The 56,118-nt window shown below is 63.7% G+C and carries 57 protein-coding genes and 3 pseudogenes (1 of these 60 cut by a window edge); 35 read left to right on the plus strand and 25 right to left on the minus strand.

What is annotated here, in order from left to right:
• Positions 1-134: 134 nt before the first annotated feature.
• Positions 135-1,154 carry a GTP 3',8-cyclase MoaA gene (gene moaA / locus C487_RS05450; protein WP_006184689.1) on the minus strand — a complete coding sequence of 340 codons (1,020 nt, stop codon included), beginning with the start codon at positions 1,152-1,154 and terminating at the stop codon, positions 135-137.
• 208 nt (positions 1,155-1,362) lie between these two features.
• Here moaA and C487_RS05455 point away from each other — a divergent pair, with 208 nt between their 5' ends.
• Positions 1,363-1,572, plus strand: coding sequence for a hypothetical protein (locus tag C487_RS05455; protein ID WP_049907956.1), 210 nt, complete (start codon positions 1,363-1,365; stop codon positions 1,570-1,572).
• A gap of 128 nt (positions 1,573-1,700) precedes the next feature.
• On the opposite strand, the gene C487_RS05460 is transcribed toward C487_RS05455, so the two are convergent.
• From C487_RS05460 to C487_RS05470, 3 genes are all read right to left on the minus strand, one after another.
• Positions 1,701-3,167, minus strand: a complete 1,467-nt coding sequence (locus C487_RS05460) for an RtcB family protein (protein WP_006184691.1) — start codon at positions 3,165-3,167, stop codon at positions 1,701-1,703.
• Between the two features lie 91 nt (positions 3,168-3,258).
• Complete coding sequence (locus tag C487_RS05465) at positions 3,259-4,278, minus strand: DoxX family protein (protein ID WP_006184692.1); 1,020 nt, start codon at positions 4,276-4,278, stop codon at positions 3,259-3,261.
• Between the two features lie 163 nt (positions 4,279-4,441).
• Entirely contained in the window at positions 4,442-4,888 is a 447-nt protein-coding gene (locus C487_RS05470) for an archease (RefSeq protein WP_006184693.1), read from the minus strand.
• A 166-nt stretch (positions 4,889-5,054) separates the two neighbouring features.
• Here C487_RS05470 and C487_RS05475 point away from each other — a divergent pair, with 166 nt between their 5' ends.
• Positions 5,055-5,531 carry a GNAT family N-acetyltransferase gene (locus C487_RS05475; RefSeq protein ID WP_006184694.1) on the plus strand — a complete coding sequence of 159 codons (477 nt, stop codon included), beginning with the start codon at positions 5,055-5,057 and terminating at the stop codon, positions 5,529-5,531.
• A gap of 43 nt (positions 5,532-5,574) precedes the next feature.
• Here the strand turns inward: C487_RS05475 and C487_RS05480 are convergent.
• A pseudogene (locus tag C487_RS05480) lies at positions 5,575-5,817 on the minus strand (ArsR family transcriptional regulator); the annotation flags it as partial.
• Between the two features lie 648 nt (positions 5,818-6,465).
• Positions 6,466-7,406 (minus strand): annotated as a pseudogene (locus C487_RS05485) (transposase).
• Between the two features lie 189 nt (positions 7,407-7,595).
• Here C487_RS05485 and priS point away from each other — a divergent pair.
• From priS to bcp, 3 genes are all read left to right on the plus strand, one after another.
• Entirely contained in the window at positions 7,596-8,771 is a 1,176-nt protein-coding gene (priS, locus tag C487_RS05490; RefSeq protein WP_006184697.1) for a DNA primase small subunit PriS, read from the plus strand.
• Positions 8,768-9,727, plus strand: a complete 960-nt coding sequence (locus C487_RS05495) for a DNA replication complex subunit Gins51 (RefSeq protein ID WP_006184698.1) — start codon at positions 8,768-8,770, stop codon at positions 9,725-9,727. The genes priS and C487_RS05495 overlap by 4 nt, the downstream gene beginning before the upstream one ends.
• 88 nt (positions 9,728-9,815) lie before the next feature.
• Positions 9,816-10,289: a thioredoxin-dependent thiol peroxidase gene (gene bcp / locus C487_RS05500; RefSeq protein ID WP_006184699.1), complete on the plus strand. Its 474-nt coding sequence runs from the start codon at positions 9,816-9,818 to the stop codon at positions 10,287-10,289.
• A gap of 40 nt (positions 10,290-10,329) precedes the next feature.
• On the opposite strand, the gene C487_RS05505 is transcribed toward bcp, so the two are convergent.
• Together C487_RS05505 and C487_RS05510 are read right to left on the minus strand one after the other, a co-directional pair.
• Positions 10,330-12,591 (minus strand): CDC48 family AAA ATPase, encoded by a 2,262-nt coding sequence (locus C487_RS05505; protein WP_006184700.1) that lies wholly within the window; start codon positions 12,589-12,591, stop codon positions 10,330-10,332.
• Positions 12,588-12,836: a DUF7127 family protein gene (locus tag C487_RS05510; protein WP_006184701.1), complete on the minus strand. Its 249-nt coding sequence runs from the start codon at positions 12,834-12,836 to the stop codon at positions 12,588-12,590. The genes C487_RS05505 and C487_RS05510 overlap by 4 nt, the downstream gene beginning before the upstream one ends.
• A 237-nt stretch (positions 12,837-13,073) precedes the next feature.
• Here C487_RS05510 and C487_RS05515 point away from each other — a divergent pair, with 237 nt between their 5' ends.
• Positions 13,074-13,865 (plus strand): alpha/beta fold hydrolase, encoded by a 792-nt coding sequence (locus C487_RS05515; RefSeq protein WP_006184702.1) that lies wholly within the window; start codon positions 13,074-13,076, stop codon positions 13,863-13,865.
• Positions 13,866-14,054: 189 nt separating this feature from the next.
• Here the strand turns inward: C487_RS05515 and panB are convergent, their stop codons facing one another.
• The gene (panB, locus tag C487_RS05520; protein WP_006184703.1) at positions 14,055-14,867 is read right to left on the minus strand and encodes a 3-methyl-2-oxobutanoate hydroxymethyltransferase; all 813 of its coding nucleotides are present in this window, start codon (positions 14,865-14,867) and stop codon (positions 14,055-14,057) included.
• Between the two features lie 129 nt (positions 14,868-14,996).
• Between panB and C487_RS05525 the strand changes: the two genes are divergently transcribed.
• A complete protein-coding gene (locus C487_RS05525; RefSeq protein WP_006184704.1) occupies positions 14,997-15,230 on the plus strand; it encodes a DUF5822 domain-containing protein in 234 nt (77 codons plus the stop codon).
• A gap of 29 nt (positions 15,231-15,259) precedes the next feature.
• Here the strand turns inward: C487_RS05525 and C487_RS05530 are convergent, their stop codons facing one another.
• Entirely contained in the window at positions 15,260-15,799 is a 540-nt protein-coding gene (locus C487_RS05530) for an HAD family hydrolase (protein WP_049907962.1), read from the minus strand.
• A gap of 163 nt (positions 15,800-15,962) precedes the next feature.
• Between C487_RS05530 and C487_RS05535 the strand changes: the two genes are divergently transcribed.
• On the plus strand, positions 15,963-18,737 hold the full coding sequence (locus C487_RS05535) for a type IV pilin N-terminal domain-containing protein (protein WP_006184706.1): 2,775 nt from the start codon (positions 15,963-15,965) through the stop codon (positions 18,735-18,737).
• 62 nt (positions 18,738-18,799) lie between these two features.
• On the opposite strand, the gene C487_RS05540 is transcribed toward C487_RS05535, so the two are convergent.
• Both C487_RS05540 and C487_RS05545 read right to left on the minus strand, forming a co-directional pair.
• Complete coding sequence (locus C487_RS05540) at positions 18,800-19,480, minus strand: helix-turn-helix domain-containing protein (protein ID WP_006184707.1); 681 nt, start codon at positions 19,478-19,480, stop codon at positions 18,800-18,802.
• A gap of 201 nt (positions 19,481-19,681) precedes the next feature.
• Complete coding sequence (locus C487_RS05545) at positions 19,682-20,995, minus strand: HAD family hydrolase (RefSeq protein ID WP_006184708.1); 1,314 nt, start codon at positions 20,993-20,995, stop codon at positions 19,682-19,684.
• A 162-nt stretch (positions 20,996-21,157) separates the two neighbouring features.
• Between C487_RS05545 and C487_RS05550 the strand changes: the two genes are divergently transcribed.
• Positions 21,158-22,282, plus strand: a complete 1,125-nt coding sequence (locus tag C487_RS05550; RefSeq protein WP_006184709.1) for a glucose 1-dehydrogenase — start codon at positions 21,158-21,160, stop codon at positions 22,280-22,282.
• A complete protein-coding gene (gene gfcR / locus C487_RS05555) occupies positions 22,279-22,932 on the plus strand; it encodes a transcriptional regulator GfcR (protein WP_006184710.1) in 654 nt (217 codons plus the stop codon). The genes C487_RS05550 and gfcR overlap by 4 nt, the downstream gene beginning before the upstream one ends.
• Positions 22,933-23,163: 231 nt before the next feature.
• Here gfcR and C487_RS05560 read toward each other — a convergent pair whose 3' ends face one another.
• Positions 23,164-24,126, minus strand: coding sequence for a transcription initiation factor IIB (locus C487_RS05560; protein ID WP_006184711.1), 963 nt, complete (start codon positions 24,124-24,126; stop codon positions 23,164-23,166).
• 162 nt (positions 24,127-24,288) lie between these two features.
• Here C487_RS05560 and rnhA point away from each other — a divergent pair, with 162 nt between their 5' ends.
• A complete protein-coding gene (gene rnhA / locus C487_RS05565) occupies positions 24,289-24,882 on the plus strand; it encodes a ribonuclease HI (protein ID WP_006184712.1) in 594 nt (197 codons plus the stop codon).
• Between the two features lie 320 nt (positions 24,883-25,202).
• The gene (locus C487_RS05570) at positions 25,203-25,838 is read left to right on the plus strand and encodes a DUF7108 family protein (protein WP_006184713.1); all 636 of its coding nucleotides are present in this window, start codon (positions 25,203-25,205) and stop codon (positions 25,836-25,838) included.
• Here the strand turns inward: C487_RS05570 and C487_RS05575 are convergent.
• Positions 25,835-26,194, minus strand: coding sequence for a PadR family transcriptional regulator (locus tag C487_RS05575; protein WP_006184714.1), 360 nt, complete (start codon positions 26,192-26,194; stop codon positions 25,835-25,837). The genes C487_RS05570 and C487_RS05575 overlap by 4 nt on opposite strands.
• Positions 26,195-26,398: 204 nt before the next feature.
• On the opposite strand from C487_RS05575, the gene C487_RS05580 reads away from it, so the two are divergent.
• The 11 genes from C487_RS05580 to C487_RS05625 all read left to right on the plus strand — a co-directional run bounded on the left by C487_RS05580 (position 26,399) and on the right by C487_RS05625 (position 35,881).
• Positions 26,399-26,929, plus strand: coding sequence for an inorganic diphosphatase (locus C487_RS05580; RefSeq protein WP_006184715.1), 531 nt, complete (start codon positions 26,399-26,401; stop codon positions 26,927-26,929).
• Between the two features lie 141 nt (positions 26,930-27,070).
• On the plus strand, positions 27,071-27,205 hold the full coding sequence (locus C487_RS21670) for a hypothetical protein (protein WP_006184716.1): 135 nt from the start codon (positions 27,071-27,073) through the stop codon (positions 27,203-27,205).
• Between the two features lie 184 nt (positions 27,206-27,389).
• On the plus strand, positions 27,390-28,733 hold the full coding sequence (locus C487_RS05585) for an alkaline phosphatase family protein (protein WP_006184717.1): 1,344 nt from the start codon (positions 27,390-27,392) through the stop codon (positions 28,731-28,733).
• Positions 28,734-28,802: 69 nt separating this feature from the next.
• Positions 28,803-29,171, plus strand: a complete 369-nt coding sequence (locus tag C487_RS05590; protein WP_006184718.1) for a hypothetical protein — start codon at positions 28,803-28,805, stop codon at positions 29,169-29,171.
• A gap of 239 nt (positions 29,172-29,410) precedes the next feature.
• Positions 29,411-29,824 (plus strand): DUF371 domain-containing protein, encoded by a 414-nt coding sequence (locus tag C487_RS05595; RefSeq protein WP_006184719.1) that lies wholly within the window; start codon positions 29,411-29,413, stop codon positions 29,822-29,824.
• Between the two features lie 101 nt (positions 29,825-29,925).
• On the plus strand, positions 29,926-30,756 hold the full coding sequence (locus C487_RS05600; protein ID WP_049907963.1) for an endonuclease III domain-containing protein: 831 nt from the start codon (positions 29,926-29,928) through the stop codon (positions 30,754-30,756).
• A 189-nt stretch (positions 30,757-30,945) separates the two neighbouring features.
• Positions 30,946-31,620 carry a 5,6-dimethylbenzimidazole synthase gene (bluB, locus tag C487_RS05605; RefSeq protein WP_006184721.1) on the plus strand — a complete coding sequence of 225 codons (675 nt, stop codon included), beginning with the start codon at positions 30,946-30,948 and terminating at the stop codon, positions 31,618-31,620.
• A gap of 233 nt (positions 31,621-31,853) precedes the next feature.
• Entirely contained in the window at positions 31,854-32,999 is a 1,146-nt protein-coding gene (locus tag C487_RS05610; protein WP_049907958.1) for an ABC transporter substrate-binding protein, read from the plus strand.
• A 17-nt stretch (positions 33,000-33,016) separates the two neighbouring features.
• Positions 33,017-34,162: an ABC transporter ATP-binding protein gene (locus C487_RS05615; protein WP_006184723.1), complete on the plus strand. Its 1,146-nt coding sequence runs from the start codon at positions 33,017-33,019 to the stop codon at positions 34,160-34,162.
• 2 nt (positions 34,163-34,164) lie between these two features.
• Positions 34,165-35,085, plus strand: a complete 921-nt coding sequence (locus C487_RS05620; protein WP_006184724.1) for an ABC transporter permease — start codon at positions 34,165-34,167, stop codon at positions 35,083-35,085.
• Complete coding sequence (locus C487_RS05625; protein WP_006184725.1) at positions 35,078-35,881, plus strand: ABC transporter permease; 804 nt, start codon at positions 35,078-35,080, stop codon at positions 35,879-35,881. The genes C487_RS05620 and C487_RS05625 overlap by 8 nt, the downstream gene beginning before the upstream one ends.
• A gap of 181 nt (positions 35,882-36,062) precedes the next feature.
• On the opposite strand, the gene C487_RS05630 is transcribed toward C487_RS05625, so the two are convergent.
• Positions 36,063-37,997: a beta-CASP ribonuclease aCPSF1 gene (locus C487_RS05630; RefSeq protein ID WP_006184726.1), complete on the minus strand. Its 1,935-nt coding sequence runs from the start codon at positions 37,995-37,997 to the stop codon at positions 36,063-36,065.
• 360 nt (positions 37,998-38,357) lie between these two features.
• Here C487_RS05630 and C487_RS05635 point away from each other — a divergent pair, with 360 nt between their 5' ends.
• Positions 38,358-38,843 (plus strand): hypothetical protein, encoded by a 486-nt coding sequence (locus C487_RS05635; RefSeq protein ID WP_006184727.1) that lies wholly within the window; start codon positions 38,358-38,360, stop codon positions 38,841-38,843.
• Positions 38,844-38,882: 39 nt separating this feature from the next.
• Here the strand turns inward: C487_RS05635 and C487_RS05640 are convergent, their stop codons facing one another.
• Positions 38,883-39,491, minus strand: coding sequence for a hypothetical protein (locus tag C487_RS05640; RefSeq protein ID WP_006184728.1), 609 nt, complete (start codon positions 39,489-39,491; stop codon positions 38,883-38,885).
• Positions 39,492-39,628: 137 nt separating this feature from the next.
• Here C487_RS05640 and nucS point away from each other — a divergent pair, with 137 nt between their 5' ends.
• Positions 39,629-40,372 carry an endonuclease NucS gene (gene nucS / locus C487_RS05645; RefSeq protein ID WP_049907959.1) on the plus strand — a complete coding sequence of 248 codons (744 nt, stop codon included), beginning with the start codon at positions 39,629-39,631 and terminating at the stop codon, positions 40,370-40,372.
• Between the two features lie 103 nt (positions 40,373-40,475).
• On the opposite strand, the pseudogene C487_RS21820 reads toward nucS, so the two are convergent.
• From C487_RS21820 to C487_RS20940, 3 genes and pseudogenes are all read right to left on the minus strand, one after another.
• A pseudogene (locus C487_RS21820) lies at positions 40,476-40,790 on the minus strand (helix-turn-helix domain-containing protein); the annotation flags it as partial.
• Between the two features lie 65 nt (positions 40,791-40,855).
• On the minus strand, positions 40,856-41,314 hold the full coding sequence (locus tag C487_RS05655; protein WP_006184731.1) for a YbhB/YbcL family Raf kinase inhibitor-like protein: 459 nt from the start codon (positions 41,312-41,314) through the stop codon (positions 40,856-40,858).
• A gap of 112 nt (positions 41,315-41,426) precedes the next feature.
• Positions 41,427-41,570: a hypothetical protein gene (locus tag C487_RS20940; protein ID WP_162831887.1), complete on the minus strand. Its 144-nt coding sequence runs from the start codon at positions 41,568-41,570 to the stop codon at positions 41,427-41,429.
• A gap of 105 nt (positions 41,571-41,675) precedes the next feature.
• Between C487_RS20940 and C487_RS05660 the strand changes: the two genes are divergently transcribed.
• On the plus strand, positions 41,676-42,149 hold the full coding sequence (locus C487_RS05660) for a GNAT family N-acetyltransferase (RefSeq protein ID WP_006184733.1): 474 nt from the start codon (positions 41,676-41,678) through the stop codon (positions 42,147-42,149).
• A 42-nt stretch (positions 42,150-42,191) separates the two neighbouring features.
• Here the strand turns inward: C487_RS05660 and mutS are convergent, their stop codons facing one another.
• Entirely contained in the window at positions 42,192-44,903 is a 2,712-nt protein-coding gene (gene mutS, locus C487_RS05665; RefSeq protein ID WP_049907960.1) for a DNA mismatch repair protein MutS, read from the minus strand.
• A gap of 181 nt (positions 44,904-45,084) precedes the next feature.
• A complete protein-coding gene (locus C487_RS05670) occupies positions 45,085-45,447 on the minus strand; it encodes a CHY zinc finger protein (protein WP_006184735.1) in 363 nt (120 codons plus the stop codon).
• 622 nt (positions 45,448-46,069) lie between these two features.
• On the opposite strand from C487_RS05670, the gene C487_RS20140 reads away from it, so the two are divergent.
• The 3 genes from C487_RS20140 to C487_RS05680 all read left to right on the plus strand — a co-directional run bounded on the left by C487_RS20140 (position 46,070) and on the right by C487_RS05680 (position 48,959).
• On the plus strand, positions 46,070-46,666 hold the full coding sequence (locus tag C487_RS20140; protein ID WP_138652131.1) for a hypothetical protein: 597 nt from the start codon (positions 46,070-46,072) through the stop codon (positions 46,664-46,666).
• A 97-nt stretch (positions 46,667-46,763) separates the two neighbouring features.
• The gene (locus tag C487_RS05675; RefSeq protein WP_006184736.1) at positions 46,764-47,858 is read left to right on the plus strand and encodes a hypothetical protein; all 1,095 of its coding nucleotides are present in this window, start codon (positions 46,764-46,766) and stop codon (positions 47,856-47,858) included.
• A complete protein-coding gene (locus tag C487_RS05680; RefSeq protein ID WP_006184737.1) occupies positions 47,859-48,959 on the plus strand; it encodes a hypothetical protein in 1,101 nt (366 codons plus the stop codon).
• A gap of 1,023 nt (positions 48,960-49,982) precedes the next feature.
• Here C487_RS05680 and C487_RS05685 read toward each other — a convergent pair.
• A complete protein-coding gene (locus tag C487_RS05685) occupies positions 49,983-50,237 on the minus strand; it encodes a winged helix-turn-helix domain-containing protein (protein ID WP_006184738.1) in 255 nt (84 codons plus the stop codon).
• A gap of 230 nt (positions 50,238-50,467) precedes the next feature.
• Between C487_RS05685 and C487_RS05690 the strand changes: the two genes are divergently transcribed.
• Positions 50,468-51,232 (plus strand): zinc ribbon domain-containing protein, encoded by a 765-nt coding sequence (locus C487_RS05690; protein WP_006184739.1) that lies wholly within the window; start codon positions 50,468-50,470, stop codon positions 51,230-51,232.
• A gap of 11 nt (positions 51,233-51,243) precedes the next feature.
• Here C487_RS05690 and gvpO read toward each other — a convergent pair whose 3' ends face one another.
• Genes gvpO through gvpA form a run of 3 tightly spaced genes read right to left on the minus strand, consistent with a single transcriptional unit; the run spans position 51,244 to position 53,155 of the window.
• The gene (gvpO, locus tag C487_RS05695) at positions 51,244-51,789 is read right to left on the minus strand and encodes a gas vesicle protein GvpO, halophile-type (protein ID WP_006184740.1); all 546 of its coding nucleotides are present in this window, start codon (positions 51,787-51,789) and stop codon (positions 51,244-51,246) included.
• A 52-nt stretch (positions 51,790-51,841) separates the two neighbouring features.
• Positions 51,842-52,864 (minus strand): gas vesicle protein GvpN, encoded by a 1,023-nt coding sequence (gene gvpN / locus C487_RS05700; RefSeq protein ID WP_006184741.1) that lies wholly within the window; start codon positions 52,862-52,864, stop codon positions 51,842-51,844.
• 6 nt (positions 52,865-52,870) lie between these two features.
• Positions 52,871-53,155, minus strand: a complete 285-nt coding sequence (gene gvpA / locus C487_RS05705) for a gas vesicle protein GvpA (RefSeq protein ID WP_006184742.1) — start codon at positions 53,153-53,155, stop codon at positions 52,871-52,873.
• Positions 53,156-53,386: 231 nt separating this feature from the next.
• On the opposite strand from gvpA, the gene C487_RS05710 reads away from it, so the two are divergent.
• The 5 genes from C487_RS05710 to gvpJ all read left to right on the plus strand — a co-directional run.
• On the plus strand, positions 53,387-54,010 hold the full coding sequence (locus tag C487_RS05710; protein WP_006184743.1) for a GvpL/GvpF family gas vesicle protein: 624 nt from the start codon (positions 53,387-53,389) through the stop codon (positions 54,008-54,010).
• 2 nt (positions 54,011-54,012) lie between these two features.
• Positions 54,013-54,267, plus strand: a complete 255-nt coding sequence (gene gvpF, locus C487_RS05715; RefSeq protein ID WP_006184744.1) for a gas vesicle protein GvpF — start codon at positions 54,013-54,015, stop codon at positions 54,265-54,267.
• A complete protein-coding gene (locus C487_RS05720; RefSeq protein WP_006184745.1) occupies positions 54,267-54,818 on the plus strand; it encodes an Hsp20/alpha crystallin family protein in 552 nt (183 codons plus the stop codon). The genes gvpF and C487_RS05720 overlap by 1 nt, the downstream gene beginning before the upstream one ends.
• Positions 54,815-55,732 carry a hypothetical protein gene (locus tag C487_RS05725; protein ID WP_006184746.1) on the plus strand — a complete coding sequence of 306 codons (918 nt, stop codon included), beginning with the start codon at positions 54,815-54,817 and terminating at the stop codon, positions 55,730-55,732. Before C487_RS05720 ends, C487_RS05725 begins: the two co-directional genes overlap by 4 nt.
• Positions 55,733-55,815: 83 nt before the next feature.
• A protein-coding gene (gene gvpJ, locus C487_RS05730) for a gas vesicle protein GvpJ (protein ID WP_006184747.1) crosses the window boundary here: on the plus strand, positions 55,816-56,118 show its 5' portion. 243 nt of this gene lie beyond the right edge of the window; only the first 303 of its 546 coding nucleotides appear in the window; its start codon is at positions 55,816-55,818; its stop codon lies off the right edge, out of view.

Here is a 56,118-nt window from a genome sequence, read left to right on the forward strand (position 1 = left end):
GTATTGCACCCGAACGTACCCCCGTCTACTACTTAAGGGCAACGAAAGGGCGCGACGGCTCGTGTGCCCCTCTCACCCGCGTCACTCCGCTCGCGTCGACGAACGACTGGACGACGGCTGCGGCCGCGGCGGTGCTACGCGCCGGCGTACTCTTCGATGTACTTCTCGTTGATCTCCCACTGGCCGTCGTCGTTTTGGACCATGTACTCCCCGTAGTAGGGGACTCGATCGGCGACGGTCTCGCGGAACGCCTCGCGGATCTCCGGTTTCGTCATCTCACCCATCGACTTGAGGTCGTCGTTACGGTTGAGACAGCCCTTGAGGTAACCCTCGTGGGTGACCCGAACGCGGTGACAGTTCGCACAGAAGGTGGGGTTCTCGACGGGATCGACGATTTCGACCATTCCGGACGAGTTCGACGAGGCGTCGCTCGCCTCGCCGTCGTCGGCTGCGCTCCCGCCGACCCAGTACCGTTTCCGGTCGTGCATCTCGCGATGTTCGATCTCGGTGGCCCGCTCGGCCAGCCAGTCGTGGACGCGCTGGATGTCGATGTTCCACTCGGGCTTGCCCGTCAGTTCGGGCATGTACTCGATCAACTGCAACTGGAGTCCGTCGTTGTCCGCGACGTGATCGACCATCTCCGGTACGTACCCTGCCGTGTGCTCGAAGACGACCATGTTGAGTTTGACCGGGTCGAGTCCCGCGTCCAGCGCCGCTTCGACGCCCTCGAGCACTTTCTCGTAGGCCCCGCTTTTCGTCACGGCGGCGAAGTCCGCCGGGTCGAGCGCGTCCTGGGAGACGTTGACCCGCTCGAGGCCGGCGTCGACGAGCTCCTCGGCGCGGCCGGGGAGGAACGTCCCGTTCGTGGTCAGCGAGACTTCCATCCGATCCGGGGTGCGCTCGATGATCTCCGCTAAATCCTGCCGGAGCATGGGTTCCCCGCCGGTGAACTTGACCGCGTCGACGCCGAACTCGGCGGCGACCTCGAGAAACCGGACGACGTCGTCGGTCGACATCTCGTCGTCCTGTGGGTCCATCGGTCCGCGAGTGTCCCCCAGCCCCTCGTTGTGACAGTAGACGCAGTCGAAATTACACCGATCGGTGAGGGAGACGCGCACCCCGGTGACCTCCCGTCCGAACTCGTCGGTGAGCATGCGTCCGAGTTGCAGACGGATCCGCTTAAACACGCCGGGAATTCCGACGCCGCGTAACCGATTTCGGTTTGCAGACCCTGTCAACCCGCTATGATGAGTGCCGACGCCGGTCGCCGTGCCGCCAGTGTCGAACGGCGGATCGATCGTGGCATCGGTTCGTGCACTGATCGGCGGAAGAGCTACCACGCTCGCGCTCGAACCGCGGGCCATGGACGAGGACATGCTCGCGGACCAGCGACGGCTGGTCGAACTCGTCGAGGCGGAGGGATGGGACGTGACCGACCTCGAGATCTCGGCCTACGATAGCCCGTGGGCCGACGAGGATGACCCCGAGGCAACGGTGACGATCACCGCGCGGAAACCCTACGAGAACGAGGGCGACGATGAGGACGAGGACAGTCCGTACCGGCTGAAGTGAACGCAAGCCCGACGATCGGTTTCGCTCTTCGAGTTCGTCGGCCGTCTTCTCGCTCTTTCGTGCTTCTTCGCGAAGGGCCTCGAGCGGGTCGATAGGAGTGCGATGGGAAAATAGCGGATCGTTCCCAACTAGCCCTTGATGTTACACACGGGGAACGTCCGCGCGACCCTGTCGCCGATCCCGAGTTCGTCGGAGACGCGGACGACCTCGTCGACGTCCTTGTAGACGCCCGGCGCTTCCTCGGCGATCGTGGCTCCGGACTGGGCCTTGACGTGGATCTCCTGCTGGTCCGCGAGGTCCTGTTGGACGTCGCCGCCCCAGAACTCGTCTTTGGCCTGCGTACGGCTCATCAGCCGGCCGGCACCGTGGGCGGTGGAGCCGAACGTCAGGTCCATCGAATTCTCGCCGCCTCGGAGGACGTAGCTGCCAGCGCCCATGCTGCCGGGGATGATCACCGGTTGGCCGACATCACGGTAGGCCGACGGGACTTCGGGATGGCCGGCGGGGAACGCCCGCGTCGCCCCCTTGCGGTGGACGTAGAGTTCGCGCTCTTCCCCGTCCGCCCCGACCGTGTGGGTCTCCTTCTTCGCGATGTTGTGGGCCACGTCGTACAGCAGTTCCATCTCCATCTCCTCCCACGAGCGATCGAACACGCGCTCGAAGACCTGCCGCGTGCGGTGCATGATCAGCTGCCGGTTGACCCACGCGAAGTTGATCGCCGCGTTCATCGCGCCGTAGTAGTCCTCAGCCAGCTGTGAACCCGCAGGCGCGGCCGCGAGTTCCTTGTCGGGCAACTGGTCCAGCAGTCCCTGGTGCTGCTGTTCGATCTTCCGCAGGTAGTCGTTGCAGGTTTGATGCCCCAGACCGCGGGAGCCACAGTGGATCAACACGACGATCCGGTCTTCCTCGAGCCCGTAGGCCTCGCCTACGTCCGCATCGAAGACATCGGTCACGCGCTGGACCTCGAGGAAGTGGTTGCCCGATCCCAGCGAGCCGATCTGGTTCTTTCCGCGGTCTTTGGCTTTCTGGCTCACTTTCTCGGGCTCTGCGCCCTCGCGCATCCCTTCGTCCTCACAGTGTAGCAGGTCGTCCTCGACGGCGTGGCCGTTCTCGAGCGCCCAGTCGACGCCGCGGGCGAGGATTTCGTCGACGGTGTCGACGCCGGCCTCGACGATGCCGCCGCCGCCGAGCCCCGACGGAACGTTGGCGAACAGCGAGTCGACGAGTTCCTCCTCGTGGCCCCGCACCTCGTCGTAGGTCAGGTTCGTCCGCATCATTCGGACGCCACAATTGATGTCGTAACCGACTGCGCCCGGCGAAATACAGCCGTTTTCGGCGTCGAGTGCGCCGACCCCGCCGACCGGGAAGCCGTAGCCCTGATGTCCGTCGGGCATGCAAATCGCGTAGTTCGTGATTCCCGGCAGGTGAGTCGTATTTTTGATCTGTTCGAGGGTCTTGTCCTCCTTGATCTCCTCGAGCAGCGCTTCGCTCGCCAGTACCCGTGCGGGAACACGCATGTCCCCGTCCTGGGGGATCTCCCAGACGTACTCGCGCACCCGCTCGAGCGTGATGCCGTCGGCGTCGAAGGTGGTCATACATGGAAGTCGGCCCGCAGCGATGAAAGGTGTTCGTCTCTTCAACGCCTTCGACAGTCACTAGCACTGTCGAATCGCGGGCGCACCCCGTTTACGCGGGCTCCAGTACCCCGTCGGCGCGTTCGTCGGTCACGCGGGCCTCGAGCCATCGATCGACGGCGTACGGGCCGCTGCCGGTGATGAGCAACACCGACGCCAGGCCGAAGAGGCCGACGTGGGCGAGGACGGGATCGTCGGGCAGCGCGAAGAGCGTGAGCGCGAACACGCCGATCGCCGTCGCTGCGCTCGCCCGCGTGCCAAACCCGACCAGGAGCGCGAGACCGAGCCCCACCTCGGCCACCCCCGCGCCGAGGACCCACAGCGCGGGACTGGCGGGGACGACCGCGGTCAGATCGTACCGGCCGACGACCGCAAGCGCGATGCCGGGTCGCAGCAGCTTCTGGCCCAGCCCGAGGGAGACGAACGTACAGCCGAGGCCGATACGAACGATCGTCGGCACGAAGGGGCGGTACCCACGAACCCGCTCCTGAAACGTGCGAGCGCGGTCGGATACCGGATCGAGCCGGCCGTAGACGGTCCCCGAGGTGCCGGCGACCCGCTGGAGAACGTGATCCGCGCTCGGTTGCCCGCTTCCGATCAGGACGATGGCGAGCATGCCGCCGACGTACTCGAGTTGCAACAGCAGGATCGGCCGGAGCGTGAGACCGACGAGGTAGGCAGCGAGCGTGACCAGCGCGACGACGCGCGTCGCCAGGCCGAACAGAAGGAGAAAGCCGAGCGCGACCTGGAGAAGCCGCAGTTCGACATGGAGCGCGGGACTGATGAAGTAGCCGCCGAACCCGGCACCGATCAGCGGGATACCGAAGGAGATCCGGAGCAGCCAGGGAACGAACAGGGTGTACTCCCGCATGGCGGCCCGGAACGCGGCGAGATCCCGCTGCAGCGGGCGAACGAAGAGGTAGATCGCGATCGCGACGGTGACGGCGAACGCACCCGCCAAGAGCGGGCCGACGACGAACGGATCGCGCAACGACTCGGCGAGGAACTCGCCGACGGCGATGTCGCGCTCCTCGTCGACGACGTACTCCTCGTGAGCCCGGGCCGTCCCCATTACCACACCCGAAGCCGCGAGGAGAGCCACCACTGCCCCGACGAGTCGCCGTTTTCGAACGCGTCGGCATCCGTCCCCCATCACCGTGCGGTACGGTCCGGGAGAGGAAAATACGACCACCTGATTGATCACACGTGCGCCGACCGCCCGCGGCCACAGCCGGTCAAACGTCGAAGACGACGTACGCCTCCCAGCCCCCGTCGTCACCGTCCGTACCGACGCGCTCGAGGCGCATCTCCGAGTACGTCACCGCCTTCACCTCACGAGCGTCGATTTCGGAGAGCGGAACGCCGCGGGCGCTGGCCGCGAGCTGCCACTCGTCCGCGCCGCCGCTCGCGGCCGACGGCGTCTCGATCGAGTCGACGCGGTGGTCGACCGGGAGTGCCGCCCGAACGTCTCGCAGATAGATCAGTTCGTCGAGGTAGTCGAACAGCAGCGCCTCGCGGTTTTCGGCCGTCACGGCGAGCGAAAAGCGGTCCCCGGCATCGGCGATCTCGTCGCACGAGGCGGCTGCGAGGCCGTTTGCCACCGCTGCGAAGACGTTCGCGAGCGAGTCACCGGTCGCCGCCACGGCGACGTCGGCCGTGTGGTCGCGCAGTTCGTACCCCATTGGGGCCGGTTTGTTCGGCTGGGGTTCTATGCCCGTCGGTTCGAGCGCATTGTCGCCGGACGGTTGTCAGGTCGAATCGATGGCCCCCCGGACGCGTCGGCCGCTCCGACGGTCCGCACGTCGACTGCCGGTGGAATTATATTGACGACGCTGGTAGACTGTCGTAGTGAGCGTCAATATCGACAGTCGCGTCGTCGCGCCGGGGAGCGACGATTTCGTCGACGACGCCTGGCAGCTAAAGGAGGAGATCAACCGTCAGGAGGATGTGCTCAAACAACGGTACGACTTCTTTACGGACGCGTATCGACGGTCGAAGGTCCACTGTTACGTCCAAGACGGTGCGCTCATCGGGTTCGCTGCCGTTCGACGCGACGGCTACATTCTCTTTCTGGCGGTGAGTCCGGACGTCCGCGGCGAAGGGATCGGCAAACGACTCGTCGCCCACGTCGCGGGCGATCACGACACGATCACGTGCCACGCTCGGACGAGTAACGAGAACGCGCTCCAGTTCTACGAACACCTCGGCTTCGAGATCAAGCGCCGGATCGACGACTACTACGAGGACGGCGGCGACGCCTACTACCTGAAACTCGGGGCCGACGTCGGTATCGCTGACCGGATTTCCGATCTGATACGGCGCTGAAACGGGACGCTACTGATTGCCGAGACGGATCGGACGGTCGGAACTACTGTCCGGGATCGTCTCGAAGGGTCCCCGCCACGAACGCCCGCCGAAGGATCGTCAACAGCAGGTACGTCTCGTACTTCTGGCTTCGACAGTGTTCACAGGGAGCCATCCCGTCGGCGATCCGCTCTAACGTGTCGCCGTGGTTCGTCTCGAGGTCCGCGACGAGCGCTGCGATGTCGGGTGCGAGGTCCCGCGCCATCGAGTCGACGGCCGCCCGTGCGTCCTCGGGCAGCGCGGTTGAATAGAAGTGGTGGAGGCAGCGGCGAACGGGACGAATTGCACTTCAGAGGCTAACGAGCAGAAAATAACGGGCGAGAGACAGCGTCACCATGTAAAGCCCAATAACCTGAGAAATTCATGCCGATATCATCGCAGCTAATTGAACCATGTAGTATTTTCCGTTGCTAGTATCAATTCTAGAATTTCAATGAAAATATATGCAAATATTGCTGTTGTTATAATATAAAACATAATATTTGACACACCTATTAATCGATTTACGGTCTCAGATACTTGCACGGCAATTGTTACCCCCACAATATGAGGTAATGTTCTCCTTGACCAAAATTTTCTTCTGTCTGATCCCATAGTGTCTATCTTATTTAGTTTACTGGACGTTTAATGTTTTGAACTGCTTCTAGATCAATATATTTTCATGTCTACTACATATCACATCTGCTATGACCAGTCACATCTGCTGCTATGCCCACGCTTTGTCGCCACCTCAATAAGTCCACTTTTACCTGGTTTCCAAGGACCAATACCGTAGCCTGCCGAAACCATCTTCTCTGATCCAATTTTATAGTTAAGGTCATAATCGTAGTATGCAAGTGAGAGTGAATTGTCGACCAATTGGCTAGCTACTGCTCCAACGACTATCTCAACAGTGTTACTTCCAAAGATAGCTGCAAGCGTTCCAGATCCAGATGCGGCCAACGCTCCTTGGATTGTCTCCTCGTTCATAATTGGTGATCGAAACAACGAGACGGAGACAAGAGCAAGAAACACCCGCGCTCGTGCATGGACGCGGCCTCGGGCTCGAACGTGCCCGAGGCCGCAGTCCTTGACTGCATTGTTGGTTCGTTCGACTCCTGTACGGCGGTTGTACGTCTCGTCTAACGTCGACTGCTTCAGCTGAACATCCTTGCTGTGCTCGGTGACGCGGTCTTCGACCCTGTACTCGATGTCTTTCGGGTCGTCAGTGTTTCGTGCGTTGTACGGAGCGACTGGCACGACCCCTGCAGTCAGCAGGTGGTCGTGCCAGTCAAGCGTGTCGTAGCCATTATCACCGACCATCCAGATCGGCTGTTCAATCTTTTGTCCGGCCGAGACGATCGTACAGCCGTAGCCGTAGTAGTATTCTTCGGCGGTTGGATCGTAGCATTTCGACGCATCCTGATCGGCTGGCATCGTTCTCACGTCAGTCGAATCGATGCAGTAGGTCAAGTCGAGCAAGCCGAGGCGGGCGGCCTGCTCGACGAGGTGGTCAAAGATTTCGTCAACGACGTGTTCGAGATCGGTGAGAAAGCGATCGACCGCGTCTCTCGACGGCGGTCGATCGAAGCCACAACTGAGCCAGGCAACTGTATTCTGAAGCTCTCGTTCAACGGGGCAGATGCCGTAGCTGTCTTTGTAGTAGCAATGGAGGAAGCTACGCATCAGCTCTGGTGGCTCGTGATCTCGTGTTCGCCCCGTCTCCGCCGGGGCGAACACGTCGAACTCTTCGAGAAACTCGAATGAAAGGTGCTCAAGCAACGCTAGCGTCTCTGTCTCCACGACATTGAAGAACGTCTCTACCGAAGAATGCTCTTGCAGGGTCGCTGGGCTCATCCACCACAGCGTTCACCCTGCTCTTTGGTGTGCTACTCGTTCTATGACACCCTCGACAACTGCTAAGCGAGCGCGGCGCGAAGCAACACGGGACACGCACCGCTCTCGGTCGGAACCCCTGTGTCGTCCCCCCACGAGGTCGAACATTCGGCAAGATTATACGCGCCCATCCACGACCACTCGAGTCGTATGGAGGAGCGAACGAGGGCCTATCTGCGGGGGCGATTCCGCGACCACTATCGACGGACGGAGATCACGCCGCCGCCCGCGGCCAACGAACGCGAGTGGGGGTACATCCCCTGGACCGAGGGACCGGACACGACGATGGTCCGCCACCGTTCGCTGCTCGAGTTGGGCGACCTCTCCGAATTCCTCGTCCGAAAGCGCCCGCAACACGTCTACTTCTCCGCGGGACGCTTTCGCGATCCCGGCGCGAGTTCGATGCACGAGAAAGAGTGGCAGTCCGCCGATCTCGTCTTCGATCTCGACGCCGACCACCTGCCCAGCGTGACGCTGGGTGAAGACAGCTATGGCGAGATGCTCGCGAAGTGTCAGGACGCCCTGCGCCGCCTGCTCGAGTTCCTCGAGAACGACTTCGCCTTCGAGGACCTCGAGATCGTCTTCTCGGGCGGTCGCGGGTATCACGTCCACGTCCGCGACGAGAACGTCCTGCACTTAGAGCGCGAGCACCGCCGTGAGATCGTCGACTACGTCCGCGGCATCGGCCTCGAGTTCGACGACTTGATCGAAACCGAGACGGTAGCCGGGTTGGGGCGGAAGACCCCGACGGAGCGGCGTACGCTGCGGACCGAAGGTGGTTGGGGCGCTCGGACCCACGATCACTTCATGGCGTTCGTCGACGAGTTGCTCGACCTCGAGGAAGACGCCGCCCTCGAGCGACTCCAGTCGTTCGACGGCATCGGCGAGGGGAAGGCCGAGGCCACGCTGAACGCGGCCCGCAACAATCGCGAACAACTCGAGGCGGGTAACGTCACCGTCCACACCGCCGTCGCGCAGTTGGCCGAACGGTTCACGAGTCTGGCCGTCGAGCGGGACAACGCGCCGATCGACGAACCGGTCACGACCGACACGAACCGACTCATCCGCCTCCCCGGGAGCCTCCACGGCGGAAGCGGACTGCAAACGGTGCGACTCGAGCGCGACGAGATCGCCGACTTCGATCCGCTGGTCGACGCCGTCCCGGAGACGTTCGAGGGCCACGAGATCACCGTCGATGTCAGTGACGGTGGCGTGGTCGAACTCGGAGGAGATAGCTTTACGGTCGCGGAGGGTGACCAGTCACTACCCGAATACGTCGCCGTGTTCCTGATGGCACGCGGCCGCGCCGAGAAGGAGAAAGAATGAATTTAGACGAACTGCGTTCGGTCCAGAGCAAGGAGCGCCAGAAGGACAGCCTCCAGAACCTGCGCCCCGCCTTCTATCAGGAGGTCGGCGAGTACATCGCCGATCTCGAGGACGAACGCGACCGCGTCGCCGAGCAGGCGGACGACCCCTTTTCGTCGCCCGACGTCAGCCGCCTGACCGACGAGATCGAGACCGCCAAAGACGTCGTCGAAGCGATCTACGAGCGTCGGATGGGAAAACTCGTCAAACAGGCCAGTCTCGCGGCGGCCGGAATGCCGGCCGACGACGAGGGCCTGACCGCCGAGGAGGGCGATCTGTTCGACGATCTCGTCGAACGGATCGGATCGAACAAGAGCCGCGTCCTCGACGTTCTCGAGGGCGTCGAGGAGTCAGTCACCGAGACGGACGCGGGCGCTGGCTCGCCGCCCACGTCCGATGTACCGCCGACCGCCGACGCCGGCGGTCTCGAGGCGCGAACCGAGACTCAGCCAGCCGGCGACGCGACCGCGGACGACGCGCCGCCAGCACCGCCCGACGCACCGTCGCCGGCCGTCGACTCTGCGGCAGACGCGGCCGCGGACGACTCGAGCGGCGTCTCCGCCGCAGACGTCATGGGCGGGGCCGAGCCGTCGGTCGGAGCGACTGATGGGACGGGAGCGGATCGAACCGATGGCACCGGCCCGGCGGACCAGCCACTGAGTGCGGTGTCCGATTCCGGTGCCGACCGTCCCGTCGACTCGCCGGCCGCGGACGCCGATGCTGCGCCGGCGACCGACGAGGGTCGGGACGCGGCCGCCGGGATCGATCGCACGACCGTCCGAATCACCAGCGATATCGGTTCCATTCTCGGCGTCGACGATCGGGAGTATACCCTGACGAGCGACGACGTCGTCACGCTCCCGGAGCAAAACGCGGCACCCCTCGTCGAGCGGGAGGCAGCCGAACGGCTCGAGTAATCGGCGGGTCGGTGCGTCTGCCGTTTCGCCGTCGGCCGCCACCGTGTGAAATCGTAACGTATACACGACGAGTCGCTAACTCGCATGCATGCTCGACGTCGGCGACGAAGCACCGGAGTTCGAACTGCCAAACCAACGCGGCGAGACGGTCACCCGCTCCGAGTTCGCGGGGCAACGGCTCGTCGTCTACTTCTATCCCCGCGCCAACACGGACGGCTGTACGACCGAAGCCTGCGGATTCAACGATGCGCTTCCGCAATTCGAGGCCCACGACATCGCGGTCGTCGGTATCAGCGACGATCCCGTCGACGACATCGCCGACTTCGCGGCCGACTACGACCTCGAGTTCGACCTGCTATCGGACGAGTTCGGTGAGGTCGCGACGCTGTACGATTCGTACGGCGAGAAACAAATGTTCGGCAATACGTTCGACGGCGTCTTCCGGAATACCTACGTCGTCGGGCCGGACGGACGCATCGAGGCGGCCTACGAGGGCGTCTCGCCGGACGGTCACGCCGACGCGGTGCTGGCCGCCCTCGAGCCGGCGGATGTAACCCACTGATGCGGGCAACGGCGGAGACGCGTGACCGCGGTTGTCGACCTTACTGGAAGGTGCGTCCGAGCTGCTCGTCCTGTCCGGGCTCGGCCTGCTGGAACTCCTCTTCGAGTTCCTCGTACTGCTCGCGGGTGTCGGGGGTGACGCTCGGGTTGACCTCCTCGAGCGCGTGCTCGAAGTGTTGCTTGCCGATGCGGACGTTGCCGATGGTGTCGTCCATCTCCTCGGGATCGACCGAGTTGATGAACTCGCGGCTGGCGGCCATCGAGGCCTCGCGGCAGACCGCTTCGATGTCGGCACCGACGTAGCCCTCCGTCTCGGCTGCGAGCCACTCGAGGTCGACCGATTCGGCCAGCGGCTTGTTGCGGGTGTGGACGTCGAAGATCGCTTTGCGCGCGTCCTCGTCGGGAACCGGCACGTGGACGTGGCGATCGAGGCGTCCGGGACGGAGCAGAGCGCTGTCGATCAGGTCCGGCCGGTTGGTCGTCGCGATCACGACGACGTCCTCGAGTTCCTCGAGCCCGTCGAGTTCCGTCAGGAGCTGTGAGACGACGCGTTCGCCGACGCCGGAGTCACCCTGGCGCTGGCCGCGTTCGCCCGCGATCGAGTCGATCTCGTCGAAGAAGATCACGGTCGGGGCGTTCGACCGCGCCTTCTCGAAGACCTCGCGGACGCCCTTCTCGGACTCGCCGACGTACTTGTTCAGCAGTTCGGGGCCCTTGATCGAGATGAAGTTCGACTGGGCCTCGTTGGCGACGGCCTTGGCGAGCAGGGTCTTCCCCGTGCCCGGCGGGCCGTACATGAGGACGCCCTTGGCGGCCTGCATGTCCATCTGCTCGAACACCTCGGGGTAGTCCAGCGGCCACTGGATCGTCTCGCGAAGCTGCTCTTTGGTATCGCCCAGTCCGCCGACGTCGTTCCACGTGACATCGGGAACCTCGACGAAGACCTCGCGCATCGCGGAGGGCTGGATACCCTTGAGCGCCTCTTTGAAGTCCCGCTCGCTCACTTCCAGCGAATCGAGTACGTCGGCGTCGATCTCCTCGGACTCGAGGTCGAGTTCGGGACGGATGCGACGGAGCGCGTTCATGGCGCTTTCGCGAGCCAGCGACTCGAGGTCGGCTCCGACGAAGCCGTGCGTGCTCTCGGCGTACTGATCCAGATCGATCTCCTCGTCGAGGGGCATCCCGCGGGTGTGGACCTGCAGGATCTCCTTGCGGCCCTCCTTGTCGGGAACGCCGATCTCGATCTCGCGGTCGAAGCGACCGCCGCGCCGGAGCGCGGGATCGATCGCGTCGACGCGGTTGGTCGCGGCGATGACCGTCACTCGGCCACGTTCCTCGAGGCCGTCCATCAGCGAGAGGAGTTGGGCAACGACGCGTCGTTCGACGTCACCGCCGGCCTCCTCGCGCTTGGCCGCGATGGAGTCGAGTTCGTCGATGAAGATGATCGAGGGGGCGTTCTCCTCGGCCTCTTCGAAGACTTCGCGGAGCTGTTCCTCGGATTCGCCGTAGTACTTCGACATGATCTCGGGGCCGGAGATCGTCTCGAAGTTGGCGTCGATCTCGTTGGCGACCGCCTTGGCCATCAGGGTCTTCCCCGTACCCGGCGGGCCGTGCAGGAGGACGCCCTTTGGCGGCTCGATCCCCAGCTGCTGGAACAGTTCGGGGTGGCGCATCGGCAACTCGATCATCTCGCGGACCTGGTCGAGTTCGTCGTCCAGACCACCGATGTCCTCGTAGGCGACGTTCGGGACGCCTTCCGCGGACGCGCCGCCGCCGGACTGGACCTGTTCGGCGGGGGTCTCGGAGATCTCGATGCTCGTCGAGTCCGTGATGACGACGGTGCCCGACGGCGAGGTGCTCGCGATCTTCAGCGGCACCGATTGGCCGGAGCTGGCCATGGGGCCGAACGAGAGCGAGAACGGAACCGTCTGGCCCTCGGTGACGGCCTGGCCCGAAAGCTTGTCGCGGACGAGCGGACCGATGTCCCCTCGAATGCGGAGGTTCTGGGGGAGCGCGACGGTGACCGATTTCGCGGGTTTGACGTCCGCGGGTTCGATCGTGACGTTGTCGTCGATCCCGACGTCGGCCTCCTGTCGCAGGCGGCCGTCGATTCGGACGATGCCACGTCCCTCGTCTTCGGGGTAGCCGGGCCAGACGCGTGCGACGGCCTGGCCGTCGCCCGAGCCCGTGATAACGATGTAATCACCGTTCTCGAGGTCGAGTTCGGTCATCGATACGCGGTCGATCGCGGCCAGTCCACGACCGGCGTCTTTCTGTTTGAGTGGTTTGACAGTGAGTTTCATAGGTCCTCCTCCAGTTCGACAGTGAGAACGCCGTTTTTCATAAACGTGTGCGAGTTCGTGGCGCCTGGGGGGAGTTCGATTTCGTACTGGTCGTCGTCGAGGACGACGATGACCGTGCCGTCGACGATGTCGACCGACGCGTCGGCCTGCTCGGTACCGAAGTCGACAGCCATCACCGTGCTGTCGTTGTAGTCGTACCGGCGGGCTACCTGCCCCTCCTCCGGGGTGAATTGGTCGAGAGTCATGCTGTAACTAACCCAAGGTAAGCACCGCTACTATTTAACCATTTCGCCGAATAATCGCATGACGGCGAGAGGGGGATGGCTGAAGTGCTTGTTCGCAGTTCACAGCGAACCTCGACGCGTGTGCTTGCACCGACCGGTACGTGTGGCGCTGGGCCGGACGCGCAACGCCCCGTTGCCGGCGGTCGCCGGTCGCCGTCGAATCAAGTCTTTATGCCAGTCCCCGGTGTGCTGTTACGTATGGAAACAGTACCACACCACGGTCGAGAGACGGCGTACGACGTCGTCGACCGAGGCGGGGATGGATCGCCGATCTGTTTCGTCCACGGGAGCGGGGGAGCGAGCGATATCTGGGCGGGCCAGCAGTCGCTGGCGACCGCCCACCCGATCGTTACGATGGATCTCAGCGGCCACGGCGACTCGGACGACATCGACGCGAGCGCCGGCTACTCGGCGCTGTCGGCCTACGCCGATGACGTGCTGGCCGTCGTCGAAGCGACGGGTTCGGAACACCTCGTCGGCAACTCCCTTGGCGGTGCCGTCGTCCTCCAGATCCTGCTCGAGCGCGAGTACGACCCCGAAGCGGCCGTGCTGACGGGTACCGGTGCGCGACTCGGCGTGCTCGAGGACCTGTTGACCTGGCTCGAGTCCGACTTCCAACGGGCGGTCGAGTTCCTGCACGGTCCGGACCGGCTCTTTCACGACCCCGAGCCGGCGCTCCGGGAGCGATCGATGGAACGAATGCACGAGACGGGACAGGCGGTCACCAACCGCGATTTCCTGACCTGCCACGAGTTCGACGTTCGCGACCGCGTCGCCGAGATCGAGACCCCGACGCTCGCGGTGTACGGGGAGTACGACCAGCTGACGCCGCCGTGGTTCCACGAGTATCTCGCCGACGAAATCGAGGGAGCCAGCCTCGGCGAGATCGAGGACGCCGCCCATCTGGCGATGGCCGAGCAGCCCGCTGCGTTCAACGGCGTCGTCGAGGACTTTTTGGCGGGGATCGCCGGCGATCGAACCCGAGACTGAGACTGCGACGCGGCGAAAACGGTCGCCGCGGCGGTCCGCGAGCGGACGGCGAGCTCCCATCACCCATACCCGGAAGGCGAACGAGTCCGTGGTCGCAGTGATCTACGCGCCGCTATCGCGTCGCCGATCTCGAGGCGGGCTCTACGCCATCGTCTCGAGGGGACCGGGCGGCACTCGACCGGCGGCCGCTCAATAGATGTCCTCGAGGTCGCTCTCCTCGTGGCTGTGTTCGTCGGCGGGGAACTCGCCGGACTCGACCGCCGAGACGTACGCTCCGATCGCGGACTCCATCTCCCCGCGGACGTCGCCGAACTGCTTCGAGAACGAGGGTGACCACTCGCTGAGGCCGATCGCATCGTCGACCACGAGCACCTGCCCGTCGCAGTCCGGCCCGGCACCGATGCCGATCGTCGGGATGTCCAGCGCCGCCGTTACGTCCGCCGCGAGGTTCGACGGGACGTGTTCCAGGACCAGCGAGAACGCGCCGGCGTCCTCGTGGGCCACAGCCAGGTCGAGGATGCGTTCCGCGGCCTCCTGGTCCGTCCCCTGACGGGGATAGCCGCCGTACTGGTTGACGTGCTGGGGCGTCAGTCCCAGATGGGCCATCACCGGAATTCCGAGTTGGACCAGTTTCTCCGTGAGATCGACGGTGTGGGGTCCGCACTCGAGTTTGACCGCATGGGCGTTTTCCTCTTTGAGCATCCGGCCCGCGTTCTCGAGGCTCGCCGCTTCGTCGACGCCGACCGAGAGGAACGGCATGTCGGCGACGACGAGGGCGTCGTCGGTCGCGCGAGCGACCGCGCCGGTGTGCCGAGCTATGTCGTCGACGGTCACGGGAAGGGTAGTTTCGTAGCCCAAACTGGCGTTCCCGAGGCTGTCACCGACGAGAATAACGTCGACGCCGGCCTCGTCGACGATCGCCGCCGTTGGCGCGTCGTAGGCCGTCAGCATCGTGATCGGTTCATCGCCAGCCTTCGCTCGGAGATCCCGTACGCTAGGCATACTCACAGATTGGATGCCCACGATTAAACGTCGTTGTTCTTCGGTGACTACCCAGCGTCTCGATAGCCCTCGTGCCTCCCTTCGTGCACACCCGGCGCGCTTAAGAGGGACCGGTCGTCATACTCACGCGTGCCTGAACGCGTCGAAACGACCACGCCCGACGGGGTCGATTACGGCTGGGTGATGCAAACGACGTTCGTCGCCACCATCCTCGTCGGAGCGCCGCTGGTCGCCGTCCTGTCGGCGACCACAGCGCTCCCCACGTGGGCCGACCGCGTCGAGTTCGCGATCCGGGTCGGCGCTCCCGTCTGGCTCGTCACGTCGGTCATCGTCTTTGCGTACGCCAAACGAAACCAGACGTAGTCGACTCGAGCGCCCGAGCGGGATCGGCGTCAGACACCGGACGGTCCATCGCCGACGTACTCGAAGTCGGTCCCCGCCCGTTCTGCGGTCCGCCGGTCCCGCGCGGAGTCACCGACGAACAGCGCCCGCTCGGGTTCGGCTCCGAGTTCGCGGACGGTCGCGAGCAGCGGTTCCGGGTCCGGCTTCCACGTCGCGACCGTATCGCGGCCGACGACGGCGTCGACCGCCATCGTCAGCGCGTGTTCCTCGAGCGCGATCCGACACGCCCGTTCGCAGTTCAGCGAACAGACGCCGGCCGGCGGCGATCGTGCGAGCAGTTCGTCGGCGCGGACGAGGCGGCGCGACGTTCGCGCCCCGTCGTGTTCGTGGGCCGCGATGGCCGACTCCACCTCGGCGGCCAGTCCGACCTCGGCCGCGATCTCGAGCATGTCCCAGAGGCCATCGCTCGGCGGTTCGACGTTCGCGTTGTCGTACACCGTGCGGACGTCGACGGCGACGGCGTTCCAGTCGACGTCCAGGTCCACGAGCGTGCCGTCCAGATCGTAGACGATGGCGTCGTACTCGGTCATGGCCGCCGATACGAGCGGCAGCAGAATAGGGACGTCGGTCATGGCCCCGCCGAGCGAGGGTTCGATGGCAGATCGCCGGCGCTCGAACGACTCACATGCGATGATTGCGCGAACGTTTCAGTAGTTCAGAAGGTTAAAGGAGGCAACTACTGAACGATCGGGCATGCGAAGACGCGAACTGCTCGTCGGAAGCGGAACCGCCGCGGCCGTTGCTCTCTCCGGATACGCGGGCGCGGTCGCAGACGACGCCGCCGACGCCAGCCAGTCGGGGCTGTCGGCCGATCCCGAGAGCCTCCTTGAACTGCTCCCCGCAGAGTCAGCCCTCGACACGACCTATCGCCGCCTTCATTACGCCCGCGTCGGTGAGACTGACGGGTCCGAATTCGAATATCTGACTCGGCACATCTCGGAACACGCCGACGAGATCGACGGCGAGTTCGATACCGACGCGGTTTCCGCGGCGGTTTCGGTGGTTGCGGGGGACGATGACTTCGGGATCAGCGCCGCGTCCGGCTCGTTCGGCCGGCTGACATCCGGCGACGCTGTCGAACGCGGTGAGTGGCGGATCGGAACCCTCGACAGTGATGCCGCGTTCGCGTCCGCCGACGGGCGTCTCGTCGTCGTCTCGGTCTCCGAGCGGGATCCGACCGACATCGCCGAGACGGTTGTCGACGCCGCCACCGGCGAGACGGACACCGTCTTGGTCGATCCCGAGGCGACTGCACCAGTCTTCGAACGGCTCGCGGGTTCGAACTACGTCGTCTTTCTTCCCAACCTCGATAAGGCACGCCACCTCGAGTTCACCGACGGAGTCGCATCACTCGCCGTCGGATTCGATCAGCCCCGGGAAACGGGTTCGGGAACCGTCGAGTCGGAGTACGTCTTCGAACCCGCATCGGACGCCGCTGTCGACGACGACTGGATCACCGAGCGCCTCGAGCGCTTCGAACAGGGCGAGGTCGTCGAAACGACGGTCACTCGGGAGGGCGCGTTCGTCCACGTCGACGCGGTCATCGACCAGCCGCCCGAACGCGACCGCGATGCGGCACCCGACGCACGCATCCGCGTTCGTTCGCACGCGGACGACGGGCTCGCGACCATCGAACACGTCGGCGGCGAATCGGTCGATACCGCCGATCTCGAGGTGTGGGTCGACGGCGAACTCGCGGACGTGCAACTCGCCGACGATCGAGACTCGTTTTCCGAGGGCGATACCGTCGAACTCGAAACCGGGCCGATCGCCGACGTCGGACTCCGATGGATCGACGAGAGCGAGGACGTCTACTACTATTACGATCGGACGCTCGTCGGATCGGAGTCGTTCGAGTCGAGCTACGACGCCGCGACGGAGACCGCGGAGATCACGTACGACGGGGACCTCGCGGCCGATCCGGACCGTCTCGAGGTGGTCCACCGACAAAGCGACGAATACCGGAATGACCGACGGCCTGACACGGACCGGTCGGCCGTGACGGACGTGTCGGGATCGCTCACTCGCGGCGATACGATCACAGTCGACGACGTTACTTACGGCGATCGGGTCTCCCTCGAATTGACGGCACCGCCCAACCCGAACCGCGGACAGCAGTCGCTGGCTCACGTCCGCGTTCGGCCGCCGCGGCTGTCCCTCCGTCGCCACGAGGGGACCCTCGTCGTGCGGTACCACGGCGATCAGGAACGCGACGCCGACGACTTTCGCCTGCTGTTCGACGACGAACCCGCCGACGTACAGTTCGCCGATCGAGCCGAGACCCTCTCGTCGGATACCGAACTCGAGTTCGGCGAGGTCCCCCACGGCACTACCGTCGCCGTCGAGTGGCTCGAGCCCGACGACCCGTCCGTCATCGAAGAGCGGGTCCTCCGCCCCCACGCACGCGTCGATATCACGTACGACGACGAGGACGGGACGGCCGTTGCCGACTACACGGACGGAGAGGAAATCCCCGCCGACGACCTCGAGCTACGGATCAACACCGAGCCCGCGGACCGGCAGCCGGCCGACGAATACGAGACGTTCGCACCCGGTGATGACCTCAGCACGGCCGTCACTCCGTTCGCGGTGGTCAAACTCGTCTGGACGGGTCCCGAAGACACCGAAGACGTTCTGGGTCGGACGTTCGTCGGTCCGGAGTCGCTCGATGCCACCTACGATCCCGACGCCGAGACGGTCGAACTCGTCTACACGGGCGAGCAACCGGCCGACCCGTCGGTGCTGTCGATCGACTACACCAGCGGTGATCGGCCTCGGTCCGACGACCGGGAGGACTTCAACCCCTTCTCCGGAGAGTACGACACGCTGACTACGGGCGACAGCGTGGTGATCGACGACGTGGCGGCCGATGACCGAATCACCGTTATGCTGGTTCAGAAGGGATATAACTTCACATCCAGTCTATCTATTTACCATTTCACGCCGGCTCCGCGACGGACGTTTACGCTCGAGGATCGGGCGAACGGGCTCGTCGCCGTCTACCGCGGGGAAGACGACCGCGACGCCGGTGCCTTCGAATTCCGAGTCGACGGAGAACCGAGCGACGTCCAGCCGGCCGATCGGTACGATACGCTGACGACCGACGACGAGATCGAACTGGGGCGCTTCGATGCCGGAACCGAGGTCACCGTCGAATGGGTCGCTCCCGATGACCCATACGAGGTCACCGATCACGTCGTCCTCCCCGACGCCGATTTCGACATCGAATACGACGCCGAGGAGGAAACGGTAACCGTCGAACACGCGGGCGGTGACGAGATCGACGCCGCCGACCTCGGTGTCGTCGTCGAGCCCTCCGGTCTCGAGCCGCGCGGCTGGGAGGAGCAGGAGACGGTTTCGAAAGGTGATACCACGACGATCGATGTCGACAGTGATCGGGAGCCGCAAATGGTCGCGGTCGTGTTCGGAGAACGACAGACGATCAGTCACGAACGGATCGACGAGTAGCGCCCGTCCGGATCGAACCGGTCCCTCGCTTCAGCTCGCTTCCGTATCGGCTCCGTTCGTCGTCAGTCCAGCGTCGCCATTTCGCCCGTCGGGTCGTCCAACTGCTCGCCCGCGAGCACGCGGTTCGCCCGGCGGAGCCGCTCGGAAAGGGCCTGGTGGGAGATGTCGAGTTCGTTCGCGAGTTCCTCGAGCGATATCTCTCGCGGAACGTCGTAGTAGCCCTGTCGGTAGGCCTCGGCGATGGCCTCCCGCTGAGGCTCGGTCAGCGCGGCCGTCGTCTCGAGGGCCTCGTCCTGGCCGGCCTCGACCATGCGCCTGACATCGATGCGGACGCCCTGCTCCTCGATGTCCGAGACGGCAGTCGAGAGTTCCTCGCGACGGGGAAAGAGCAGCCGAAGCGTCCACCGCCCGTCCGATACCTGCGCGTCGAGTACTGTGCCGCCGTGGGTGTAGACGCACCGACAGACCGACGCGACCGCCTCGGTGTACGTAAGCCGGTAGAACAGGTCGCCGGCCTCGGTATCGGCGAGTAGTCGGCGATACTCGTCGACGGTCGGGTCCGTTTCGAGGGTTGCCTCGAGATCGGCGCGGTCAACGTTCGAGAACCAGACGAGCGGCACCGTTCGGACCGGCCCCTCCGCGACGACGCTCTCGACGCGGACCTCGAGAGCCGGGAGTTGTTGGACGGTCTCTGCGAGTGCGAACTCGTCCGTCGAAAGCGAGAGTTCTGCGATCGTCGTCATTGGGAGTCACCTCGGAACGCGTACTCGAGTCCAGTCGGCCGCCGAGACCGCTGTCGGAGCGGGACATGGACTCGTCTCAGCAGTATCCAGTCGATCCGCTCGCGTCGTCGATCGTGGTCGTCCGGGTCGTGCTGATAGAAGGGAGGACTCGAATACGGTTGATGAGACGGCTTTTGTATTCCGGCAGTTTAAGTGGCCACGTCACCCGAGACGAGCCAGTCGGTTGAGCGCGTACGCCGTCTGGAGCACGTCGACGCTCTTGCCGCGATCGAAGACGAGTTCGTCCGTCTCGAGGACGTGTTCCAGGGTATCCTGCGAGGCGTGTTCCGGGGCGGCGGCGATGCCGGCGTCGTTGTCGGCGGCCCACTCCATGACCCGGAGATCGCTCTTGGAGTCTCCCATCACGAGCGCGAACGGGTCGTCGACGCCGAGGACGTCGAGCGCGCGTTCGACGCCGACGACCTTGTTGAGTTCGAGGCTGCCGATCTCGGCCGCGTCGGCCTCGTAGTAGGCGACGTCGATGCGATCGAGGACGGCCGCGAGGGAGTCGGGAACGTCCGCGGCGTCGAGGGCCGGATACGCACCTTCGCCCTCGAGCACGGCCCTGATTTCGGGGTCCTGCGCGGCGTAGAAGGCGCGGGTCCAGTCCGCGACCGTCTCGCCCGCCAGTTCCGTCCCGCCGTTCGCACCGTCACCCGCCGTCCCGCTGCCCGCATCGCCCGCGTCGCTCCCGTCCGCCTCGAGCGTCGTCCCGACGGCATCGGCGAGCAGGTCGATGAGATAGACCAGCGCCTCGTCGATGATCTCCCGGGCGTCGGCCGAGCCGGTTTCGTAGTTGGGTTTCATCGTGACGTTGAACTCGTTGCCCTGGAGGTGACAGCCGCGACGGAGGTCCTCGGGCGCTTCGGGCAGGACCCGCGAGCGAACGTCGTCGAAGACCGTCCGGATCGACTCCTCGAGGTCCTCGTAGAGCAACTGCTTCGTCTGTGCGCCGTGTCCGGGGGTGAACACGCCCGTCCCCGCTTCGTAGACGATCGAGAGGGACCCCGAATGGACGATTTCGCTGCCGAGTCCCTGGATCGCAAAGCCCTTGACGTTTTCCAGGGTCTGACCCGTACAGATGACGATCGGGATGCCGGCGTCGTAGAACTCCGTCAGCATGTGCAGCGTGTCCCGCGGGATCTCGTTGTCCGTCCCGCCTGCGGACCGCAGCGTTTCGTCGACGTCTAACACGAGGACGTTAACCGCCCGGCCGTACTTCGCCTCGAGATCGAGCGCCGTAAAGGCCTGATCGCGGGTCGCCCGCGCGGCGATCTCAGCGAACGTCTCCCCGGCCGCGAACGACGAGCGGATCTCGTCCTTGCGCTCCTCGAGTTGCTCGGTCGCCTCCTGCCAGTGCTCGAGAGCGACCCGCGAGTCGACGGCGGGAAAGACGTCGACGAACTCCTGGAACTCCCGTAACGTCTTCGTGTCGTACTCGTCGTAAAGCTGATAGACGAGGTCGTATCGTTCCATGTGGCCTACAGGCATGGGCAGGCGGTTAACCGTTTCCAGTGATGGTCGCGTCGGGATGGGCGTTCGATCCGTTCGTGCATTGGTGACAGTCCTGTCATCACCTATGGGGTATTTACTCGGGAAGGAATAAATATTTATCATCATGGTTCCTACTGGGGTCATATGAAAGCCATCGCAGTTACGCCCGGAGCGGGCGTCCCGGAAGTCGTCGAGCGGCCCGTTCCCGCTCCGTCTCCCGGCGAGGCGCTCGTTCGGATCTGCCGCGTGGGCGTCGACGGGACCGATTACGAAGTCATCGACGGAACCCACGGCAGCGTCCCCGACGGCGACGATCGCCTGATTCTCGGCCACGAGGCCGTCGGCATCGTCGCGGACGCGAACGGAACGGCCCTCGAGGAGGGCCAGTACGTCGTCCCGACGGTTCGACGACCGCCGCCGGGCGTCGAGACGAACGCGTACTTCGAACGCGGTGAGCCCGATATGGCACCGGACGGCGAGTACGTCGAACGCGGGATCGTCGGGGCCCACGGGTTCATGGCCGAGTTCGTGACGAGTCCGGCCGACTGCCTCGTTCCGATCCCGGCCGACCTGGCTCCGATGGGCTTTCTCGTCGAACCGATCAGCATCACCGAAAAGGCGATCGAACACGCCCGCGCGACCCGCTCGGCGTTCGACTGGCGGCCCGCGTCCGCGCTCGTCCTCGGGACCGGTTCGCTGGGACTGTTGACCGCCGCGATGCTCACGGAGACCCTCGAGTACGACCGCGTGTACTGTCTCGGCCGAAAGGACCGGCCGCATCCGACGATCGATATCGTCGATCGGCTCGGCGCGACGTACATCGATTCCCGGGAGACGCCGGTCTCCGAGATCCCCGCCGCCTACGAACCGATGGATCTCGTCTACGAGGCGACCGGCCACGCGAAACACGCGTTCGAGGCGATCGAAGCGCTGGCTCCCAACGGCGTCGCCGCCCTGCTGGGCGTCCCCGGCGATTGGACGTTCGAGGTCGACGGCGGGCACCTCCACCGCGAACTCGTGCTCTCGAACAAGGCGCTCGTCGGCAGCGTCAACTCGAATCGCGGACACTTCGAGGCGGCCATCGATACCCTTTCCGCGCTTCCCGACTGGGTGCTCACGGAGATCGTCTCCGGGGTCTACGACCTCGCGGCCCTCGAGCGGGCGTTTCCGGAGGTGACCGCACCCGTCGCGGCGGCCGGCGGCGGCTCGACGGCGAGTCCGGATGACGATACGACTATAAAAACGGCGATCGAATTCGAGGACATATGAAAAACGTTGACGACCTCATCGAGAGTGCGGCCGAGCTCGCGGCCCGCGGCCTCTCGAAGGGCGAAATCGCGGACGAGCTGAACGTCTCCCGGGAGACCGCCAGCTGGCTCGTCGAGCGCAGCAGCACGCCCGCTCAGTCGACCGAGCAGGCATCTAGCCCGCCGGCAAGCGGTGGCACCGGGCCACAGGACATCCACGTCGACTGGTCCGCGATCGGCCGGGACAGCAAGCGAATGAACGCCATCGCCTCGGCAATGGCCGACATGCTCGCCAAACACGGCGAGGACATCGACCTGACGATCGGTATCGAGAAAGCCGGCGGTCCCATCGCCACTCTCGTCGCGCGTGAACTCGAGACCGACCTCGGAACCTACACCCCCGCCAAACACCAGTGGGAGGAAGGCGACATCGAGGAACTCGGCGGGACGTTCAGCCGGAACTTCGCCGGCATCCGCGACCGCGAGTGTTACATCGTCGACGACACCATCACCAGCGGCACCACCATGCGTGAGACCATCGAGGCGATCCGCGCCGAGGGCGGTAAACCGCTGGCCTGTGTCGTCCTCGCGGATAAGCAAGGACTCGAGGAACTCGACGGCGTCCCGGTCTACTCGCTGTTGCAGGTCATCAGCGTCGGCAAGGACGAGTAGTCGGTACATCCCACGAGCGGACGACTCACACCGATCGCACAGCCGTCGTGCGATCTGGTGTGCGGTGGCGTTCGGTGGCTCCTCCCGACGCGATCGGGCGTCCTTCTCCCGGCCAGCGGCGGGCCGACTCGAGTGACACGTCCATCTGTCGCTCGAGCGAGAACGCCCCGCGTGCGGCGGCTGGCCGGCCGACACTCGCGGGAAAAATGACCGCTCCGAAACGGCGAGGCCCTAACCGTGAATGCCCATCGCTTCGATCTGCTCTTGATACCGGTTCCGGATCGTCACCTCGGTCACCTGTGCGACATCGGCGACCTCGCGTTGGGTCTTCTTCTCGTTGCAAAGCAGCGACGCGGCGTAGATCGCGGCGGCGGCGTAGCCGGTCGGTGACTTGCCCGACAGCAATCCTTCCTCGGCCGTTTTCTCGATGATCTCGTTGGCCTTGGTCTGGACTTCCTCGGACAGTTCGAGTTCAGAACAGAAGCGCGGGACGTACTTTTTCGGGTCGACGGGTCGCATCTCGAGGCCGAGTTCCTGCGAGATGTATCGATACGTGCGACCGATTTCTTTGCGTTCGACGCGGGAGACTTCCGAGATTTCCTCGAGACTTCGCGGGATCCCTTCCTTGCGACAGGCGGCGTACAGCGCGGAGGTCGCGACGCCCTCGATCGAGCGCCCGCGGATGAGGTCTTCCTTGAGCGCGCGCCGGTAGATGACCGACGCGACCTCGCGGACGGATCGCGGAACACCGAGCGCGGAGGCCATCCGATCGATTTCGCTGAGTGCGAACTGGAGATTACGTTCGCCGGCGTCTTTCGTTCGAATGCGTTCCTGCCACTTGCGGAGCCGGTGCATCTGACTCCGCTTCTTCGACGAAATAGAGCGGCCGTAGGCGTCCTTGTCCTTCCAGTCGATGGTCGTCGTCAGTCCCTTGTCGTGCATCGTCTGGGTCGTCGGCGCGCCGACGCGGGACTTCTCCTGTCGTTCCTGGTGGTTGAACGCCCGCCACTCCGGGCCGGGATCGATCTGTTCTTCCTCCACGACGAGCCCACAATCTTCACAGATGAGCTCACCCCGGTCGGAGTCCTTAACGAGATTATCCGATTCACACTCGGGGCAGGCACGTACCCCCTCCTGATCCTCGGTCTCGTCCGTCTCGCGCGTTCGCTCCCGCTGGCGGGTGGACCGTGTCATCGCACTTTTATAGTAGTATCACCACGCTATATAAATGTTGGGTAAGGTATTTCGGACACTACAGCTTATCCGCCGAAAACGCCCAGGAGAACGGTTGAAAGTCGAGGTTTACGATCCGAAACCGGAACGACTTTATCCGGGACTGGCCGATCACGGAGACGAATGCCGGTCATCGAGTGCGACGTCGAGGCGGCTCGCGACCGACTCGAGTCGGCGGGCGTGACCGTCGATTCGGGCAACACTGACCACGAGCGCTGGCGAGCGAGTCGCGGCGGCGCGACCGCGGTCGCGTACGATGACAAGATCGTCATCCAGGGGTCGGACCCGCGTGACATCGAGGCGCTGCTCCGCGAGGGCGGCGGTCGCGCCCACGTCTACTTCGACGGCGGCTCTCGGGGCAATCCCGGTCCGGCCGCGATCGGCTGGGTGATCGTCACCGGCGACGGCATCGTCGCCGAAGGCGGCGAGACGATCGGGACGGCGACGAACAACCAGGCCGAGTACGAGGCCCTGATCACGGGTCTCGAGGCCGCTCGCGACTACGACTACGACGAGGTCCACGTCCGGGGCGACTCCGAACTCATCGTCAAACAGGTCCGCGGCGAGTACGACACCAACGACCCCGACCTCCGCGAGAAGCGCGTGACCGTCCACGAACTGCTCCGCGGGTTCGACGAGTGGACCCTCGAGTACGTCCCTCGCGAGGTCAACGACCGCGCGGACGGCCTTGTGAACGAGGCGCTGGATCAGGCCTAAATTCGCGCAGTACAGCCGACCGACGTATCGTCCGGCTCGAGCGACCGACGTGCAGTGGCGCGCACTGTCGGTCGGCCGAACGATAGTGAGGCCGGCCGATGACACTGTGCGAGGGATGAGCGAACGAACAGCGTGAGTGAGCGAATCGGTTGGGGAGGGCGTGGCTCCTCCGTGGTGCCACGATAGCTGGACACGCTTTGTCGACGCGTTCACTCTCGGTTGGCCCGTTCCATTCTCACCCCCGCAGCAGGCGACTCGAGCGCGCCCACCGACAACGCGGACCGGCAAGCGGAAACCCGCCCGCGTCCATACACTCCCCTATGACCGATCCGAACGCGATCGACGCCGACGGTGCGGCCGGCGAGCAGAACCGAGACGCCACCACCGACCCGACCGCTGGGGACCTTCCCCGTGGGGTCGTCGACGAAGTCGAACGGCTGACGCGACTCGAGCGCACCGCGGTCGACGAGAACGAAATCGCGGCCTACGAGGAGCGGCGCGACGAGTTGCTCGACGATCACGATTTCACCGCCCGCATCCGCGACGACGACGGCGACGACGTACTCGTGTGCCATCCCGAGGCGTGGCACGAGGACGGCATCATCCGGACCGACCGCATCGAGGATATCGACCGCGCGGTCGAGATTCCGCTCGAGGGGACCGCGGACCCGGACGACTGGGAGTCGGTCGACGACTACAATCGCGACCTCGTCGCGGCGGTCAGGGAAGCCCACGGCGACGTTCACGGCGACAATGCGGCGTTGCTCGCCGACTTTGCCGGCAACCACTACGCGAAGCCCATGGACTCGCTGACGAGCGCGGAACTCGCGGAGTTCGGAACGGAGTACGTGGTCCGAAACGCGTGGCCGTCGGAAAAACAACGGGAAGTGTTGGCGGAGTCGACGAAACTGGTCTTCGAGACGGCGGACGAGCCGGTCCCGGAGATCCAGTTCTAGTAGCTTTCGTCGACGATCTCGCGGATCTCGTCGGCGCGGTCGTCGCCCGTGACGACCTTCGAGAGGGACCACGTGATGCCGTCGAGGACGGCGTCGTAGCCGTCGTCGGTCAGGGAATACTGGTTGGTTCGCTTGTCGAGTTCGCTTTTCTCGACCAGCCCCAGATCGACGAGTTCGTCGAGGTTGGGGTAGAGTCGGCCGTGGTTGACCTCCGTCCCGTAGTAGTCCTCGAGTTCCCGCTTGATCGCCAGGCCGTACATCGGCTCTTTGGCCAGGATGACGAGGATGTTGTTCTGGAAGGCCGTGAGTTCGCGTGCAATACTCTGCTCGCCGGTGATTGATTGTGCCTCTGACATACGTGTGTAAATGTCACCAGACTATTTAAGACTTGTCAACTAATCCTTCGTATCAGTCGGTAGTACAACACGCTACCGACGCAACATCGCCGGACACTGGTGTTGGTGCCCGATTCGTGTCTGTTTGATTTCTGGCAACCGTCACGTAGATGGTGACACTCGATTACGAAAGTACTTTTTGATCGACCGTGGACTCTCAGGTACATGGTCAACCTCTGGGAAGACCTCGAGACCGGACCGAATCCGCCAGAAGAGATCTACGCCGTCGTGGAGTGTCTCAAGGGCGAGCGCAACAAGTACGAGTACGACAAGGACGTCCCCGGCGTCGTCCTCGACCGCGTGCTCCACAGCAACGTCCACTATCCGAGCGACTACGGGTTCATCCCGCAATCGTACTACGACGACGAGGACCCCTTCGATGTGCTCGTCCTCGTCGAGGATCAGACGTTCCCCGGCTGTGTCATCGAAGCGCGCCCGGTCGCGCTGATGAAGATGGACGACGACGGCGAGCAAGACGACAAGGTCATCGCAGTTCCCAGCGAGGACCCGCGTTACGATCACATCGAGGACCTCGACGATATCCCCCAGCAGCAACTCGACGAGATCGACGAGTTCTTCGCGACCTACAAGAACTTGGAGGAGGGCAAGGAAGTCGAGACCCAGGGCTGGGAGGACAAACAGGCCGCCTACGACGCGATCGAGCACGCCCAGGAACTCTACGACGAGCACTTCTAAGCGGGACCCGCCGTATTCACGGCCCGCAATCGTCTGCTATCGCCGCCGCGAACTGATACCCGAGAGTTATCCGCGGCCGGCCGGCCGATTCGTTATGAGCATGGGTAATTTTATCCCCGTCCCCGCCGTAGCCGTTCCCGTATGGCAGCATCCGATTCCGGTCCGCGAACGGCATCGTCGGCCGACAACGGGGCCGAATCCGCCGTCGGCATGGCCCACCCCACGGTCGTTCCGGCCAACTTCGATCCCGAGGACGCGAGCGAACGCGACTCGTAGCCCGCCTCGAGTTCGTGCGGCGGTCCGCGATCGCTCACGGACTCGTCCGCCGTTCACGTCGGTCGATACCCCGTCACCGTGATCCGTGGCGAGTGCGCGGTAAATCAACCGACGGAGTCTCAGCCGTTCGCAAAACACTGTCTCGAAACGAACCTTCTTGTATGCGGTCGAACTACGTCCGCCCATGGGTCTGTTCGACCGATTACGGGGCGACGGCGATCCCCGGGTCGCATTTATCGGGGTCGACGGCGTGCCGTATAGTCTCCTCTCGGAGAACGAGGAACTGTTCCCGAACTTTGCTGCGCTCGCTGCCGACGGGACCGCCGAGGAGATCTCGAGCATCGTCCCGCCGGAATCCAGCGCCTGCTGGCCGTCGCTGACGACCGGGATGAACCCCGGCGAGACGGGCGTTTACGGCTTCCAGGACCGGGAGATCGGCACCTACGACACCTACGTTCCGATGGGCCGTGATGTCCAGGCCGAGCGCGTCTGGGACCGCGTGCAGGAGACCGGGCGCAAGGCGACCGTAATGAACGTCCCCGTCACGTTCCCGCCCCAGCGCGACATCCAGCGGATGGTCTCCGGGTTCCTCTCGCCCGGCCTCGACAAGGCCGCCTATCCCGACGATGTCCGCGACTACCTCGAGACGCTCGATTATCGGATCGACGTCAACCCGAAACTCGGCCACCAGGACGACAAAGCGGAGTTCATCGAGGACGCTCACGCCACGATCGACGCCCAGTTCGAGGCCTTCAAACACTACATCGAGGAGGACGACTGGGACCTGTTCTTCGGCGTCTTCATGACCACCGACCGGGTCAACCACTTCCTGTTCAAGGATTACGAGCGCGACGGCGAGAACAAGGAGGCGTTCATCGAGTTCTACAAGAAAGTCGACGAGTACATCGGCCGCCTTCGAGAGTCGCTGCCGGACGACGTCACCATGATCGTCGCCTCCGATCACGGCTTTACCAGCCTCGACTACGAGGTTCATTTCAACGAGTGGCTCCGAGAGGAGGGGTGGCTCTCTTTCCGAACCGACGACCCCGAGGAACTGAACGACATTGCCGACGATACGACGGCCTACTCGTTCATCCCCGGCCGCTTCTATATCAACCTCGAGGGACGCGAACCGCGCGGTACCGTCCCCGAAGACGAGTACGACGCGGTCCGCGACGAACTCAAGGCCGCCCTCGAGGCGCTCGAGGGGCCCGACGGCAACCCGGTCGTCGATCGCGTCGTCGAAAAGGAAGCGGCCTTCCGCGGCGATCACGACGATATCGCACCGGACCTGGTCGCGATTCCGAACAACGGCTTCGACCTCAAATCCGGCTTCAAGGGTGATGCGGAGGTCTTCGATACCGGGCCGCGAAACGGGATGCACAGCTTCGACGATACGTCGCTGTACATCGACCACCCCGACGCGACGATCGACAACGCCGATCTCTTCGACATCACGCCGACGATCCTCGATCTGATGGACATCGAGTACAGCCGCGGCGACTTCGACGGCGCGAGCCTGCTCTAGCCCTCGAGACATCGCGGTCGATTCCACGGCCACCACAACACGCTTCAGTTTCGATGTGAACGGTTTCGTATGAAACGCTGGGTCGTGGTCGCCGGCTGTCTGGGCGTGGCGGTTCTGCTGGCCGGGCTCGTAAGCGCCATCACCGAGAGCGCCGCGATCCTGGGCGTTACCCCGGCCGGTATCGGTCTCTATCTGGCAGTCGGTATCGGACTCCCGCAGTATCTACTCTACAGAACGAGCCGTTCTCCGCTCCAACTCGGACTGGCAATCCTCGCAGTCGCCGGTGCCGCGATCGCGGTCCTCGTCGGTCTCGTCCGCGACTCGCTGCACGCGGACTGGGGAACAGGGTTCATCGTACTCCTGGTGTGCGTCGTGATCGGGAACCTGCTCGGGGCCGGCGTGCGGGCGTTTCGGGCCGGCTATCGGTCCGGCTCGTGAGCGATAGTCGCAACTGAAACGGTTGACACACTGATCGCAACGCTGTCGTGTGATCAGGTATAAAATGACTGTCAGCTGCGGCGATAGGCGGTCCCGCCCGCACCGTAGGCGCTCCGACGCGGATCACTGGCGGAGCCGATTCCAACCCGACCGATCGACTCGCGGGTTGCGAGTTGGCAGCACACGAGGAGCCGAGCCGGATTCGAGGGCGTTTTCCGCTCGGCACCGAACCGACGGCCATGGAAGAGATCATCCACGCTCGCGGCCATGAGCACGTCAGCGCCGAGCATGCGAGTACCTTCGAAGTGACGACCGACGACTACCTCACCCCCGCGGGCGACTGCATCCTCGCGATCGAGGCCGATCGTGCGCCGGCGGACTTCGATCCCGACTTCGTCGCTGCCTGCCGGGACGCCGATGCGACGATTACGGTCACGATCGAGGCCGGTGGCCACACGGAGTCCGTGACGGGCCGCGGCGATCCCGACCTCGAGTTCACCAACGAGCGAAGCGCGGTCGGCCGGACGAGCGAGTACGTCGACGACCGGACGATCGTGAACGGTGCCGAGTTCGCGGCCGACGGGTTCGATCGCGACCTCGTCGACGCGCTGGCCGACGGTGCCGCGGCGACGGTGACGATCACCGTCGAATAGACGCTGCCGCCACGGATTCGACCGACCGACTCGAGCCCTGGAAAATCGGCGGCCGTCGGCAGTCCGTCGCAGTTTTGATGTCGTGGGCCCAACGCGACGATATGAGCGACGATCCGGAGCCCGAAGTCAACATCAGCGGCGGTGCGACGGGCGGCGGTTCGGCGGTCGAGTTCGATCCGGCGACCGCGGCAACCCGCGCGGAGGCGGTCGTCGATCGACTGGGAGAGTTGTTCTGGCAGAAGGAGTACGGCGGCCGGGACGCCTTCACCTGTCTCGTCCGAACGATCCTGAGCCAGAACACCAGCGACAAGGCGAGTCAGCCGGCCCACGACGCACTGCTCGACAGATATGGGGGGCCAGACGTGGACCTCGCCGAATCGCTCGCGAGCGCCGAGCGAGCGACACTCGCGGAAACGATCAGCGGGGCCGGGCTGTACAACCAGAAGTCCGAGACGCTGATCGATACCGCCGAGTGGGTGCTCGAGGAGTTCGGCTCCGCGTCGGCGTTCGATACCTTCGTCAAAGACGAGGAGCCGTCGGTCGTTCGCGAGACGCTCCTTTCGGTCCGCGGCGTCGGGCCGAAGACCGCCGATTGCGTCCTGCTGTTCGCCGGCGGTCGCGGCGGCGTTTTCCCCGTCGACACGCACGTCCATCGCATCTATCGGCGCATGGGGATCGCACCACCCGACGCGGACCACGAAGCGGTTCGCGAGGTCCTCGAGCGTGACGTTCCCGCAGCCAAGTGTGGCTTCGGACACACCGCGACGATCCAGTTCGGCCGCGAGTACTGCCGGGCACGCAAGCCGGCCTGTCTCGAGGACCCCGACGCCTGCCCGATGGCCGACGTATGCGAGCAGGTCGGCGTCTTCCCGGCGACCGGCGAGGTCGTCGATCCGGCCGAAACGTCGGCGGCGACCGAGGCGAACGACTGATCGAGCGTCGTGGGACGGATGGCCGGTGATCGGTGCCGGCGGCCACGATCCGTCCGAGTGGTCGAAACCCGGTACCGCGGCCCGTCCGCATCCCGAGACCGGCGACGCCGTCGTGACGCCCCCGGCTGGGCGGGACCGGTCCGCGAACGATCGTCGCCTTCATACAAGCGCGCTTTAGCGATTACAATAATGGTTGCATTCACGCCCGCTGAACGGGAGGCGGTCTACAAAGCGATCTACGCCCGTCGGGACATCCGGCGGTTTCGGGACGAGCCGATTCCCGACGAGGTTCTCGAGCGGCTCATCGAGGCGGCACATCACGCGCCGAGCGTTGGCTTCTCACAGCCCTGGGACCTCGTCGTCGTCAAAGACGAGGGGACGAAAAACGACATCGCTGCGATCGCAGAGCGCGCGATCGCCGCTGCCCGCGAGGGGTACGAGGAACCGCGCCGATCCGAGTTCGCCGATCTGAAACTCGAGGGCATCCGCGAGTCGCCGGTCAACGTCTGCGTGACCTGTGATCCGACGCGGGGCGCGCCCCACGTGTTGGGCCGCAGTTCGATGAAGCGCACGGACGTGTACTCGACGTGCCTCGCCGTCCAGAACCTCTGGCTGGCCGCCCGCGCGGAAGGCGTCGGCGTCGGGTGGGTGAGCGTCCTCTACCCCTCCGAGGTTCAGGAAATCCTCGACATCCCACTGCACGTCAAGCCGATCGCGTACCTCTGTCTCGGATACCCGGAGGACGGATTTCCGGAGGAGCCGGTCCTCCAACAGGAAGGGTGGCGCGACCGGCTCGAGGTGGAGCAGCTCGTCCACGAAGAGCAGTGGGACGCGGCCCACCGGGAGCCGACCACTCGTTCGTAGCCCACCCCGGCCGAATCGGCGGGTGGGCGTCCGAGTCGTCCACTCGAGTTGCGGACGGGGCCGACCCCGAAGATACGACTGCGACATGTCGTTTCGTCCCACATCGGTCCCCGGTCTTCGGATCGACGGCTCCCGCTTCGGCCGGTGGGTTCGAGCCGTTGTGAGCGTCCGTAACACGTCTTCGTGACTTCACAACGGTTATATGTCGGAATCGGGGTAGACCCGGGGTACCAATGCCTGCAGGCCCAGATCGGGTTGCAGAGACGAGCGAGTGCGAGTCGGAGTCACCGTCGGAAAACGAGCGGGCGCGGCCCGCAACCTCGCGCCGACGGGTGTTGTCGGCGACGGCGGCCGGATCGGCGATCGCTCTCGCCGGCTGTACGGAACTGCTCTCCAGCGGCGGCGATCCGCTCCGCGTCAGCGTCTGGAGCGGCAACTACGCCGATCGATTCGAGGAATCGGTCGTCTCGAGATACGAAGACGAGTTCGACGCGACGGTCGAAATCCAGCGCGGCTGGAACGATATCCTCACCAACATTCAGACGGCACCGGACGGCGATCCGCCGTACGACGTCACGATCACGGAAGGGAACTTCTACTATCTCGGCCGTCAGGACGATCTCTTCCACGAGATTCGAACGGAGAACGTCCCGAACGTGAACGAACTCATCGATTACTACGCGGAGTTCCGGCCTACGAAGTACGGGCTGCCGGTCGATGGCGCTCCCTGTACCATTATTCACCGCGAGGACATGGGGTTCGAGCCGGACTCCTGGGCCGACCTCTCCTCGGCTGCCGTTCAGGAGAGCAACGGTGTCGGCGTCGACACCGGCTTCTGGTGGTATCCCATGTACGCCGCCGCCGTCGGGATGGACGACGCGCCGCTCGGCGAGGAGATGCACGATGCTGCTCGCCATGACGACGTCCTCGAGACGGTTCGGAACTGGCCGATCGAGAGCTGGGCGAGCTCCGGAGAGGACATCTGGCAGGCCTTCCAAAACGACGTCATCGATGTCGCGCAGTGGTATTACGAGCAGACGGCGTACGACATCGAAGACTACGACGGCCTGACTCACACGATGCCGGAGGAGACGACCGGCTACCTGAACCACTGGTGTGTCGTCAAGGGCACCGACAAGCGCGACCAGGCTGAAGAGTTCATCAACTTCCTCATGGACGCCGAGGTCCAGACCGCCTGGTCGGCGGAGATGCCGACGCTGTTTTGCAACGAGAACACCGAATACGCTGGCGATCTGGCCGCGGATCTACCGAGCAACAGCGAGGAAGCGAAACGCATCGCCTTCCCGGACTGGGAGTTCCTCGCGGAGTACAGCGACGACCTCTCCGACGAGTTCACCGAGATACAGCGGAGTTCCTAAGCTCGCGAACCACAGTTATGTCTGAAATCACGCTTTCCGGACTCGAGAAGCGGTACGGGGACGAACTCGCCGTCGAGGACGTCTCGGTGACGATCGACGACGGCGAACTGCTCTGTCTGCTCGGGCCCAGCGGGAGCGGCAAATCCACGACGCTGCGGATGCTCGCCGGCCTCGAAACGCCGACCGACGGCGACATACGCATCGGCGACGAGGACGTAACCGATCGCCCGGCCTACGAACGCACCACCGCCACGGTGTTTCAGGACTGGGCCCTCTTTCCCAACAAGACCGTCCTCGAGAACGTCGCCTTCGGGCTGAAGATGCAGGGTGTCGGGAAGGAGGACCGCCACGACCGGGCCCGCGAGATGCTCGAGCGCGTTCGAATGGCGGAGTACGCCGACGACGATCCGATGAACCTGAGCGGCGGCCAGAAACAGCGTGTCGCGCTCGCGCGCTCGCTCGCCGTCAACCCCGACGTGTTGTTACTCGACGAGCCGCTGTCGAACCTCGACAAGCGACTCAGCGAGGACATGCAGATCGAACTCCGCGAAATCCACGCGGAACTCGAGGAGACTTTCGTCCACGTGACACACGACCAGGACGAGGCCTTTACCCTCGCCGATCGGATCGGCATCATGGCGGACGGGACCCTCGTCCAGGTCGGCGAGCCGAACGAGGTCTACCAGAACCCCAAAAACAGATTTATCGAGGGGTTCCTCGGCGATACGAACTTCGTCGAGGGGACCGTCGAGCGGACGACACCGGACACCGTCCGCGTCGAGACCGAACTGGGACGGACCGTCGGCCTCCCGACGGCGGCCGCCGATGCGACCGCGCTCGAGGCGGGCGATGCGGTGACGCTCTCGCTCCGTCCGGAGGTCCTCTCCGTCGAACCGGTGTCGGCGGCGTCCGACGACGCGGAGTCGTCCGGGGCCGTTCGCGCCGACGGGAGCACGACGAACGCCGTCGTCGGGACGATCGAGAACGTGCTCTACCGGGGGTCGACGGTTCGCTACTCCGTCGTCGTCAACGGGACCACGGTCTTCGTCGAGCGCACCGTCGGCGACGGCAGCGCGTTCGACGCCGGTGACGAGATTCGAATCGACTGGGACGGCGCGGACCTCCTTGCGTTCCGCGACGACGGCTCGAGGGTCGACCTGTAACGATGACCGGAACGCAATCGTCGCTGCCGGCACCGGTCGCTCGGCTCTGGGAACCGCTCCTTGAGCGGTCGCGCTCGAAACGGGCGCTGTTGTTGATGGCTCCGTTGTTGGTCTTTGAGTTGCTCCTCTTCGTCGCCCCGTTCCTGATCCTGCTTCGGATCAGTCTCATGGAAGGAGCGCCTGATCTCCGGTACGCGGCCGGGACGTGGTCGCTTGATGGGTACGTTGAGGTGTTCACTAACGGCGTGTTGCTCGACCCCATCATCTATTCGTTCAAACTGGGGCTGGCTGCCACGGCGATCACGGTCGTGATCGCGTTGTTCTACGCCTACGCGATCTGGCGAGCCGAGGGGGCGCTCAAATCGGCGCTGCTGTTCTCGGTGGTCCTGCCGCTCCTGACGACGCTCGTTATCAAGACGTACGCGTTCCGGCCGCTCCTCTCACCGAACGGAACGCTCAATGACGTCCTCCTGACGTTGAATCTCGTCTCGGAGCCGATCCAGTTCGCGCCCGGGACGGTGGGCGTACTCGTCGGCCAGATATACATCGTCCTCCCCTACGCCGTGCTGGCGATCTACAGCGTCCTCTCGACGATGGATTGGGGGCTCGTCGAAGCCGCCCGCGACCTCGGCGCGAGCCGTCCGCGATCGTTCGTCGAGGTCGTCGTCCCGCAAGCGATGCCCGGCATTCTCGTCGCGACGGTGATCTCGTTCGCCTGGAGCGTCGGCGCGTACGCTGCACCGGGGCTTCTCGGCAGTCGGGACCTGGCGTTCGCCATCGAAGTCGAGCAGCGGTTGCTATCGAACCTCGACTGGGAGATCGCGACTGCGTACTCGGTCGTCATGCTGGTGCTGATGCTCGCGAGCGTCGCCGTTCTGACCGTCGTGCTCGGCCGCTTCGGGGGTGAGGTCGAGTATGCATAGAGAGGCTATCGAGAACGCCCTGTTCCGTGCGGGGTACCTGGCGATGCTGGCGTTCATGCTGTTGCCGCTCGTCGTGGTCGTCGTGACCTCATTCGAAGAATCGGGACAGTTGCTCTTCCCGCCCGAGACCTACTCGCTGGGTCACTATCGCGCGTTCTTCGCGGAGACACGCTGGCTCTCGGCGTTCGACAACAGCCTCCTCGTCGGGGTCGGGACGACGGTCGTCGCGACGACGCTGGGCGTCACGGCCGCCTTCGGGCACGAGCTCGACGACGGCCGTGCCGGACAGCTACTCGCGCCGCTCGTCCTCGTACCGCTGTTGATCCCGCCGATCATCCTCGGCATCTCGATGCGCGTCTACTTCGTCAGGGTCGGGATGGACGCCTCGTACCTGAGCATCATCCTCGCACATACGCTGTGGGCGACGCCGCTCGTCTACTTCGTGATGCGGTCGGTGTTCAGTCGGTTCGACTGGCAACTGCTCGATGCGGCGCGCGACCTCGGTGCGGGCCCCATTCAGTCGTTCGTCTACGCCGTCCTCCCGAACGTCAAACACGGAATCTTCGTCGGCGCACTGCTCGCGTTCATCGTCAGCCTTCAGGAGTTCGTGATGGCCCTGTTCCTCTCGAATCACAGCACGCAAACGATCCCGGTCGTGGCCTGGAAAGCGCTGCGACAGTCGCTCGATCCGATGGTCAGCGTCGTATCGACGTTTCTCATCCTCATCTCGGTGGTCGGCATCGTGATCGCGACGATCGCGACGAACATCGAGTGGCTCTCGAAACAGCTCTCCTGATCGGCCATCGCGAACCGCTCTTTGTCGCTCGATAGCCGTCACGGCTCGGTTACACCGCTCTACTCGGTCTGAGGTGTGCACGCCGCACCAGTGCAATCCTGGCGACACTGAAACGGGCGATCGATGCCAGGACCCGAAGCGACGCCGCGGACGATCGTGTGGCAGCGATCGTCCCGCGTCCTTACAAGAAGCGGAAGGTCTCGAGGTTCTTCGGCGCGAAGGTGCGCATGTCGTACTCGTGGTAGAGCGCCGACGAGAGGTCCTGCGTGGAGCGCTCGTCGCCGTGGACGCACAGCACCTTCTCGGGGCGCGGGTTCATCGTCTTGACGAAGTTCTCGAGGCCGGCGCGGTCGGCGTGGCCGGAGAAGCCGTCGACGGTTTCGACGTTCATGTTCAGCGAGAGGGTGCCGCGGCCGCCGCCGTTGCCCATGGCACCGACCTCGCTGGTGGGGATCTCGTCCCAGCCGTTCTGAATGCGGCGACCGAGGGTCCCCTGGGCCTGGTAGCCGACGAAGACGAGCGAGGAGTCCGGATCGGGACCGATGTGGGAGAGCCAGGACATGATCGGCCCGCCGGTGACCATCCCCGACGTCGAGAGGATGATGCAGGATTCGCCGTCGGCGACGTCCTGCCGTTCCTCTTCGCCGCCGTCGATGTGATTGAACTCGTCGGCGAGGAACGGGTTCTCGTCCTCGTGGAAGATGCGATCCCGCAGGTCGTCCCGGAGGTACTCGGGGTAAGTCGTGTGGATCGCCGTCGCCTCCCAGATCATGCCGTCCAAGTGGACCGGCATCGAGGGGATATCGCCGTTCCGCATCGCCTCCTCCAGAACGAGCATGATCTCCTGCGAGCGACCGACCGCGAACGCCGGGATGACGACCTTTCCGTCCCGCTCGTAGGTCTCTTTGATGACTTCCTTGAGGTTCCGCTCGGAGTCTTTCTGGTCGGTCTGGTAGTCGTTGCGACCGCCGTAGGTCGACTCGAGGACGAGCGTCTCGACCCGCGGGAAGTCGTTGACCGCGCCGTTGAACAGCCGGGTATCCTCGTAGTGGATGTCGCCGGAGAAGGCGACGTTGTAAAGCCCATCGCCGATGTGGAAGTGCGAAACGGCCGAGCCGAGGATGTGGCCGGCGTTGTGGAACGTGAGTTTGACGTCGGGCGCGATGTCGGTGACATCGCCGTACTCGAGCGGGATACAGTGTTTGATCGCTTCGCGGACCTGCTCGCTTTCGTAGGGTGGGCTCCGGCCCTCTTTGGCCGCGACGTCGAGGTAGTCGAGCGTCAGCAGCCCCATCATGTCTCGCGTGGGCTCAGTACAGTAAATCGGCCCGTCGTAGCCGTACTTGAACAGGAGCGGGATCAGCGCGGAGTGGTCGAGGTGGGCGTGGGTCAACACGACCGCGTCGATGGTCTGTGGGCCCGCGCCGAGCGCCTCTGGTGCGTGGAGGTAGGGCACTTCGTCCTCGGCACCGGGTTTGTCGCCGCAGTCGATGAGGATCCGGGTCTCGGGGGTCGAGAGGATGAACGACGCGCGGCCGACCTCGCGACAGCACCCGAGCGTCGTGATCCGAACGTACTCGTCGTCGGACATCTCCTCGCGGTGGATCTGACGGCCGACTTTCTCGAGGATGTCACGACGGTCGTCGCGTTCCTGCTTGAGGAAGCTCCGAACGTTCGAGACGGTCGAGGACTCGATCGGCGGCGTGCGGACGACTTCGGGCGTCCAGCCGACGTTCTTCGTTATTTCGCGGAGCGTCGACCCGTGGCGGCCGATGACCATGCCGGGCTTTTCGGCCTCGATGACGACCTCGCCGGTGTCGGCATGGAAGTCGAGGTCGGTGACGCCCGCGTCCTCGGGGATGACGTTCATGATCTCCTCGCGAGCCTGTTCGGGCCGCGAGAGAACGCTGGGGTCGGGCCGGACGGTGATCCGCTTGCGAAGTTTGCTCGCGAGTTGCCGAATGAGGTCGCCCTGCTGGGCGAACTTCTTCGGGTCGCGCGTGTAGACCACCAGTTCGGGGCCTTCGTATTTCACCGAGGAGACCGAGATATCGCTCGGTAACTCGCTCGTGATCTGTGCTTTGAGATCGTCGAGTTGCTGCTCTACAGTGCTCATAATCGCCGAATGTGGCTTGCGTGAACTCGCCGTCCGGGATCGAACGCGGCATCGGGCCGGGGAGAGAGGATCGGGACCGGAGAACGACTCCCGGTTCCGTGACGAACGCCGCGGAGCGGCCACCGTCCCGGAACCGATCGCGAGCATCGTCGTCCGCGCGGGACAACGTCGCTCACACTCCGTCTCGTCTCCCGATTCATCGTATCCTACTCCGTAGCTGACGAACACGCTCCCGGATCGGTTATCCTGGTCCGTGCGGGACAATTCCAGGGAGAACCCGCTTACTCGAGGCTATTCTTTGCGTGGTATAAAAGCCTTCGCAAAAACCAGGGCCGTGGGAGTCGGACGTATCAGTACGGTATGTACATTACTCCGACTCGAGTCCGCGCGGAACGTGACTGGGTGGTGAATCGAACGGAGACGGTCGTTGCCCTCATCAACGACGTTCGAACCGATCTCGGCGACGCCTTCGGGGCCGATGTCGACGCGGTCACCGAGTCACAGTATCGGGAGGCAGTCGACGCCGTCTTCGCTGACGGCGATCTGGCCGTCAACGTCGCGGCGCTGATCGCGATCCTCAGGGAACTCGATGTCGACGGGGATTATCCGGGATTCGTCGTCGACGAACTCCTCGGGCGCGAATTAGCCGCGACGATCGCCGGCCCGCAGCCGCTGCGGACGCTCGGCGAAGCGACCTTCCATTACGCCGACGTGCGGGTCCACGGCGGTGCGGACGAAAACGCCGGCATCGACGACTGCGAGGCGGCCCTCGCGGCCGGCTTCCAGGAACGACTCCCCGGCTGGGACTGGACCGACAGCGAGAGTCCCTTCGCCATCGAGCGGTGAGCGGCACCGATGGGCGGGCCGACAGACGGCGGTCTCCGTCTAGCCGTCCGTCTCGTTCCCCGCAGTCGATTCGTTCCCGTCGCTCGATTCGTTTCCGGCGGCCGTCTCGGTCGCGGTCTCGGATTCGTTCGTCTCTCCGTCCGCCCCCGTTTGCCGTTGTTGCTCGAGCAGTGCCTGCTGTTGCTCGAGTTGTTGGGCTCGCTGTTGTTGCTGTCGGACGAGCGGATCGTACTGCTCGCCGGGATAGATCGCTCCGACGGCCCCATCGCGCAGCGACTGCAGGATCGCCTCGTCGGAGCCGGTGACGAGGAAGAGCCCGTACGCGGTCTCGGAGTTTTCGATCGTGATGGCTGTCGGAGCCGAGTCCTCGAAGTCGGTTGCAGCGGATTCGACTAACTCGCGTTGTCGCTTCTGGTACTCCAGTTGCGCCTCCTGTCGACCGAGATCGCCGCTCTCGACGTCGGACTGTATCTCGTCGCCGAGCGTCGAGATCGTTTCCTCGTCCGGTCTGACTTGGAGCGTGACCGCGGCGGTCGCGTCGTCGTCCGACTGACCGATCGATTCGAACTGGGAACAGCCGGCCAGCGATGCGGTTGCACCGGCACCGGTAAGCGCGAGGAAGCCCCGGCGGGTCGGCAGATTCGACATTGTCTCTGACATGCGGGGACGAGGGCCGATATACCTTCTGCGTTGGACCTCGCACGCGCGGTCGGCGGCAACCGACGCGGGACGGACTCCTCACCACAGCGGACACCTTTTATCCGCGCCCGAACTACCACGGCCCAGTGACTGATTCAGTGGACGGCACGCGAACGGAAACCCTTCAGGAGCCGACGCCAGCGGCCGCTCGCGACATCGTCGCCCGCGGCATCGACCGGGCGGCGATCGTGACCGTCTACGGGCGCTGCACCGTCGACTACGAGGGCCGAGCCGCGAGTCACCTCGAGGCAGGCGACCGGCACGTCATGCTCAAGCCCGACGGGGCGGCGCTGGTCCACACCGACGAGGGGCAGCAGCCGGTCAACTGGCAGCCGCCGGGCTGTACACACGATGCCGTCTGCGAGGACGGCGCGCTCGTTCTCGAGAGCGTGCGATCGACGCCGGACGAGCGCCTCCGGGTCCGGTTTCGGGAGGTGCTGCAGGTTTCGGCGTTCTCGGGCACCGACGAGAACGAACTCGCCCTCGTCGGCACCGAGGAGGACCTCCGCCAGCGGATTCTCGAGGATCCAACCGTGCTCGAGGCCGGTTTCACGCCGCTGGCGACCGAACGCGAGACGCCCGCGGGTGCGGTCGACATCTACGGCGAGGATGCGGCCGGCCGGGCGGTCGTGGTCGAATTGAAGCGCCGACGGGTCGGGCCGGACGCGGTAAGCCAACTCCGACGCTACGTCGACGCCCTCGAGCGCGATCTCCACGCCGACGCCGCCGTTCGAGGGATACTGGTCGCTCCCTCGGTAACCGACCGTGCGAGTCGGCTCCTGACCGAACACGGCCTCGAGTTCGTCTCGCTCGAACCGCCGACCGAGTGACCGCCCGCCCTCGCTTCGGCGGATCAACGGCCCGCGTCGGTCCCCTCGGCGAGCAACGGCTCCGCGACCTTTCGCTGGGCCGTCCGGAGGGCTTGGAAAACGTGGCCGGCGAGATGCGCACCGTCTCGGCGACGTCTTCGCCGCTCTGTTCCCGCGGGCAGTCGAAAAAGCCGGCGCTGTAGGCCGTCTCGAGTACCTGACCCTGTTTCTCCGTGAGCGAATCGAGGACGCGCATCTGGAACACCTCGGCGGTCCGGTCCTCGGCCCAGCGGGGTCGCTGTGCGAGCACCTCGAGCGCCGCGGCCCTCGTCGTGGCCGTCCTGACGGCGAGCGGTTCGTCCCCAGGGAAGTCGTGGCCGACGACCTCGAGGGGCGCACTGTCACCGACGAGGAGCGCACGGGTCAGGGCCTCGGTCATCGTGTCTCGTCCGATCGGTGAATTTCCGTTAGTAGTACGTGTTTGTCCCTGACGGGAGTCGTTGACTATGCTGCCGGGTACGTCCCCTCGAGACGCGTCCGCTTGAGGACGTGCCCATCCGCCGCCGACTCGAGGTCGGCTGCGCTCGCGTCCGTGTCGAGGTCGAGCGTCGTATCCAGGGCGAGCAGTTCGAACCGGTATGTGTGTTCCCTGTCCGGCGGATTCGGGCCACCGTAGCCGTGATCGCCGTAGTCGTTCGTCCCCTCGGTCGCGTCGTCGGGGTCCCACGCTTCCGGAATCGTCCCCGTCTCCGGCGGCACGTTCCAGACGATCCAGTGGTCCCACACCGTGCCGGCGGGCTCTTTCGCGTCGGGATCGTCCACGATCAACGCGAGGGTCTCCGCGTCGTCGGGGACGCCGTGAATCTCGAGGGGTGGGTTGACGTTCGTCTCCGTGTAGCCATACGCCTCCGGGATTCGGTCCCCGTCGTCGAATGCGGGGCTCTCGAGTGTGAAGTCACCCATGTTGCTCACGCTCCGTGTGCGCCCGTTTCAGCGGTCACCGTCGAGAGAGAAGAAACTTACACGCGGAGCCGGGAACGGCGGTGTCACTGGCTGCTGTGGCGCTCTCGATCGGCTACCGGCGACCGACGAATATCGCGATCCCGAGGAGTAACAGCCCGATGCCCCACCACAGCGAATCGCCCGGGAGGAAGGCGAGCAACAGCGTGACGAGACCCGACGTGATGAGGGACCACCCCATCGTCGTTCGGTATGACATACCGCTAGCTTCTCGCCGAGGCGGTTGTGCGTTGTGCCGGTCCCTGCAACCCGACCGAGTCCACGGAATCGAAGCTTTTTCACTCGAAGTGACAGATAATTGAATGTGGCGACCGAACTCACGATCCGTCGGTATCGATCTGACGACGGCCCCCGCGTTCGAGAACTCCACGAAACGGCCATGCGCGACGCCGACGCCTACGTCCCGGGCGTTCCGGACGACGACCTCGAGTCGGTCACGGAGACGTTTCTCGAGACCGGCGGTGAGTTTCTGGTCGGCGAGCTAGCTGCTCGGATCGTCGCGATGGGTGCGTTTCGACCGGTCGACGAATCGGCGTCTATCGCGACGTTCGTTCCCGACCTCGTCGACGCGGCGGTCGAGGTGACTCGACTGCGCGTTGCTCCCGACGTGCAGCGCCGCGGCTACGGACGGCAGATATATCGGGACCTCGAGGAGCGCGCCCGATCGCCCTCGATACGAGGCCGACCCAAACCGCGGCCCGGGGTCTGTACGACGCGGACGGCTTCGAAGCGGTGCATCGCGAGCGATTCGACGACTTCGACGCCCCCTTCGAACTGATCTTCTATCGGAAATCGATCGCCGACGATGGGTAAGCGGTCGTCACTCCTCGAGCAACCGCTTCAGCCGATCGAGTTCGGTGAGCGCTTCCACGGGGGTGAGATGGCCGAGATCGAGCGCCCGGAGTTCGGCGGCGACAGCGGTCGGCACGTCCCCACCGTCCGCGGTCGTGGCTCCCGTAGCGCTCTCCGTCGGTTCGGAGCCGGGATCGCCACTCGAGTCGACAGCGCTGGTACCGTCCGTCTCGCAGTCCTCCTCGGCCGCGTCAGCGACCAGTTCCCGCGAGCGATCGACGACGGGGTCGGGAACGCCGGCCGCGGTCGCGACCTCGACGCCGTAGGAGCCCGTCGCCGCGCCGGGCGCGATTTCGTGATGGAAGACGACCTCGCCGTCGTCCTGATCGACCTCGAAGTGCAGCGTGAACGCGGCCGCGAGGGCCTCTGCGAGTTCGGTCAGCGGATGGTGGTGGGTGGCAAACAGCGTCGTCGCGCCGACCTCGTCGTGGAGGTGTTCGGTGATCGCCTGCGCGATGGCCATCCCGTCGGCGGTGGAGGTCCCCCGCCCCACCTCGTCCAACAGGACGAGCGACCGCTCGTCGGCCTCCCGCAGGATGGTCGCGAGTTCGTCCATCTCGACCATGAACGTCGAGCGCCCGCCTGCGATGTCGTCGCTGGCACCCACGCGCGTGAAAATCCGTTCAACAGGCGTCAGCCTGGCCGCGTGAGCCGGGACGAAACTGCCGACCTGCGCGAGCAGGACGATCTGGGCGACCTGGCGCATGTAGGTCGACTTCCCCGACATGTTGGGACCCGTAATCACGGCCAGCCTGCGGTCGCTCGTCAGGTGTGCGTCGTTGGGGACGAACGACTCCTGCGTGCGCTCGACGACCGGGTGGCGGCCGCCTTCGATATCGATGACGGGACCCTCTCGCCCGTCGTGCTCGAGCATCTCGGGCCGACAGTAGTCGTACCGGGCCGCGACGGTCGCAAGCGAGACGAGCGCATCCAGCGTCGCGATCGCGTCGGCCAGCCCCTGGACGCGTTCGACCTCGGCGGCGACCTCGCGACGAACCTCACAGAACAGGTCGTACTCGCGTTCGTCCGCGCGCTGCTGGGCACCGACGATCTCGTCCTCGCGGTCCTTCAGCTTCGGCGTGACGAATCGCTCGGAGTTCTTCAGCGTCTGCCGGCGCTGATAGTTGTCGGGCACCGACTCGAGGTTCGGGTTCGTGACCTCGATGTAGTAGCCGTGGACCGAATTGTGGCCGACCTTCAACGAGTCGATCCCCGTCCGCTCGCGCTCGCGCTCCTCGAGCTCGTCGATCCACCGCTTACCGTCTCGAGCGGTCCCGCGGAGCTCGTCGAGGTCGTCGTCGTACCCCGTCGCGATGATCCCGCCCTCGGTGATCTCGATCGGTGGCTCGTCGACGATGGCGTCCGCGATCAACTCGCGGACATCCACGAGGGGGTCGAGGGCCTCGTGCAGGTCCCGCAGGCGCTCACAGTCGGCGTCGGCCAAGAGGTCCCTGATCTCGGGCACGACCGCGAGCGTCTCGCGCAGCGAGCACAGGTCCCGCGCGTTGGCTCGCTCGCGCGAAATACGGCCGATCAGCCGCTCGAGGTCGTAGACCTCCCGCAGCCGGTCGTGGAGTCGTTCCCGCCGCTGGACGGCGGACTGCAACTCGGCGACCGCATCGTGGCGCGCCTCGATCCGGGCGGGATCGAGCAGCGGCCGGCGGAGCCAGTCCCTGAGCGTACGGCCGCCGAGCGCGCTCGCGGTCTCGTCGAGGACGCCGACGAGCGTGGAGTCGTCCCGTCCGTGGACGGTCCGGGGTTCGAACAGTTCGAGGCTGCGGAGGGCGACGGCGTCCAACAGCAGGTACTCGCGAGGATCGTAGCGGGTGAGTTGCGTGATGTACTCGAGGTGCGCGTCCGCGTCGCCCTCGACGACGGCCGCGACGCGTTCCGTGTCGGTGTCGCCGCGTTCGCCCTCGTGTTCGCCGCCGCGGACGTACTCGGCGTACGCGAGCAGCGCGCCGCAGGCCCGTATTTCGGCGTCCCCGGCGAGCAGGGCGTCGGGGTTGCGGAAGTACGCGGAGAGCGTTGCCCCGGCCCGCTCGCGATCGAAGGCGCGCGCGTCGAACGGCGTCACCATGCAGTCGTCGGGAACGGGGTCGGCGGCTGCGTCGGGGCCGACGACGGCCTCCGAAGGGGCGAATCGGCTCACCTCGTCGGCGATCGACCCGGCCGCGGTCGCGCTCGTCGCGTAGAAGTCGCCCGTCGACACGTCGAGGAAGGCGAGACCGAGTCGCTCGTCGTCGCGTGCGATCGCCGCGACGAAGTTGTTGTCGTCGCCGGCCAGCAGTTCGTCCTCGGTGAGCGTCCCGGGCGTGATCACCCGCGTGACCGCGCGCTCGACCACGCCCGATGTCTCGCCGGGCTCCTCGACCTGGTCCGCGACGGCGACGCGGTAGCCGGCCTCGAGCAACGTCTCGATGTACGACTCGGCGTTGTCGATCGGAATGCCGGCCATCGGGTACTCGCCGGTGGAGTCCTCGCGGCTGGTCAGCGCGATCTCGAGGAGGCGCGCGGTGCGCTCGGCCGCGCCGCAGAACGTCTCGTAGAAGTCGCCCACCTGAAAGAGTACGATCGCGTCGTCGTAGCGCGCACAGAGATCGTGATACTGCGCCATCATGGGCGTCAGCTCGTCGCGTTTCTCGGCCATCGCGTCCGGAGGGCCAAGCGCCGAATCCATGCTCGAAAGCGGCCGCCCGACGCTCAAATACCTTGCTGGACACGACCGACGGGACGGGAGCGGATACGACCGGGGCGCTCGAGGGCGTCGCTGTCGCTCGATGCGGCGACGTTACAGTAGCACCTGAAACGATTGACACACTGATCGCAACGCCGCCGTGCGATCTGGTGTGCGATGACTGTCAGTTGCGACTCTCGCTCGCGTCCGACGCGGTCGTCTCGAAGTACAGGGCCGCGTGGTTCGCACAGCCGGGATTGAACGGGGCGTCACAGGCCGGGCAATCGTACTCGGCCGCGAGGTAGTCGGGGACGGTGAGTGGAGTCCCGCAGCAGCCACACAGGACCGAGGGCTCGTCGAACCGGGCTCGAGGCCACGGGACGGCCTCGTGGTCGGTCGTTTCTTCATGGCACCGAAAGCACGGGTAGTAGCGTTCGCAGCAGGCGAATTTGAACGCGACCACGTCGCGGTCGGTGTCGTAGTGGGCACACCGGGTTTCCGGACCGACTGCGACGCCGTGGACCGTGTGACCGCCGATCGAGTGCACGCGTGGCTCGAGGGCCGGCGAGTGCTTCGGTGTTGTGGTTGGCGGGGAGTGGTCGAGAGGTGTTCGTGGCTCGAGGGACAGTTCCGCTGGAGTCCGACGGGTTGCTCTATCCGTGCCTCGACAGGGCAGGGGAATTGTGCGGCGCGCTCTGCGCGGCGTGCTGGCAGTAAGTCGAACTGGCCGATTTGAGACGATACAACGTGCTGCTCCAGCAGTAGGAGAGGTTAGGACCTCGATAATGAGTGTTGTCGAGTCCGCTTAGGAGGAAAGATTAGACGTATGTGTTTACCCCCAGAAATCGCAGGAGGACAGTAGGTTCAAAATCGGGGAATTCAATTAGAAATCCGTAAAATTCGACCGCCGNCTGAGAGATATATAAATCAAATAGAGGGTGCTGTTTTCAGCCGTCTCAGTGGCTCAGCCAGGAACTCTATGGGGGTAAACACATGCGATTAGACTATGGCTGAACACTAAGTACTCCACCTGTACTGAACGCGAGTTTCGCGACCAACTCTAAATAAAGAAGGTGTACTACCAACTACTGCTAAGGGAATCGACTATAGTACTAATAGATTCCTGAACCAATCATCTCATATACCATGAGAATAATCAGCTAAACCACATGACCGGACTCGGCAAGCACTTTGCAGTCACTCTCTTACAACAGGAAGCACAGTCGTCAAGCACATTGCTATCATTGTTTGTGGGCGTTGGTGTTTCTTTCCTCTCTGCGATTCTTGTGTACACTGCACGGCAAGTATGGGAAAAGAAGAAACTACACAGGGCACTGATCACAGAGGTCGGGGAAATGGACGGAATCAAGATTTGTGCAGAACATATGGATCGAATCAGAGCCCCTCCAAATCGCCAACTGTCTGCTGACGATGTACCTGCCGAAGACTCGATCCCTACCACCGTGTACAGCACCACCGCAGCCCGAATCGGTCTTCTTGGTGGGATACTCGGTGGGAACGAACTGGAGGGAGCTGTCAAGTTTTATTCAAAGGTTCTTCGATACAAATCCATCATCCGCGAAATCGGCAGCCAAGAACATGTCGCAACAGTTAGCAACGGTGGCAGTAGAACTGGAGCAAATTCAATGCCAGTCTCAGACAGTGATCAGGAGGATCTGTACAACAAAATTGGTATGCTAAACGATGTACGAGACAAGATCATCAGAACAGAGTCGTTTGACGTTGATTACCCGGAAGAACTGTGATAGAGACTACCCGCAAGAACTAACTGAATTGTGTACATGCGCTTATATATGATCCAAAGTTCGCTTTCTCCCGCATCTCGTAGGAGGTGCAAGACCAGTGAGTGATACGACTGGTGACTTCCTAGGACTGAGTGGCCTGGAATTCGAGAGTCGAGAGTCCTTCATCAGCTACCTTGATCAGCAGTACCGGCAGGAGAAGTTGACAGGGAGTTTCAACATTATTGCTGCTGTGAACAACTTGGACGACCCAGCCAAGTTCGCCCCACTACTCAAACAGCGGTTCAACGTCCTTGAGGAGAATGACGATCTGCTACGGATACACACGACGGTTGATGAAGAGCCGGTCTATAGCTATATCTTCCTTGACAACACTGCACCGATCTTCCTAACGAACGCGAATAAGACCGATCAAATCCCACCCACCATCATCCGGTTCTTGCAGGAAACCCAGAACGTTGGACGGTTGATGCTGTCGAAGCGTGAGATCGATGAGACACGGAAGGCGATTGTCTCGGAGCACGAGAACGTGATGATTCCCTTCTTTAGCGCTCGTCGATCTGCTGATGAACCGATTACAGCGCAACGGAGACCGGATACAGAACGCTCGATCCAGTATCGGGCTAATGATGGGCTAGAAACGTATCGAGAGATGCGGTACAATTACGGCGTGTTGCCGTCCATTATGACGTTTGAGTGCCCGAACCAGTTCAAATTCAAAATAAAGAGCGATGGGACGTTCGTGCACTCGAAGGGTGGTCTCGAGACGTTATGGGGGTGCTTGAAGCAGGAGATTGAGAGAGTGGAAGAGGTCGTGCGGTACGCAAATACTGGCTCCTACGAACAAACGGAAAGTGCTTTCATTTCCGAAGAAGAGCAGTTTACGGTAAGTAGACCGTGGGCCGTGGAAATTGAGGAGGGTATTTCAGCAGAGCCCATCAAGTCACTGCCAACCCAATTGAACAGTTCATTTTGGGAATTCAGCGTTGCAGATTGCTATTTGCAGCCAGAAATCCGATCCTTTGAAGCAGAAGTTATTGACGATACCACGCAGGAGCGTACGACGATGAAGACAAAGGGGAACGATATTCGGATCTACCCGCGAGAGTTCACTGATGTTGATCAGTCACTTAGACTGTATAACTTTATCAGTGATCACTTCGATGCCGATTGTAAGCCGAAGAAGGTCGCATGAATGAGAGGGCCAGAACATTACGATAACGAGTACTATCAGCAGCTCGGGCCACAAGACAAGAAGGACTTTGAGAAACTATTCCGCAAGAAGGTAAACTCGATCGACGAGGAAGGTGCACGCGAGAGTTACGAGCGGTCTTTCCAGTCGAATTTTGAAGCTGAGTATCGGCTATTTCGGGATATTGTGAATGCGTTTTCTTCTGGACAAGCCGGGTTTGAGGCTACTGTTGTTGATCCACTGTATGAGTTCGGGGACTCGAATGCGGAGGTACTGCTGGCAAAATTCCAGTCCAATAGCGTTCACCTGTGTTTTGTTTCCTGCTGTGTTGGGGGTCATAATTACACTGAGTGGATGTCTGGGGTGAACGAAACACACGAACTGGCCAGTGATGATGAGATGATGGAGGCCCTGAAAACGCATATCAATTGTTCTGGCTTGGAATTGGGAACGGTGCAGTACGTGACTATCACGCGCGATATCGATATTCCTGATGCCGATGTCCGGATTCTAAAGGCTGGTACCGATCCTGAGTACTACGCTGTCTGGAAGTTGCTTCGTTCAGCAGAATATAATGAAGAGGAAGAAGAGATGGAAGATGCTAAAACAATAACGTATCACGATGGAAAAATGGCTGTTCCCGACTTCCAACAACTTTGTGAGCGGGGAATTGATCCCACAGCTGCTGAGAACGATGACATCAAGTATTCTCTCACGTCACACCCTGTCTTCCCGGTCGGGGAGGTGTGTTTGGATCTCTATTTGGACAAGCTGGGTGATAAGGAGAATCCAAAGGAATTCTATGAAAATGAGTTTGAGGAGGCATTTTTAGATAATATTTACTTTGGGAATGATCGTGGTGCGATGACGTCTCTAGCAGAGGATCAGGTTGACATCTTGCTTGAGTTTGGGCTCAAGCATGGAATTTTGAAGGAGGATTCTGATGTTGTAGATGAGCGTGATTATAAGATAATGTGGGGTTCGGAAGATGCGGGCGCTATCAAATCAATGGTGCGAGAGAAGTTTATCGATTCGCATGTGTTTACCCCCATAGAGTTCCTGGCTGAGCCACTGAGACGGCTGAAAACAGCACCCTCTATTTGATTTATATATCTCTCANCGGCGGTCGAATTTTACGGATTTCTAATTGAATTCCCCGATTTTGAACCTACTGTCCTCCTGCGATTTCTGGGGGTAAACACATACATCGATTCGAAGGTTCCGGAGGAAACCGGGGAGATTGCATTCTTGCGTGCGAAGGAGGATTTCGAGGAAGGCGAGCACTCCCTTGATGACTTCGACATGGACTGATTCGGTGTCTGTTCTCTCGAATTTCGCTACGGCAGGCTAAGTGGCTGACCTGTCTTTCACATGTTGTGGATGTGATTTTACCTTTCCACTCCTTATCGGCTAGTATAGCTGCAACTGAACCATACGTTGGGAGAACATACCGCTGCGGGAAAGTTACAAGCGTTGCACTCGTGAGCGAGAACTCGCAGCAAAAGTTGGGTGATATTATAATTATCTTGACGCTCGGCCAATCATTCTATAAATAGAAGATGTTGAAGTGTTATCCTGATTCAACTGCCTGGGGTCGCACGTCGACAGAATCCGATTCCCTAATATGCACACGAGTTGCCGATTGTCGTGTGTATATTGAATAGACTATTGTCTGGAAATTCATCATATTTTGGGTCTGGTGAGCGAATTTATAAGCACACATCGTTCGGATGATCTGAAAGGTCATCGAATAGCCTGTGTTCACGGCAGGTCCAGAAACACAGCCTAAAGCACCAGTCTTTTAATCATATAAGTAAGTCAACTATTATGGGCACGGAGCGGAGAAAATTTTGGTCAAAGAGAACAATAGCCTATATTGTGGGAATGACAATTGCCGTGACAGTCTCTGATATCGTAAGTCCAGCAATTGGGATCTCAAATAATATATTACATATCATTGTGACAGTTATATGTGCGTATGTTTTTATTACAATTCTCGAATTGATACTCACAATGGGAAATACTACATGATGGAATAAATTGGAAGGTCTATCTGACGATCTGTTTTGAGGGAGGAGTGATTAAAAACAAACCGGGGAAACGCAGGCTAGGTCGTTCGTGCTCCCATTACTTCGGTTCGAGTTCGCTCGCGTCAATCTCGCCCTCGAGCCATAGCCGTCCACGATCGGTGATTCGGTAGTATCCGTCCTCGACTCGCTCCACGAATTCGTACGCGACCAAAATAGACAATCTATTTGTCACGTGCTGACGAGACAGATCGCCGTTTTTCGCGATCGCTGTGGGGCCGAGCATGAGACCGCCCTCAAGGATCTCAAGGATGATCTCGTCGGCTTTGACCATCCAGTCCGCCCGCTTCCTCATTACCCCTACACTGTCGGAGTTCTCCTTACACTTGTCGGTAGCCTAGAATGTTTAGTCAATACCATCAATCTCAATTTACGGTATCGTCAACACATTTATTTCAGTGGAACGGGTATTATCCGATAACGCGAGCCACACGCGGATCTGCCTGTCCTGGTCCGCTCGGAAAATGCGGACCGGTGCCACCAACACCGGGTCCGCACGGCTCGCGTAGCCATGGGACGCAAGCCATGTCAAACGACACTTCACGGGGCCTTGAAAGCCCCGACGCGAGAGACGCATCGCTCCACTCCGCCTCCATCGACGGGACCCGAACTGACCGCGAGGAAACCCCGATCGGTGTCGACATCGGCGAATACAACATCTATACGGCCTGCCCGATCGACCTCCCGGACTGGCGGGGTGCGCACGCGGTCTGTGGGGACGACCTCTGCCAGCGACTCGACGACTTCCGCCGCGAGGCCGCCGCCGTGCTCGCCAGTACGTACGATCGACCGACCATCGCCGCCTACGTCCAACAGCGTCGCGACGCCCTCGTCGCGGCCCTCGATGCCGCGGCGCGGACGGTCTGCGAGTACGCGACCGCCTACGACGATCCGGTGCTGGTCACCGAGGACAGCCACTACAGTCCGGACCTGTGGGCGTGGCTGACCGCTCCCAACGCCCACCGCGGTTCGACATGGCTCCTCTCAGCGGCACACCTCCGGCTCCGGACCGTCGCCGCCGAGTACCGACTCCCGGTGGCCGCGGTCCCCGAAGCCTACTCCACGCAAGAGTGTCACGCCTGCGGCGTCCTCGGGACTCGAGAACTGAACACGACCGTTCGATGCACGAATTCGAACTGCCACGTCGACACCGTGGCCGCGGATTACAACGCCGCGAAGGTCCTCGCCCGACGCTACTACCCCGGCCGGTGCTGTGACTACCGCCCGAATGAGTCGTCGCATCCCGGCGATCGCCCGGCGCTCGCCGCCGACGGCGGACGCCCGGACTGAGCGCTCGAGCGTTATTCGAACTGGGCGGTGTCGCCGCGCCGATAGCGGTCGACCCGGCGGTAGCCGTGGACGGTCGCGCTGGGGTCGAGCTCGAGTTCGTAGCGGCCGATGATGTCCTGCGTGTCCGGCACGGCCCGGCGCTCGACGACCTCGACGACGGCCCGCCAGCCCTCGTCGGTCGGCGTGATCTCGCTGACGCCGTCGAACTCGTGGCCGATGAGGTCGGTGGCGGTCGACCGGACGGTCTGCCGAACGGCGAGGATACCCGCGATCTCCGCCTGGTCGACATCGATGTCCGCCTCGACCTCGTCGGGGTCCGTCTTCTCGGCCGCGGTCATGGGCGTCGTCCCGCGCGATCGCGGTTCGTCGACCTCGCCGCGGTCGGCCTGTTCGTCGGCCTGATCCTCCGATTGGGGTGGCTGACTGTCGCTCACTGTGGGATCACTCTCGTCGTGTTGGTAGCAAAAGCCGTCGTCCCGGGCGGGGCGCGAGCAGCGCTCGCCGTCCTCGGTGAGGGCCTTGCACTGCTCTCGTGATTGGGCGTCGGCTTCGGCCATTTTCGTGGTGTGGTCTGCGGTCCGTTCTGTGTTCGACCGCCGCCGCGTCGCGTCAGATGGTCTCGGCGACCCGCGATCGCAGGTCGTCGATATCGCTGCCGCCTTCGCCGGCGACCTTCGGCGCGAGCACGTCCGTGAAGACGCGGCACAGCGTTTCGTCGTCGAACTCGCCGTCCCCGTCGTGGCCGTCGAAGACGGCCAGTCCCGTCGCGGCCGTGATCGCCGCACGTGTGCCGACGACGATCTCGAGGGCGTCCCGGAGCGCCCGCGTCGTCTCGACGATGGCCGCGATATCGTCCGCGGAGAGGTCGACGTGCGCGCCGACGATTTCGCGTTCGGTCTCCGCGTCGTAGTAGTCGACGTGGATGCCGATGAACCGGTCGAGCAGTGCGTCCTGTTGCTCGTGGACGCCGGCGTACTCCGCGTCGTTCGACGTGACGATCGCCCGGAACTCGGGGTGGACGTCGATCGTCCGGTCCGCGCCGCGCTTGCCCGGCCGCTCCAAGACGCCCTCCTCGAAGACCGACAGCAGGACGTTGTGCGCGGCGGGGTCGCTGCGCGAGAACTCGTTGTAAACGAGCGTCGCCCCCTCCCGGACGGCGACGGACAGCGGGTTATCGACCCAGCGCTCGCGGACGATCTGGGTCTTCTTGTCGACGCCGCTCACGTATCGGTCGTGTTCCTCGTAGCGCTCGCCGCCGGCGTGGGAGCCGACGAGCGCTTCCGTGTCGACCGCCTCGTCGCCGTTGAGCCAGACGACCGGGCGGTCGCGCTCGGCGGCGGCCGACAGGGCGAGCGCCGTCTTACCACACCCCGTCGGCCCGATCAGGTGGACCGGCTGGTCCGCCTCGAGCCAGCCGCTGATCCTGCCGCGCAGCGACCGGACCGCGTCGGTCTCGACGAACGGTTCGGGAACGACCTCCTCGGGGTCGGAGAGGGGAGTGTCGCCGTTGCGTTCGTCGGCGTTCGATGCCCGTGCGAGCGTTTTCTTCGCCTTGCGGCCCTCCTTCTGCTCCCGACTGGCCCTGATCTTCGTGCCGCGGACCGTTCGCTTGCGCGACGTATCGTCGACCATGGAGTGTTACTCCGCGGACTTCGGCGACGATTCGGGGCGGGGTTCGACCTCGAGTTTCTCGAGTTCCTCGAGATCGCCCTCCGCCGTGGCCTGCTCGATTTTCGCGATCTCCTCCGCGTAGTGCAGGAAGGTGTCGACCGAGGCGACCACGACGCGGGCCTCGATCGTCAGCAGTTCGATCCCGACGACCGAAATGCGCGCCCAGACATCGATGACGACGCCTTTGTCGAGGACGCGGTCCAGTACTTCCGCGAGGCTCGAAGAGTCGGGCCGTCGTTGTGGGTGTGCCATACACCCGTGCTTGTCCGGCAGTTCGTAACACGGCTTGGACTGCGACTGCAAGCCGGTGTGACCGAGTCTCCGTCGATGCGACGTTAGCGGACTCGCCGGTGAGGGAGCCGGTGTGGGCTGCGTCTGCAAGCATCACGGTAACCCGGTGCGGTGGTGTAGTCTCGACGACGATACTCGAGCACGCTCGCCCGCAGCGTTCGGACGAGTACTGCTATCGCACCCACTGAAACGATGAGTAACCGATACGTCTACGGCGTCGTCGAAGGCGACACCGTCGAGTTCGAAACCGAGGCCGTCGCCGGTGCCGATCGCGTCTATACGATCTCGCATCGCCGGCTCGGTGCCGTCGTCTCGGATATCGACACCACCGACCCCGAGGAGACGGACGAGGATGCACAGCGCCACGACGATGTCCTCCGGGAAATCATGGCCTACGACGGCGGGACGACCGTCGTCCCGATGCAGTTCGGTATGGCCTTCGAGAGCGACCGGGAACTGAAGAACGTCCTCCGCGGGGCGCGACCGGCGTTCAGGCGCGCGATGAACGACATCGAAGGGACGGTCGAACTCGGCCTCAAGCTCGTCAGCGAGGCCGACGCCGATATCGACCGCGAGGCCATCGAGGCGGACGCCGCGGATCGCTTCGAACCGATCGCCGACCAGTCCGTCGCCAACGGCCTGTTCAGCGATCGACTCGTGCTGAACCGCTCGTATCTCGTCGCCGAGGACGACCGCGAGGCGTTCGACGAAGCGGTCGCCGATTTCGAGGCCGACCACGACGACGTGATCGTCCAGTACACGGGTCCGTTCGCGCCCTACAGCTTCGTGGACGTGACAATCGGAGCCCAACAGTAACCATGTTCATCCTCGACGACCTCCTGCTTCGGCCGTTCGTCGGCATCATCGACGCGCTCCACTCGATCGCGCTCGACGAGCTGTACGATATGGCGGCACTCGAGGACGCCCTCAAGGAGAACCAACTGTTGTACGAACTCGGCGAGCGCCCCGAAGCAGAGTACCGGCGTCGCAAGGAGGAACTCGAGGCGGAACTCGAGACCGCCCGCGAGGTCCACGAACGCCTCTCGAGCGGCCGCGTGGAGGTGAAACGATAATGAGTGAGACGCCCCCGCACGACGACCGCGACGAATCGCCCGACGACTACCGAGCCGACGACGACCACTGGCTCTCCAGCCTGCTGTCCGCGCTGGAATCGCTCGAGGACGGCTCGGCGTCGACCTCGGGGCGGCGACGGAGCGACCGCACGATTTTCGATTACGACATCTCGATCCGATCGGCCGACGATCTCGCTGCCGAGTCGCCGCTCGATCGAACCGGGGACGATGCCCGCCGGGACCGCGACGGCGGCGACCGTCGTCGCCGATCGACGGGTCCCTCGAGCGATCACAACGTGGCGACCCGAACGGACGACGACGAACTGCTCGTCACCGCCGACGTCGCCGGTGCCGATCCCGACGACATCACGGTCGGCTTCGACGAGACGATGCTCGTCGTCGCCGTCGAGGGGATCGAAATCGACCGCATCGAGGTTCCCTGGCAGGAACCGGACTCGAGCGCGACGATCAAGAACGGGGTCCTCACCGTTCGCATCCGGCCCGGTGCGGCGGCGAGTGAGGGATCGACGGACGAGGAGGACGACGAATGAGCGACAACGACACCGAGACGGCGTTCGACGCGCTGATCGCGGACGCGACAGAGAGCCTCGGTCGACTCGAGGAGACCCTCGCGAACAGCGAGGCGATCGACGACCTCGACGACGACACCATCGAAACGCTCGTCGGCGACCTCGATACCCTCGAACGGGTCGCCGAGGAAGTCGGCGAGTTGCTCGAGGCGCTCGATCTGAGCGAGTTACCGGACGCGGTCGACGGGGACGCCTTCCTCAACGCGATCGAATTCGGGGCGGCCCCGGACGTGCTGGCCACCGAGGACGAGGGCGTCACCGACCTCGTCGACGTCACGGAGTTGATCGGCGCGATCGACCTGTTGAACGCCTGGAACGCCGCCGACCTGACCGCCGTCTGGGAGAACAAACGCGAACTGGACGACGCTCTCGACGAACTCGCGGACGGCGACGACGCCGGACTGGTCGAGGATGCGGTGTCGGATATCGCGACCGGCGACGACGGTGACGGGCTGCTCGGTGACGACGGAGACGGCGTGCTCGACACCGGAATGGACGCCGGTACCGCGGCGAAGCAAGCCCTCGGCGATATCGATGTCGCCGACGATCCGGCGGCCTATCAGGTCGCCATCCAGCAGCAGGCGATGCGGGGCATCGACGCCTTCCGGACGGCGCTGCTCGAGACCCACGAGGCATTCGAGCACCTGTACGAGTTCAACCGCGAGAAGATGCGCCGCCAGGACAGGGGGACGAACTCGCGGAACCCGATGGCGGCCTCGACGATGCCCGTCGACCGGCGCGACCTCGGCGGCGGGGCCCGGTACGCGACGGTGCCCCAGGACGTGAAGCTCTCGACGGCCCCCAGCCGCAAGCGGATCTACGGCCGGCGGTTCGAACTCGAGCGCGAACGACAGCGGAGGCAACCCAATGACTGACCCACCACTCCGACGACCGACCGACAGCGAGGTGAGTGCGACGACCGACTGCGCCGCGGTGACCCGTTCCGGAGGTGATCGCGATGGTCGATGACTTCCAGCCCAGCCGCCAGAAGGCTGATCTGGCCGAGGTCGTCGAGATGTTGCTGGACAAGGGGATCGTCATCAACGCCGACATCGCCGTCTCGATCGGCGATACCCAACTGCTCGGCGTCCAGGTCCGGGCAGCCATCGCGTCCTTCGAGACCGCGGCGACGTACGGCCTCGAGTTCCCCGAGGGAACCGACATGCGTCGGGTCGCCGAGGCGGTCGACGACCCCGAGATCGCGGAGCAGGACCGTCCGAACCCGGTGATCGATCCGACCCGCGGCGTCAACATCACGGCC

The sequence above is a fragment of the Natrinema pallidum DSM 3751 genome, assembly GCF_000337615.1.
Lineage (GTDB): Archaea > Halobacteriota > Halobacteria > Halobacteriales > Natrialbaceae > Natrinema > Natrinema pallidum.

Bases quoted from the DNA above. Each gene is read 5' to 3' on its own strand.
- C487_RS05580 (WP_006184715.1), top strand. From the start codon at position 26,399: ATGGTCAACCTCTGGGAAGACCTCGAGACCGGACCGAATCCGCCAGAA.
- C487_RS05585 (WP_006184717.1), top strand. From the start codon at position 27,390: ATGGGTCTGTTCGACCGATTACGGGGCGACGGCGATCCCCGGGTCGCA.
- gvpF (WP_006184744.1), top strand. From the start codon at position 54,013: ATGTTCATCCTCGACGACCTCCTGCTTCGGCCGTTCGTCGGCATCATC.
- gvpN (WP_006184741.1), bottom strand. From the start codon at position 52,864: ATGGTCGACGATACGTCGCGCAAGCGAACGGTCCGCGGCACGAAGATC.
- C487_RS05615 (WP_006184723.1), top strand. From the start codon at position 33,017: ATGTCTGAAATCACGCTTTCCGGACTCGAGAAGCGGTACGGGGACGAA.
- C487_RS05510 (WP_006184701.1), bottom strand. From the start codon at position 12,836: ATGACTCTCGACCAATTCACCCCGGAGGAGGGGCAGGTAGCCCGCCGG.
- C487_RS05600 (WP_049907963.1), top strand. From the start codon at position 29,926: ATGAGCGACGATCCGGAGCCCGAAGTCAACATCAGCGGCGGTGCGACG.
- C487_RS05590 (WP_006184718.1), top strand. From the start codon at position 28,803: ATGAAACGCTGGGTCGTGGTCGCCGGCTGTCTGGGCGTGGCGGTTCTG.
- C487_RS05635 (WP_006184727.1), top strand. From the start codon at position 38,358: ATGTACATTACTCCGACTCGAGTCCGCGCGGAACGTGACTGGGTGGTG.
- C487_RS05570 (WP_006184713.1), top strand. From the start codon at position 25,203: ATGACCGATCCGAACGCGATCGACGCCGACGGTGCGGCCGGCGAGCAG.
- gfcR (WP_006184710.1), top strand. From the start codon at position 22,279: ATGAAAAACGTTGACGACCTCATCGAGAGTGCGGCCGAGCTCGCGGCC.
- C487_RS05505 (WP_006184700.1), bottom strand. From the start codon at position 12,591: ATGAAACTCACTGTCAAACCACTCAAACAGAAAGACGCCGGTCGTGGA.
- C487_RS05455 (WP_049907956.1), top strand. From the start codon at position 1,363: ATGGACGAGGACATGCTCGCGGACCAGCGACGGCTGGTCGAACTCGTC.
- mutS (WP_049907960.1), bottom strand. From the start codon at position 44,903: ATGGATTCGGCGCTTGGCCCTCCGGACGCGATGGCCGAGAAACGCGAC.
- moaA (WP_006184689.1), bottom strand. From the start codon at position 1,154: ATGCTCACCGACGAGTTCGGACGGGAGGTCACCGGGGTGCGCGTCTCC.
- C487_RS05550 (WP_006184709.1), top strand. From the start codon at position 21,158: ATGAAAGCCATCGCAGTTACGCCCGGAGCGGGCGTCCCGGAAGTCGTC.
- C487_RS05655 (WP_006184731.1), bottom strand. From the start codon at position 41,314: ATGGGTGACTTCACACTCGAGAGCCCCGCATTCGACGACGGGGACCGA.
- rnhA (WP_006184712.1), top strand. From the start codon at position 24,289: ATGCCGGTCATCGAGTGCGACGTCGAGGCGGCTCGCGACCGACTCGAG.
- C487_RS05725 (WP_006184746.1), top strand. From the start codon at position 54,815: ATGAGCGACAACGACACCGAGACGGCGTTCGACGCGCTGATCGCGGAC.
- C487_RS05710 (WP_006184743.1), top strand. From the start codon at position 53,387: ATGAGTAACCGATACGTCTACGGCGTCGTCGAAGGCGACACCGTCGAG.
- panB (WP_006184703.1), bottom strand. From the start codon at position 14,867: ATGCCTAGCGTACGGGATCTCCGAGCGAAGGCTGGCGATGAACCGATC.
- C487_RS05530 (WP_049907962.1), bottom strand. From the start codon at position 15,799: ATGACCGAGTACGACGCCATCGTCTACGATCTGGACGGCACGCTCGTG.
- gvpA (WP_006184742.1), bottom strand. From the start codon at position 53,155: ATGGCACACCCACAACGACGGCCCGACTCTTCGAGCCTCGCGGAAGTA.
- C487_RS05535 (WP_006184706.1), top strand. From the start codon at position 15,963: ATGCGAAGACGCGAACTGCTCGTCGGAAGCGGAACCGCCGCGGCCGTT.
- C487_RS05685 (WP_006184738.1), bottom strand. From the start codon at position 50,237: ATGAGGAAGCGGGCGGACTGGATGGTCAAAGCCGACGAGATCATCCTT.
- C487_RS05575 (WP_006184714.1), bottom strand. From the start codon at position 26,194: ATGTCAGAGGCACAATCAATCACCGGCGAGCAGAGTATTGCACGCGAA.
- C487_RS05625 (WP_006184725.1), top strand. From the start codon at position 35,078: ATGCATAGAGAGGCTATCGAGAACGCCCTGTTCCGTGCGGGGTACCTG.
- bcp (WP_006184699.1), top strand. From the start codon at position 9,816: ATGCTCGACGTCGGCGACGAAGCACCGGAGTTCGAACTGCCAAACCAA.
- C487_RS05545 (WP_006184708.1), bottom strand. From the start codon at position 20,995: ATGGAACGATACGACCTCGTCTATCAGCTTTACGACGAGTACGACACG.
- C487_RS05495 (WP_006184698.1), top strand. From the start codon at position 8,768: ATGAATTTAGACGAACTGCGTTCGGTCCAGAGCAAGGAGCGCCAGAAG.
- C487_RS05595 (WP_006184719.1), top strand. From the start codon at position 29,411: ATGGAAGAGATCATCCACGCTCGCGGCCATGAGCACGTCAGCGCCGAG.
- C487_RS05680 (WP_006184737.1), top strand. From the start codon at position 47,859: ATGAGAGGGCCAGAACATTACGATAACGAGTACTATCAGCAGCTCGGG.
- C487_RS05640 (WP_006184728.1), bottom strand. From the start codon at position 39,491: ATGTCGAATCTGCCGACCCGCCGGGGCTTCCTCGCGCTTACCGGTGCC.
- bluB (WP_006184721.1), top strand. From the start codon at position 30,946: ATGGTTGCATTCACGCCCGCTGAACGGGAGGCGGTCTACAAAGCGATC.
- C487_RS05630 (WP_006184726.1), bottom strand. From the start codon at position 37,997: ATGAGCACTGTAGAGCAGCAACTCGACGATCTCAAAGCACAGATCACG.
- C487_RS05515 (WP_006184702.1), top strand. From the start codon at position 13,074: ATGGAAACAGTACCACACCACGGTCGAGAGACGGCGTACGACGTCGTC.
- C487_RS05610 (WP_049907958.1), top strand. From the start codon at position 31,854: ATGCCTGCAGGCCCAGATCGGGTTGCAGAGACGAGCGAGTGCGAGTCG.
- C487_RS05720 (WP_006184745.1), top strand. From the start codon at position 54,267: ATGAGTGAGACGCCCCCGCACGACGACCGCGACGAATCGCCCGACGAC.
- priS (WP_006184697.1), top strand. From the start codon at position 7,596: ATGGAGGAGCGAACGAGGGCCTATCTGCGGGGGCGATTCCGCGACCAC.
- C487_RS05560 (WP_006184711.1), bottom strand. From the start codon at position 24,126: ATGACACGGTCCACCCGCCAGCGGGAGCGAACGCGCGAGACGGACGAG.
- C487_RS05620 (WP_006184724.1), top strand. From the start codon at position 34,165: ATGACCGGAACGCAATCGTCGCTGCCGGCACCGGTCGCTCGGCTCTGG.
- C487_RS20940 (WP_162831887.1), bottom strand. From the start codon at position 41,570: ATGTCATACCGAACGACGATGGGGTGGTCCCTCATCACGTCGGGTCTC.
- gvpO (WP_006184740.1), bottom strand. From the start codon at position 51,789: ATGGCCGAAGCCGACGCCCAATCACGAGAGCAGTGCAAGGCCCTCACC.
- C487_RS05465 (WP_006184692.1), bottom strand. From the start codon at position 4,278: ATGGGGACGGCCCGGGCTCACGAGGAGTACGTCGTCGACGAGGAGCGC.
- C487_RS05470 (WP_006184693.1), bottom strand. From the start codon at position 4,888: ATGGGGTACGAACTGCGCGACCACACGGCCGACGTCGCCGTGGCGGCG.
- C487_RS05540 (WP_006184707.1), bottom strand. From the start codon at position 19,480: ATGACGACGATCGCAGAACTCTCGCTTTCGACGGACGAGTTCGCACTC.
- C487_RS05460 (WP_006184691.1), bottom strand. From the start codon at position 3,167: ATGACCACCTTCGACGCCGACGGCATCACGCTCGAGCGGGTGCGCGAG.
- C487_RS05690 (WP_006184739.1), top strand. From the start codon at position 50,468: ATGTCAAACGACACTTCACGGGGCCTTGAAAGCCCCGACGCGAGAGAC.
- C487_RS20140 (WP_138652131.1), top strand. From the start codon at position 46,070: ATGACCGGACTCGGCAAGCACTTTGCAGTCACTCTCTTACAACAGGAA.
- C487_RS21670 (WP_006184716.1), top strand. From the start codon at position 27,071: ATGGCAGCATCCGATTCCGGTCCGCGAACGGCATCGTCGGCCGACAAC.